The following is a 46,305-nucleotide window of genomic DNA, read 5'->3' on the forward strand; positions in this document are numbered from 1 at the left end:
CGGGTAGTTCTTCTCGCGAGAGAACCGCCGCAGGTTGTAACGGGAGATGGCCGTCCCGAGTTCGCCGGCGCCGACCAGGCAGATGTTCACGGTGCGGTTGGCGTTGAGGATTGAGCGCAGTTCCTCGCGCAGGTAGCCGACTTCGTAGCCGACCCCTTGCTTGCCGAACTCGCCGAAGAGGGCGAGGTCCTTGCGAACCTGGGCCGAGTTGACGCCGGCCTTGTCGCCGAGCTCCTTCGAGGAGATGAAGCGTTCGCCCCCGTCATCACCTAAGCCTTGCAGAAGCCGGAGATAAAGGGCCAGGCGGCGGACAACCACTTCTGGGGCCTTCAACCTTCTCACGTCTCTCCCCCCTCCTTTTGGTGCTCTCTTGCCTCGGCGTAGTAGACCGGGCTGGTCTTTTTGAACTCCCTCGTGCTGAAGAGCAACCGGTGATCAAGCGGGACGATGGCGGCGGTCATCTCGGCCGCCGCCCTCCGGCACTCCTCCGCCGTCCGGCCGTGGATCATGGCATACAGGTTGTACGGCCACGACCGCCCCGGCGGCCGCAGATAGCAGTGGCTCACCTGCGGGAAGGCGGCGAGGACCCGGCCGGCCTGGTCGGCGGCGGCGGGGTCGACCTGCCAGACGGCCATGGCGTTGGCGACGAAGCCCGCCCGCCGGTGGTACAGGGTGGCGGCGACCCGTCTGAGCCAACCGCGGCCGCCAAAGCGCCGAAGCCTCTCGATGATCACCTCCGGATCGAGCCCGAGGGACTCGGCGATGGCGTCGAACGGCCGTGGGACCAACGGGATGTCGCCCTGGAGGGCGGCGATGATCCGGCGGTCAAGCCCGCAGGGACCCCGAATGCCCTGGGTTTTTTCGCCGCTACCCGCCTCGGCTCCTGCTCCGAACGCCTCTTTCGCCTGGAAAAGTCGACCACGGACCCCCTCCGAGGCAGTCAGGTCGAGCTTGACCCCGATCTTGTAGACCTTCTCGGCCGGGAGTCGCAGCCACCGATCGATCCCCGTCCGCCCGGACAGGTCGGCCACCGCCGCGTCGAGGTCCGACGGGGTCGGGGCGGAGAGGGTGAACCAGAGGTTGTAGGCCTCTCCCTCGCGGGCGTAGTTGTGGGTGACTCCCGGGCACTCATTGACTACGGCCGCCACCCGTTCAAGGTTCCTCGGCGGGACCGAGGCGGCCATCAGGACGCTGGCGAAGCCCAGGGCCCGCGTGTCGAAGACGCCGCCGAAGCGCCGGACCAGCCCACCATCCTTCAGGCGGCGCAGCCGCTCCAGGATCTCGGGCGCCGGGCGGCCCAGCTTCCGGGATAGGTCGCCGAAGGGCTCCCGAGTTAAGGGCAGGCCCTCTTGGACCTCGGTCAGGAGGCGGCGGTCGAGGTCATCCAGGTCGTCCAGATTGATCACAGGCTCCACAGCCTGATCATATTCGACAGAACTGTTTGATTCTTCCGTCTTCCCCTCAGTCTTTTCGCTACAATTGATGATTTTTCCTTCCCTTGCTCCGATTTTCGCAATCTCGCCAGTCTGGGCCGCCGGGGCTGGGTTTGGGTTTGTTCCCGCAACCCCCGGCCCAGCCCTTCACCCCCGGAGCCAGCGGGCGACGTCCTTGGCGAAATAGGTCAGGATGAGGTCGGCCCCGGCCCGCCGCATGGCGGTCAGGAGCTCGGTGACCACCCTTCGCTCGTCGATCCACCCGCGCTGGGCGGCCGCCTTGACCATCGCGTACTCGCCGCTGACATTGTAGGTCGCCAGGGGCAGATCGAAACGCTCCCGGACGGCCCGGACGACGTCCAGATAAGCCAGGGCCGGCTTGACCATGACGATGTCGGCCCCTTCATCGATGTCCAGGGCCACCTCCCGGAGGGCCTCCCGGACGTTGGCCGGGTCCATCTGGTAGGCCTGCCGGTCACCGAACTTCGGAGCCGACTCGGCCGCCTCCCGGAACGGACCATAGAAGGCCGAGGCGTACTTGGCCGAGTAGGCCATGATGACCGTGCTCTCGTAGCCCTCCTCGTCGAGGGTCTTGCGGATGGCGGCGACCCGACCGTCCATCATGTCCGACGGGGCGACGATGTCGGCCCCGGCGACCGCGTGGGAGAGCGCCGTCTTCGCCAGGAGCTCCAGGGAGGGGTCGTTGAGGACCTTCTCACCCTGGATGATCCCGCAGTGGCCGTGGTCGGTGTACTCACATAGGCAGACATCGGTGACCACGACCAGTTCGGGGAAGCGGTCCTTGGCCGCCCTGATAGCCCGCTGGACGATGCCATCGTCGTCGTAGGCCTCTGAGCCGATGGCGTCCTTGCTCTCGGGCAGGCCGAAGAGGATGATCGCCGGGATCCCGAGGGCGGTCACGTCGCCAAGCTCGCCGGCCAGTTCGTCGACGGACAGCTGGAAAACCCCGGGCATGGACGGGATCTCCCGGCGGACCCCCCGGCCATGGGTGACAAAGAGCGGGTAGATGAGGTCGTCGACGGCCAGGGAGGTCTCCCTGACCATCCGGCGGATCACCCCGCTTTGCCGAAGGCGACGCATCCTGGTGATGGGAAAAGCCATCGCGGTCACTCCTTTCGCGGTGCGGAGGTGGAACGCGGCGTTCCGGCCGGGGAGGCGGCCGCCGCCGGGCCGGCCCGCCGGAAGTACTCGAGCACCGCCTTGACTAGGTCGGGAATCGTGGACCTGGGCGGCATGGCGTCCACCCGAAGCCCGAAAGCGGCCGCGGTCTGCGCCGTCTGTGGGCCGATGCAGGCCACGGCGATACCCGACATCAGGGCCATCAGGTCCCGCGGGGGCAGCAGGGCGATGAAGTTCTTGACCGTCGAGGAGCTGCTGAAGGTGACCAGGTCGGGCGGGTCGTGGCGGAGCAAGTCGGGCAGGGGCTCCAGCCACCGGGGCAGGGTGCCCGGCGCCGACCCCGCCGGCACGTTCCGGTAGGCGGCCGCCGCGACCACCTCGCGCCCGGCTCGGATGAGCCCGTCGATGAGGACCTCCCGGCCCTCCTCGGCCCGAACGACCAGGACCCGCTGACCCTCGACGGTCGTCTCGAGCAGGGCGGCGAGGACGCCGTCGGCGTTGAACTCGGGCGGGATGAGGTCGACGACGAGGCTGCGTCGGGACAGGGCTTCGCCGGTGGCCGGTCCGACGGCGCACAGCCTGACCTGGTGCAACAGGCGGACGTCCCGGCCGGTCTCGGCCAGGCGCGCGAAGAAGCCGTCGACTCCGTTCTGGCTGGTGAAGACCAACCAGTCAAAGAGCCCCCCCTCGACCGCCGCGATGGCTCGATCGAGGGGCTGATAGTCAGTGGGGGGAACGATGGCGATCAGCGGGTATTCGACGACCTCGGCCCCGAGGTCGGTCAGGGCCTCGGTCAAGTCACCGGCTTGGACCCGCGTCCGAGTGGTCAGGACGCGGCGGCCGAACAGCGGCCGGTTCTCAAACCAGGCCAGGCGCTCCCGCAGACCGGCGACCCTTCCGACGAGGACCACCGCCGGGTTGGTGATCCCGGCCAGGTCGGCCTGGTGGGCGATGTCCTTCAGGGGGGCGACCACCGTCCGCTGGCGCGGGAAGGTCCCCCAATGGATGACCGCGGTGGGCGTCTCCGGAGGACGGCCGTTGGCCGCCAGGTTCTGGGCGATGAGAGGCAGGTTCCTGGTGCCCATCAGGAAGATCAGGGTGCCGGTTCCCGCTCCTAAAGACGCCCAGTCGATGTTGGTCGCTTCTTTCTCGGGGTCCTCGTGACCGGTGACGATGGTCACTGATGAGGTGAAGTCGCGGTGGGTGACCGGGATGCCGGCGTAGGCCGGGGCGGCCACGGCCGACGTCACTCCGGGGATGACTTCGAAGGGCAGGCCATGCTCGAGAAGAGCCTCGGCCTCCTCCCCGCCGCGCCCGAAGACGAACGGGTCGCCGCCCTTCAGGCGGGCCACGGTCAGGCCGGCGGCGGCCTTCTCCACGAGGACCTGGTTGATCTCGTCCTGCCTCATGGTGTGCCGGTCGGGGCCCTTGCCCACGTAGATGAGTTCGGCGTCGGGGCGGCAGTGGGCCAGTAGCCGCGGGTTGACCAGGCGGTCGTAGACGACCACGTCGGCCCGGGCCAGGCAGTCCCGACCCTTGATGGTCAGCAGGCCCGGGTCGCCGGGACCCGCCCCGATCAAAAAGACGCGGCCGTGACCAGCCCCCGGAGAACCGGACGCCTCGGAACGGGCGCCGGCCATGGCGGGCGGCTCAGACGGTGGTTCGTTCTCGGAAGCGACGACCTCGGCCGGCGCGGCCGCCTCGACCCGGGCCAGGATCCCCCGGGCCCCGTTGGCCAGCAGTTCTCCGGCCAGCTTGGCCCCGATGGCCTCGGCCTCGTCGGCCGGGCCCTCCAGTTCGCCGCGGACGGCCTCCACGCCCTCGGGGTCGGCCACCACCCCGGCCAGGTGGACCCTTCCGTCGCTGTATTGGCCGAGGGCGCCGATGGGGACCTGGCAGCCGCCACCAAGGCGGCGCAGGAACCCCCGCTCGGCGGCGACCGACGCGGCCGTGGCCGCGTCGTTCAGCGGGCCGACGATGTCGGCAACCACCCGGTCGCCCTCGCGGGCTTCGATGGCCAGCGCGCCTTGACCCACGGCCGGCAGACAGACGGATTCCGGGAGGTAGTCGGTGATCTGATCATCGAGCCCCAAGCGGCGCAGGCCGGCCGCCGCCAGGACAATCGCGTCGAGGCCTTCCTCGTCCATCTTCCGAAGCCTGGTGGCCAGATTCCCGCGGATGGGGACGATCTGCAGGTCGGGGCGGTAGTGCTTGAGTTGGGCCGCCCGCCTAAGGCTGGAGGTCCCGACCTTGGCCGAGCGCGGCAGGGTGGCCAGGGTCAGGCCGCGCCGGCCGACGAGCACGTCGCGGGGGTCCTCGCGCTCAGTGACAGCGGCGATGACCAACCCAGCGGGAAGGACCGTCGGCATGTCCTTGAGGCTGTGGACGGCCAGATCGATCCGACCCTCGACCAGGGCAGCTTCGATCTCCTTGGTGAACAGCCCGCGACCACCGATCTTGCTCAGGGAGACGTCGAGAATCCTGTCCCCTTTCGTCTTGATGCCGACGATCTCGCAACGCAGCCCGGGGTGACGTCCTTGTAGTCGGGCGACGACCCACTCGGTCTGCTTGATGGCCAGGGCGCTTTCCCTGGATCCGACGCGGACGACGGCCGGGAGCCCATGGACCCCTCCCATTCGGCCGGACCCCGGTCTCATATTCTCTTGGTTCATTGATCGCTCCTCGGTCGCTCTCGAAGGAGCCGGTCGAACTCGTCGCGGGCGGCCTTGGCCCGGCCGTCCCTTAGCTTGGCCAGCACGTTCGAGTCCACCAGAGCCTCAAAGAGGGCCTTGCGACGGGTCTCATCAGGCTCTTCTCGTTTTATCTTCTCCCGGGTTTCTCCCAGCCAATCCAGAAACTGCCCGTACTCTGGGCCGAACTCGGACGCCAGGCGGTCGCGGATCCGCTTCGCCAGGGCCGGGCTGTAGCCGTCGGTGGTCACCGCCAAGCAGAGGGCGCCGCGCCGGACGACGGCCGGGACAATGTAGTCGGATCGCTCCGGGTCGTCGACCACGTTGACCAGGACCCTACGCCCCCGAGCCTCGGTGGAAACGGTCTGGTTGACGGCCGGGTCGTCGGTGGCCGCCACCACCAGGTCGCAGCCCTCCAGGTCGGACCGGTCAAAAGGGCGGCGGCGCAGGACGACCAGGCCGGCGGCGGCCATCTCGTCCAAGGGCGGGCCGATGTCCGGGGCCACCACGGTGACCTTCGCGCCGGCCTCGAGCAGGGAGGCCGTCTTGCGGGCGGCGACGGAGCCGCCGCCGACGACGAGGCACGGCCGCCCGGTCAGGTTCAGGCTGATGGGGTAGTATGCAGGCATGATATTTAGAGCCTCCGGTGCAAGCTGTTCAAGAAGAGGTTCACGACGAAGAAATTGGCCAGGACCATGGCGTAGGCGGCGAGGGACAGGTAGGCCGCCTTCCGCCCGTTCCAGCCGAAGCGAGCACGTAGGATCAGGTAGACGCCGTAGAGCGCCCAGGTGAGGATGGAGAAGGTCTCCTTGGGATCCCACGACCAATGACTGCCCCAGGCATAACCGGCCCAGATGGAACCGCTGATGATCCCGAGGGTCAGGAGGGCGAAGCCGACGTCGATCAGCCGATGGCTCCAGGTGTCGAGGATCTCCAGGGAGGGCAGGCGGCGGAAGATCAGCCGGAAGGCCTTGGCTCTGAGCTGCCGCTCCTGGAGCAGATACATCAGGGTCAGGACGAAGGCCATCGTGAAGGCGGCATAGGCCAGGATGGACAGAGACAAGTGGACCGCGACCCAGGCCCCGGAAAGCGTCGGGTCGAAGGCCGCCGCTTCCTTGGGCATCGCCGCGGCGGCGAAGAGGAGGATGAAGGTCACGGGAGTGACGAAGACGCCGGCCACCTTCAACCCGAGGATCGCCTCGAGGAGGGTGTAGTTCAGCATCAGCAGCCAGGTGAAAAAGAGGGTCGCCTCAAAGAGGTAGACGAAGGGCGGACGGCCCGACTCGGCCACCCGCGCGGCAATGGTCAGGGTGTGAACGGTCAGGGCCAGACGTCCGGTCCAGGCGGCGGCGCGCTCCCAATGCCGCCAGTAGAGGAACCCGAAGTAGGTCGCCGCCGAGGCGGCGTAGAGGATCAGGGTCAGGACGTATAGTCCGCCGCTGGCCTGGGTCATCGGCGCTCCCCCTCCCCACCCAACTTCAGGTTGAAGAGCTCACGGGCGGCCCTCAGATAGGTCCGTCCGTCGTCGGAGGCCGCCAGCTCCTTGAGCTTCAGGGTCGGGTCATTGAGGAGCTTGTTGACGATGAGGGACGACATCGCCTCGACCACGCCCCGCTCCTTCTCAGTGAGCTCGGGCAGCCGCGCCAAGGCGCGTTCCAGTTCGACCCGGCGGATACCCTCGGCCTTGTCCCGCAGCGAGCGGATGACCGGGATGGCGTCGAGCGAACTGAGCCAGGTCCCGAAGGATTTCAGCTCTTCCTCGATGATCCGCTGGACCTTGCCGACCTCGCGCTTACGGTCTTCGAGGTTGGCCTCGACCACCGCCTGCAGGTCGTCGATGTCGTACAGGAAGACGTTCTCCACGCCGTGGCAGGCGGGGTCGATGTCCCTGGGGACGGCGATGTCGATGAGGAAGAGCGGCCGGGCCCGCCGCGAGCGCATGGCGGCGCGGACGGCCTCGGTGGTCAGGACAAATCCGGGGGCGCTGGTCGAACTGATGACCACGTCGGCCTGGACCAGTTCGGCCGGGACCTGATCGAAGGGGACGGCCCGGCCGCCGAAGCGGGCGGCCATCTCCTCCGCGCGCTCGCGGGTCCGGTTGGCCACGACCACGTGGTTAAGGCCGCCGGCCTCCAGGTGCTTGGCCACCAACTCGCTCATCTGGCCGGCCCCGATGATCAGCGTCCGCCGACCCTCGAGGCTGCGGAAGACCTTGCGGGCCAGCTCCACTGCGGCATACCCGACCGAGACGGCGTTCTGGCTGATGACCGTCTCGGCATGCCCCCGCTTGCCCGTCCGGAGGGCCCGCTCGAACAGCTCCGACAGGACCTTCCCGGTCGCCCCGCGCTCCTTGGCCGCCAAGTAGCAGTCCTTGACCTGCCCGAGGATCTGGGTCTCGCCGAGGATCATCGAGTCCAGTCCGGTGGCCACGGTGAAGAGGTGGCGGGCGGCCTCGAGTTCGTAGTGGACGTAGAGATGGTCGGCGAAGGCGTCCTTCGGGACGCCGTGGTGGGCCGAGACGAAGCCGGCCACGAGGCCCTCCGCGTCATCGGCCTGGACCATGGCGAAGACCTCGGCCCGGTTGCAGGTCGAAACGACCACGCCCTCCTCCACCCCGGCGAGCTTGGTCAGGGCGGCGGAAGCCAGGCCGGGATCGGCAAAGGCCAGCCGTTCCCGCAGTTCGACTGGGGCCGTATGGTGATTGAGTCCGACGGAAACCAGGCTCACCGCTCTTGGAGCCCACCTTTCCGCACCGTATTGCATCTAGGTCATCTAGAGGTCCGGTAATAGAGGGATGGAAAAGACGGTTTTGCCTTCTGCGCTGGGCCAGTCATTCCTGCATTTTGCGGTTTACTTTGTGATTTATTTTTCTTAGTGACCTGTTTTTGTTGACTTAGGCCAGGGCAGCCCCGGCAGCGGTGTTAGTTTTCCCCAAGTCGCCGTCCGGCGCCGACTGACCCTGGGAAAACGGGTCGGCCGCCGGCTCCGGCCATGAGAAGAGCCGCGCCCGGCGGGAGGCTGGCCCGCGGAGCGCGGCTTGGTTCCGGGTTAGGCGGGCCCCCGACGCTCTGTCAGCTCGGCTTGGTCCCCCAGTGGACGCTGACGATGCCGCCGGTCAAGCCACGGTATCCCACGTCGACCAGCCCCGCCCGGCGGAAGATGTCGGCCAGGCCATCCTGGGTCGGGAAGGGGATCAGGGACTTGGGCAGCCAGCCATAGGCCCTGAGGCGCCGCTCGGTCTTGGGGTCGATGATCCAACCGAGGATCGGGACCACGTGGTAGAAGTATAGGTAGTATGGTTCACGAATGAACGGGTTGAGCGGCTTGGAGAGTTCCAGGGAGACCACCCGGCCCCCCGGCCTGACGACCCTGACCATCTCGGCCACGGCCCCCGGGACGTCCTTCACGTTCCGCAGGGCGAACCCCGTGGCGGCGCAGTCGAAGCGGTCGGCCGCGAAGGGCAGGGCCAGGGCGTCCCCTTCGACGAGCTCGATGGGCGCCAGACCCGAGACCCCGGCCCGGGCCGCCTGGGCCTTGGCCCGTCCGACCTCGAGCATTTCCGGGGAGAAGTCGATCCCAGTGACCTGCCCGCCTGAGCCGACCTGCCTGGCCATGACCAGCGACAGCTCGGCCGTGCCGGCGCACACGTCCAGCGCCCGACCGCCGGGTTGAAGGCCCGTCCTGGCGGCGAAGGCCCGCTGCCACAGGCGCAACATCCCCGCGCTCATGACCATGTTCATCACATCGTAGTGGTGGGCGATGGCCGCGAAGAGATTGTGGACATAAAGCTCCTTGCCCTGCCGGGCCTCGAGGGCCTCTTTCACCGAATCACCCCGCGGTTGATGAGTAGTCCGGCCGTGATCAGAAGGCCGGTGAGCAGATGGGCCCCGATGGTCAAGGCTTGGGCCGGGACCAGGGCCGGCGGCTGATCGTGATGCGCCCCCAGAATGGCCGAGGCTTTGATGGCCATCGGGATGGTCAGGAGGCCGAGCCAGACGGTCATCGGCAGGCCAGGCCACAGGGGCATGGCCAGGATCGACAGGTAATTCAGGGCCATCAAGCCGTAGTAGCCGTAGACCGCCCTCCGGGTACCCAACCGGACGACCAGGTTGCGCTTGTGGGCCGCACCGTCCGCCTCATAATCGGGGAACTGGTTGGCGTAGAGGATGGCCGTCACCAGGAGGCCGACGGGCACGGAAACGATCAAACCGACAACGTCCAGCCGCTGCGTCTGGACGAACCAGGCGCCGAGGCCGATGAGGGGGCCGAAGGCGAAGCCGAGGACGATCTCACCGAAACCGCGGTAGGCCGCCCGGATCGGTCCGGCGGTGTAGAAGTACCCGCAGAGGAAGCCCAGGAGCATCAGGGCGATGACCGCCGACCCGCTCCGCCAGGCGAGGTAGACCCCGATCAGGGCACCGATGGCGAAGCATCCGAGGGCCGCCCGGTAGACCTGCTTGCTCGTCAGGCTGCCTTCCACGATCACCCCCGTGCCCCCATTGAAGGGGGTCCGGAAGCGATTGACCCGATCGTCGCCGCTCTCCGTATCGAAGAAGTCGTTGGACAGGTTGGCCCCGGCGTGGGCCAGCATCGAACCCAGGGTGGCCAAGAGGAAGAGGACGAGGTCGAACCGGCCGGCGATGGCCCAGGCGGCCGCCGTCCCGATGAAGACCGGGGTCGCTGAGGCGGTGAAGAATGGAGCCCGCATGGCGCGAGCCCATAGAGCGATGGAACTTGTCGGGGCCGTGCCGGCCTGACTGTTGGCCATGAGTCTAACCTCCACAATCCCGGGATTAGGCGGCGACGCAATCCGGGTGTGATGGGAATATGAAAGACATCCCTTATTTTAGCACTGTGGCGGCCGCGGGACAAGATGGCCGCCCAGATGGCCACCCAGAACGGTCGCGGGCGACAGCGGCCCAATGGCGGGCACGGAGGGCGAGACAGCGACGCCCGGCCGCCAACTGGGCTGGGCGCGGCCGGGCGCTTCAGGCGGTGTGTGGGTCGGCGAGGCCTTCCTCAGCGGCCTTCTCGGTCGTAGGCCAGCCCCAAGGCCTCCGGCGAGGCCGACTTTCGGGAGACGGTCTCCCTGGTGGCGATGACCAGAACGATGATGGTGAAGAGGTAAGGCAGCATCTTCAGGAAGAAGGACGGGATGACCACGCCCAGGGCCTGGAGGCGGAACGTCAGGGCGTCGACGCCGCCGAAGATGTAGGCCCCGGCCATCGCCCGGAGGGGGTCCCACATGGCGAAGATGACCAGGGCGATGGCGATCCAGCCGCGCCCCGCGGTCATGTTCTCCAGCCAGCTCGGGGCATAGGCCAGCGAGAGATAGGCGCCGGCGACGCCGGAGAGCATCCCGCCAACGACCACGTAGACGTAACGGGTGGCGAAGATGTTGACCCCGACGGCATCGGCCGCCGCCGGGTTCTCCCCGGTCGACCTCAGGTGCAGCCCAGGCTTGGTCCGATAGACGAAGAACCAGAGCAGAGGCACCAGGATGTAGGTGATGTAGACCAGCGAGTCCTGGTTGAAAAGGATCGGTCCGAGCACCGGCAGCTTCCCAAGCCCCGGGAAGAGCCATTGCTTGAAGGTGGCCGGGGCCGGGATGCCGATCATCGACTTGCCCAGATAGCCGGACAGGCCGGTGCCGAAGATGGTCAGGGCCAAGCCGCTGACCACCTGGTTGGCCCGCAGGCTGATGGTCAGGAAGGCGTGGACCAGAGCGAGGACGCCGGCCGCCCCCATCGCCGCCAGGAGTCCCACCCAGGGGCTACCCATCTTGACCGTGAAGGTGAACCCGGTGACCGCCCCGATCAGCATCATCCCCTCGACCCCGAGGTTCATCACCCCGGACCGCTGGGCGAGCACTTCGCCGAGGGCGGCGTAGAGGATTGGCGTGCCGGCCGTGATCGCGGCCGCCAGGATTGAGATCCACAAGGCCTGGTCCATCGCTCACTCCCCCGTTCCGCCGGCCGGTCCCGCCGCCGAGGGCGCGGCCGGGGCGGCCTTGCCCTTTGACTGGCCCCCGGCCCCGCCGGACCTGAACCTGAGCCGATAGTTGATCAGGATGTCTCCCCCCAGGACGAAGAAGAGGATGGCCCCCTGAAGCATGGAAACGGTGGCCGCGGGGAGCCCGCTGGACTGGATGGAGTAGCCGCCGACGAGCAGGCCGCTAAAGAGGAACGAGACCCCGACGATGGCGACCGGATTGAGCTTGGACAACCAGGCGATGATGATCGCCGTGTAACCGTAGCCGGGGGAGATTCCGTGCTGCAGGCGGTGGGTGATGCCGCTGACCTCGGACATGCCGGCCAGTCCGGCCAACCCGCCGCTGATCATCATCACCAGGAGGATGTTCCGCGGGATGTTCATCCCGGCGTAGCGGGCCGCCGGAGTGGATTCGCCGATGACCCGGATCTCGTAACCCCATTTGAGCCGGCGGAGGATCAACCAAATCACCGCCGCGCCGATGAGGCCGAAGACGAGACCCAGGTGGACCCGAGTGTTGCCGAGGGTCGGTAATTGGGCCGAGGGGCTGAAGGGCGGGGTCAGCGGGAAGTTGTAGCCTTTCGGGTCCTTCCAGGGGCCGTAGACGAGGTAGTCCACCCAGTAGAGGGCCACGTAGTTCAGCATCAGGCTGGTGATGATCTCATTGACCCCGAGGAAGGCCCGGGGCAGTGCCGGTAGCAGTCCCCAGAGGGCCCCGACGGCGAAGCCGGCCAGGAACATCGCCGTCAACAGGACCGGCTTAGGAAGCCCGGGGAAACTGAGGGCCACCCAACTGGCGGCGAAGGCGCCCATATACAGCTGCCCTTCGGCGCCGATGTTCCAGAGCAGCATCCTGAAGGCCAGGGAGACGCCCAGGCCGGCGAGCATCAGCGGGATGGCCTTGACAACCGTCTCGGAGACGCCGTACTTGCTGCCGAAGGCCCCGTCGAACATGATCGAGTAGACCTTGGCCGGGCTGTACCCGGTCAACGACAGGAAGACCGCCCCGAGGACAAGGGCCAGGACGACGGACATCACCGGGACCATGAAGGCCAGCACCGGCGAGGGTCTAGGGCGCCTTTCCAAGCGGATTCCGAACCCCGGGCCTCTCATCCTCTCCGCCCTCCCTCACCCTTCGAACCGGCCATCAACAGGCCGATCTCTTCGATGTCGGCTTGCTCGGCCGGCATCTCGCCCATGATCCGGCCCTCATTGATCACCGCCACCCGGTCGGACAGGCTGAGGACCTCATCAAGGTCCTCGGAGACCATCAGGATGGCCGCTCCGCCGGCCCGTTGGGCCAGCAGAATCTGGCGGATAGCCTCGGTTGCCCCCACGTCGAGGCCGCGGGTGGGCAGCATGGCCACGATCAGCTTGGGCTTGGCCGAGATCTCCCGGGCCAGGAGGAGCTTCTGCAAGTTGCCGCCGGACAGCAGGCGGACCGGAGAGTCGAAGTTGGCCACCTTGACGTCGAACCGCCTGACCAGCTCACCGGCGTACTCACTGATGGCCCGGTGATTGAGGAACGGGCCGGAGGACATCGGCGCAAAGCGGTAGTCCTTGAGGATCAGGTTGTCGCAGATACCGAGCCCGGGGATGAGCCCCATGCCCAGTCGGTCTTCGGGGATGTGGCTGACACCCGCGTCGATGATCTCGCGGGGTGAGCGGTTGGTCAGGTCCCGGCCGCCGATCAGCAGCCGACCGCTCTGGACCCGGCGAAGCCCGGTGATCACCTCGGCCAGTTCGCGCTGGCCGTTGCCGGCCACGCCGGCCAGCCCGAGGATCTCCCCGGACCGGACCGTCAGGGACAGGTCCCGCAGGGCTGGGCGGCCCTTATCGCTCAGGGCATCTATCTCGCACAACTCGAGGACCGTCCGGCCGACCTGGACCGGGGCCTTCTCCTGGTGGAGGAAAACCTCACGCCCCACCATCATCCTGGCCAGTCGGCGCTGATCGGTGTCGGTCTTGGCGACCGTGGCGACGTTGCGACCGCCGCGCAGGACGGTGATCACGTCGGCCGCGTCCATCACTTCCTCGAGCTTGTGGGTGATGAAGACGACCACGTGTCCCTGGTCGGCCATTTGACGGAGGGTCCGGTAGAGGTCCTTGGCCTCCTGGGGAGTCAGGACCGCCGTCGGTTCGTCGAGGATGAGGACCTCGGCCCCGCGGAAGAGGACCTTCAGGATCTCGACCCGCTGCTGCTCGCCCACGGACAACTGCCAGACCTTGGCCGTCGGGTCGACCCGCAGGCCGTACCGGGACGACAATTCCCCGATCTGTCCTTCGACGTCCCTCTGCCGGTAGAGGAAGCCGTGCGACTTCAGCCCCAGGACAACGTTCTCGGCCACGGTGAACGGGCGCACCAGCCGGAAGTGCTGGTGAACCATGCCGATGCCGTGGTCGAAAGCCTCGCCCGGCGACCGCAGGACGGCCTTCCTTCCCTTGATGAGAATATCGCCCTCGTCCGGCCGGTAGAGCCCGGTGAGGATGCTCATCAGGGTGCTCTTGCCGGCGCCGTTCTCGCCCAGGAGGGCGTGGATCTGCCCGGCCCGGAGAACCAGGTCCACCCGGTCGTTGGCGAGGACGCCGGGGAACCGCTTGGTGATGCCGCGCATCTCGACGATGCCAGAACCAGCTTCCATGATTGCCCCCCAATGGTCAGGGAGCCAGGGGCGGCGGGTCGTGAACGGGCCCCGACGCCCCTGGCTACTGTCGTCAGCCTATTGGCTGGGGATGGTCCCCTCGACACCCTTGACGAACCAGTTCATCCCGAGGATGTCCTGGTCGCTCATCTTCTCGCCTTCCTTCACTCTGACCGTGCCCTTCTGGTCCTTGAGCGGGCCGGCGAAGACGAGCAGTTTGCCGGAGAGGATGTCCTGCTTCTTCTGCTCGACCAGGGTCTTCACGTCGTCGGGGACGGCGGTCCCGTAAGGCCCCAGGTCGACGATGCCGTCGGCCATGCCGCCCCAGTACTGGTCATTCTTCCAGGTCCCGTCCTTGACGGCCTGGACGGTCTTGACGTAGTACGGGCCCCAGTTCCAGACGGGGGAGGTCAGGTTGGCCTTGGGGGCGAAGGCCCGCATGTCGGAGTTGTAGCCAATGCCGTACTTGCCCTTTTCCTCGGCCGCCTGCTGCGGGCCGGGGGTATCTTGGTGCTGGGCGATGACGTCGGCGCCCATCTCCAGCAAGCTCTTGCCGGCTTCCTTCTCGGCCGCCGGGTCGTACCAGGTGTTCGTCCAGACCAGCTTGACCTTCGCCTTTGGGTTCACCGAGAGGACCCCGAGGGTGAAGGCGTTGGCTCCGCGGATGACTTCCGGGATCGGGTGAGCGGCCACATAGCCGATGAGGTTGGTCTTGGTCATCTTGCCGGCCACGATGCCCGACAGATACCGCGGCTGCTCGATCTGGCCGAAGTATGTCCCGACGTTCTTGGCCGTCTTGTATCCCGAGCAGTGCATGAAGATGACGTTCGGGTACTTCTCGGCGACCTTGATGACGTAGTCCATGTAGCCGAAGCTGGTGGCGAAGATGACCTTGTTGCCCTTCTCGGCCAGTTCGGTCAGGACGCGTTCAGCGTCGGCGCCTTCCGGGACGGATTCAACGGAGCTTGTCTCCACCCAGGGAAGCTTGTCCTGCAGGTACTTGCGGCCGCGGTCGTGTTCGTACGTCCACCCGGCGTCCCCGACCGGACCCACGTACATGAACGCGACCTTGAACTTCTCTTCCTGCTTCGGTGTCGCTTCTTTCTTTCCGCTGCTGCAGCCGGAGACCAGGAGCACCGCGGCGAGGAGGACACTGAACAAGGCGAAGAATCTCCTGTTTCGAATCACTACGTCTCCCCTCCTGATGTCACAAGCGTGCTTGATCATGGCCTGGAACACCGAGTCTTGAAGCCGAAGAAACCGTCCCACAAGACGCCGAGTTTCCGGCTACCGAGGCCTCCCTTCGTCGCCACCCCTGAGCATGGAAAATCCAATGCCAACTTGGATTCGCAACCCATCGGATCGGATTTACGGACTCGTGTCGCTAATTGGTCTCTTATTTCGATTCTACGAACTACCTTGATTTACCTGCCAAGCGCGAAATGGACTTCACACAGTTGCGCCAGGCGAAGGCTTGGTCAATGGCGGCCAAGGGCGACGGGAGAGAAAAGTTAATGTTGGGCGACGGGCCCGCCCCTTGCCGCGCGAAGGGCCTGGTGGTTATAATTGGGTATAATTCAGATGGCCCATCGCGACCCCATGGCCGCCGCGCGAGGAGAAACCCGAACGATGACGAACGATCCAACCCTGCCCCCACTGTCTCCCGCTCCCACCCTCGAGTCCGTCGACCGCCGGCTCAACCGGCGGGCTCGTTACTGGGCCGTGATGCGGCTCTTCCTCTCAATTTACAGCGACTTCGCCCTCGAGAAGGTCCAACGCCGGCTGTTCGGCCATGGTTTCGTCGAGCGCCGGCACGCGGCGATGCTCCGCCGGCAAGCCGCGCGGTTCCGCGAGACGGCCATCCGGATGGGCGGGCTCCTCATTAAGCTCGGCCAGTTCCTCAGTTCCCGGGTCGACCTCCTGCCCGAGGAGTACACCGATGAACTGGCCAAGCTCCAAGACGAGGTGCCGGCCGAGGACTACAACGAAGTGGCGGCGATGGTGGTCGCCGAGTTCGGCCACCCGGTCGAAGAGGTCTTCGCCTCGTTCTCCCACAAAGCGCTGGCCGCCGCCTCCCTGGGCCAGGTTCACGAGGCCAGGCTTCACGACGGGACGCGGGTGGCGGTCAAGGTCCAGCGCCCCCGGATCGATGAGATCGTCGACATCGACCTGGCCTCCCTGCGCCGGGTGGTCAACCTGCTGGACAGCCTGACCGATTGGGGCCGCCGTTTCGACCTGGACCTGGTCTTCCGCGAGTTCGCCTCGACGGTGCGAAAAGAACTCGACTACGTCCAGGAAGGCCGCAACGCCCAGCAGTTCAGGAAGAACTTCAAGGGGTTCAAAGAGGTCTACATCCCCAAGATCTACTGGGCCCAGACCACCCGCCGCGTCCTGACCCTGGAGTACATCGAGGGGATCAAGGTCAGCGACACCACCGCCCTCGACGCCAACGGGATCGACCACACCGAAGTCGTCAGGCTCCTCGTCGAGTCATACCTCGAACAGATGATCCATCACGGGTTGATCCATGCCGACCCGCACCCGGGGAACGTCTTCATCGTCGGCCGGGACGGCTTCACCACCGTCGGCGGGCGCCACCTCAAACCCGGCAACATCATCTTCGTCGACTTCGGGATGGTCGGCCAGATCACCGAGACCGATAAGCACAACTTCCGCCGCCTCTTCCTGGGGGTCGCCGCCCGCGACGTCCGGGAGATCATCGCCGCCGCCCAGGGGCTTGGGTTCGTCCGGCCGACGGCCGACATGAACGCCCTTCGACGCAGCCTGGCTTGGATCATCGAGCGCTTCTCGACCAACTCGCTTCAAGAGATCTACGGCCTGGACATCGAGGACATCCTTTTCGAGCTCAAGGACCTGATGGAGAGCCACGCCTTCCAGATCCCGGCCAACTTCATCTTCCTCGGGCGGGCCATCGCCACCCTGTCCGGCCTGGCCAGTGGCCTCGACCCGGACGTCAACCTGATCAAGCTGTTCGAGCCGTATGCCCGTGAGCTTATGGAGGAAGACCAGGCCCAGGCCGGAGGGGCCCTCAAGCAGCGCCTGACGGCCCTGGGGCTGAACCTGCTGGCCCTGCCCGGGCTGGCCGAGAAGGTCCTCCGGCAGGCCCAGGAGGGCGACCTGCGGGTCAGGATCGAGGCCCCGGAGATGACCGAGGCCTACCATCGCCAGGAAGCGGCTACTTCGCGCCTGTCCGTGATGGTCCTGGCCGGCAGCCTCCTTATCGCCGGCAGCGTCTTCTGGACCGGTGGCCATCACCTCGTCGGCAACTGGGCTTTCGTCGGCGCGACCGGGGCGGCGCTGGCGGCCCTACGGCATGGTGACCGCTCCGTCGAATGGATTCGCCGGCATGCGAGCAGGATGAGGAAGAAGGATTGACGAAGACGAGAACGACCGGCAGCGTCTGCTGGCCCCGGCCGTGACAAGATGACCAAGGAGGTATGGCCATGGGCGAGAAGGAGCACAAGTCGGTGACCGTGCGCGAGACCGACGACGGGATCGTCATCGAGATCAAGGGGGACCGCGAGAACCTCAAGCGTAAGAAGGAAGCCATCGAAGCCTTCTTTGAGTTCCGCGACAAGTTCTGGGACGCCTTCGGGCCCAAAGAGGGGCCGCTGGCCAAGATTTATGACCAACACCATCGCCACCATCACCACCACGGCGGTGGCGAGAGCGCCGGCGGCGAGGGCGGCGACGACGAGGTCGAGGGCGAGGACTGAGGGCGGCCGCTGAAAGCCGGCACGATCACCGAAAGGAGCCACGCGGGTGGCTCCTTTCGTGTTGACGGCATCGGCAGGCGGCCCAGTTCGTGGCCAAAGCGGGGTCGGCCGCCGAGGCCCTGGCCCGAGCGCTGAAGGCCAAAGAGGCCGGCGACCGACCCATAACGATGGCCGAGGCGATTCAGAGACTCGGCCTCAAGCCTGAGGATGTCCTTGGTGGAGACGATGTCGAGGTCGAATGAAGGCCGAAAACCGTACGAGGCTGGCCCGGCGGGCCAGCCTCCTGATCTTGTCCAAGGAACCACAGGAAGCCCCGGCGATGAAGTCCTCAGGTGAGCATGAACCCGGCGTCCACCGGGATAATCGCCCCGGTGATTCCAGAAGCTTCCTCGGAGGCAAGGAAAGCGACGGTCTTGGCCACTTCATCCAAGCGGGTGACCCGTCCAAGGGCGAACCGTGGCAGGAACCTGGCTTCTTCCGGCCTATCCGGATGAAAGGCATTCTCAGCCCAGTTCATCATGACTCCGTTGACCCGAATCCCGCTCTTTCCGAACTCGGCGGCCATCCCTCTGGTCATGGCCATGGCTCCGCCATTGGTGACCGCGTAGGCGATTTCCCCGTCCCCCCCACGTTCCCCCACCGTCGAGAGGATGTTGACGATGGCCCCCTGGCTTCGTTCCACCATCCCGGGAATGACGGTCCGGGCCGTCAGGAAGTAGCCCAGAGCTTTGTACTCCAATTGGGACCGCCACTCGTCGACGGTGTACTCAAGAAACCGCTTCTGCAGAGCGAAAACGGCGTTATTAACCAGCAGGGTGACGGGACCCAGGGACTCTGAGATCTCCCTTGCCATTCGGTCCACGTCCTCTTCGCGTCGAACGTCGCCGATGGTCAGGACTGCGCGGCGCCCAATCCGGACGATCTCACGGCATGCCGCCTCGGCTTCGTCCACCGACGACCTGCAGTTCACGGCGACACTCGCCCCTCTCCTGGCGAGCTCAAGAGCGACAGCATGCCCGACCCCTCGGCTCGAACCGGTCACCCAAGCAACCGCGCTTCGGTCAAACATGACATTCCCTCCAGACCGCCTACCCCGGCAGCTTATTCTCCTTGGCGATCTGCCCGTAGAGGCGGCCACTGGGCCTCACCGTCCGGGCCTGGGTGGCGAAGTCCACGTGGATCAGACCGAACCGTTGGGTATAGCCCTCCGACCACTCGAAGTTGTCGGTGGAGGACCAGTAGAAGAAGCCGCGAACGTCGACCCCGGCGTCCATCGCCCGCCGCGCCTGGGCCAGGTGGGACAGGATGTACCGGCTGCGCTGCTCGTCCTCGACCACGGCCACCCCGTTCTCGGTGATGAAGATGGGCATGGGCTTGAAACGCTTCCACAGTTCCGTCAGGCACTGGTGGATGCCCTGGGGGTAGACCTCGTTACGCATGGTCGTCGTCTCGACACCGGGGGCCGGCGGCTGGGGGGCCAGGGTGACGATGGGCCGCAGGGGGTTGAAGCGGATGATCCCGCGGGTGTAGTAGTTGAGGCCGATGAAGTCTTGCGTCCCCACCAGCTCTGGGTCGCGGCGGTTGACCCCGAAAGCCAGGATGTACTCCCGGCCGGTCCGCAGGGCCTCCAGGAAGGGCCAGTTGAAGGTGGCGCTGACCAGCCTGGCGGCGGTCCGGTTGAGCCAAGACCCGCGCTCGGCGCCGGTCTCCGGGTCAATCCCTGGGTAGGCCTGGAAGGGTGACATGCTGTGGGCCAGCCCGACCCGGGCCTCCGGGTGGGCCGCCTTGATCACCTTGTAGGCCCGTTTGTGGGCCTCGAGGAGGTTGAGGAAGACCCGGCCGGCCTGACCGAAGTCGCGCCGCTTGGGCAACCAGACGCCGAGGACGTAGCCCATGGTGATGAGGACCATCGGTTCGTTCAGGGTGATCCAGTGGCGCGGGGCTTCGGTCCCCAGGTGCTCGACGACAGCCTTGACATAACCCTCGAAAGCGGCCGGTGTCTGCTCGTTCTCCCAGCTGCCGCGAGCGGCGATCCACTTTGGGTTGGTGAAGTGATGGAGGGTCAGGAAGGGCTCGATGCCGCGTTTCCTGAGCTGCCGGATCATGTCGAGGTAGCGGTCCAGGGCGGCCCGGTCGAACTGCCCTTCCGTCGGTTCCACGCGGCTCCACTCGACCGAGAAGCGATAGGCGTTCTGATTCAGCTCCTTGAGCTGATCGAAGTCGGCCACATAACGGTTCCAGGCATCGTCGGCGGCCCCGGAGCGGTCGCCGTTCTTGATGTTCCCGGGCTGTTGCTCCCAATCCCACCAGTCGTTGTTGGTGTTGTGGCCCTCGATCTGGTGCGATGAGGTCGCCGTTCCCCAGTAGAATCCGGGTGGGAAAGTGACGGTGGCCATGGGGTTCCTCCTCTTCTGGCTTCTGGGGGGTGAAGTACATGATCGTCCCGTCGGCAGAGACGGCGGCGCGTCCGCCTCGGGGGATCCTCAGCCGATGGGCCAAGCCGGTCTAGGCTGGCTGCTCATTGGCCCGCGGGTTGAGCCTCATCCGCCTGACCCGAGCCACCGCGGCCAGCAGTTCGTCCACCCGCACCGGTTTGGCCAGGACCAAGTCGACCAGGGCTCTCCGGTTTTCGTCGTCCCCGAGGTTGGCCCCCCACCCGGTGAGGAGGACGATGCCCGTCTGTGGGCGCAGCTTCCTGGCCCCCTCGGCGACCTGCCAGCCGGACATCTCGGGCATCCCGAGGTCGGTGACGATCACGTCAAAGGGCACTTCCGCCAGCATCTGAAGGGCATCGGCGCCGCGATTGGCCGTCTTCACCTGGTGTCCCCCGGCGGCCACCAGGCTGGCCAGGACCTCGAGGACCAGGAGGTCGTCATCGACGATGAGCACCTGGCCCGGTTCTCCCCGTTCGTCCAGAGCCGTCGGGCCTACCTCGTCGGCGGCTTCCTCAGTCGGCTCGCACAGCGGCAGGGTGACGGTGAAGGTCGTTCCGATGCCGGGGGCGGAATCGACCGTGATCCCCCCGCCGTGATTCCTGAGGATGTTATAGACCGTTGAAAGGCCAAGGCCGCTGCCCTTCTGCCCCTTGGTCGTGAAGAATGGTTGGAAGAGCTTGGCCATGACCTCTTTGGTCATGCCGATGCCGTCGTCACTGACCCTGGCTTCGACCGTGCCGTCCGCGGCCGCCGCCACGATCTCGATCCGCCCGCCGTCGGGCAGGGCGTCGATGGCGTTGAGGATGAGATTGATGAACACCTGACGGAGCTCGGCCGGCTGGCCGCGAACGGTCAGCCCTTTGGCTGCCCTGGCCTCGACCTCGATGGCCCGCCCGGCCCGCTCGGCCTGGCTCTTCCAGCGCGGCCTGGTGACGTGGACCGCGTCCTGGATCACCGTCCGCAGGTCGATGACCTGACCCGGCTCCTCGCTGGTGCGGCTGGAGGCCTGCAGCCTTCTGATCAGGTCGGTCCCGTCGATGGCCGCCCGCTCGATGACCATCATCGCCGGATACATCTTCTCCAGCGTGGGCTGTCGCTTGAGGTCGTCGACGGTCCCCAAGATGCCGGTGAGGATGTTGTTGAAGTTGTGGGCGACCCCGCTGGCCATCTCGCCCATCGCCGACATCAGTTCGTGTTTGGCCAGGTAATCGTGCATCAAGCGCTCTTCAGTGATGTCCCTGATGATGGCCACCACGGCCGGGCCATCGTCCGTCGGCAGGCTGGAGGCTACCACGTCACGGATCCGCCCGGTCGCCGACTCGCGGATGTAGCGGTAGGTCCAGTTGTCCGAGGAGTCCCAGGGCAGCGGGCAATCGGGACACGGGTCATGACGCCCGACCATCAGCTCGTGACAGCGTCGTCCGGTGTGCTCCCCGAGCACCTTGAGCGCGGCCGCGTTCATGAAGCTGATCACCCCGCCGGGCTCCATGACCACCAGCGGCTCGCCCATGTTGGCCATGATCAGTTCCAGCTGGCGCCTGGACCGGTTGACCTCCTCGAAGAGCAGCCCGTTCCTAATCGTTGCCACCAGGTGCTCGGCGATGGATTCGAGGGCGGGGATGCGATCGGGGTCGAACGACCGGGGACCCATGGCCCGCAGCTCGAGCACGCCGATCGCCGGTCCGCCGAGCTTGAGGGGCACGCAGACGCGGCTTTCAAAGGATGGCGGCACCCGACCGAGCCTCGGCCTCTCCCCTTCCCCGCCGGAGCCATCGGTCCGGGCCTTGAACCGGCGATTCTCGTGCGTCGACTGGCCGCTGCTCATGGTCTGTTCGACCATCAGCCGCCGCGGCCCGTCTTCGACGCGGCCCCCTCCCCCGCCCTCTTCGCCGGGCGACTCGACCGCCGCATCGTGGCTCGCCGCCACTCTGAGCTGGCCATCCGGGTCCTGGAGCCAGATGTCGACCTTGGCCTCCCCGACCATTTCTGCCACCAACCTGGCCGTTTCGGTCAGCGCCTCCTTGACCTCGAGGAGGCCGGCGACGCGATTACCGATCCGACTGGCCAGCCTGGCGTCTTCGGTCTGTCTCGATCTGGCGGTGGCCAGGCGTTGGTTGAGGAGGGCGATCGCGACGTTGCTCCCGACCGACGAGGCCCGACCGATGTGCCTGGACGTGAAGGGAGGGGCCCCGGGACCACGGCCGACGATTATCGCCCCAAGGACCAACCCTCCGTGAACCAGGGGGACGATGAGGACCCGTTTCGGGCCCCAGCGGTTGGCCCGCATCGTCACCTGGCCGGCCCGAAGAGCCCCCCCGACGAGGGCGGCCGGGCTGCCGAGGACCCCGGTCGAGGCATCCTCGGTGAGCCCGAGGTCCTCCTCGGAGCCATGGGTGGCGAAGATGAACGGTTCGCCCTCATCAGCCGTCCACCCGTCGGTGAAGACCAGGCAGGCGCAGGAGTCGCCCTGGAAGACCACGGCTCCCTCGCGGGCGATGGATTCGGCCGTGCTCAGGTCGGTCGGTAGGCTGGCGGCGGTGGTCAGGCGGGCCGTGGCGGCCATCCGCTTGGCCTGACCGGTCGCTTCCCCGTATAGGACGGCCTGCAAAAGGAAATGGCTGAAGGCCGAGGTGACCGAACGGGCCAGCCGAAACTCGTCCTCGGTGAAGACGCGGCCGCCCTTGGCGGCCAGGCTGAGGACCCCGATGACCCTCCGTCCCACTTTCAGAGGCAGGCTCATCGCTGAAGACAGACCCTCGCCATCGGCGACGGCCTTGACCGCCCGGGGGTCGGTGGCCGCGTGCCCCGCCAGGATCCCTTCCCCGCCGGCGGATACCGTCCCGGAGATGTTCCGGCCGATGCCGGTCTCCGCGGCCAGAGCCAGGGTCTCCGGCTTGATCCCCCGATGGGCCAGGATGGGCATGGGCGATGACTGCGGATCAACGGCCCGGATGAACCCGACATCGACCCGCAGGATGTCCATCATCGCGTCGAGGGCGATATCCAGGAGCTCCTCGGGTGGCAGGGAGAGGGCCGCGTCGCCGATCCGCCGGAAGGTCTCGAGCAGTTCGGAATGGCGGTCGGGTTCGGCCGTGGGCCTGGACGCCGGATCCGGATCAGCCGGCGGGCGCTGGAAGGCTTTGGGTGAACCGAGGAAAATCGGGTTGGCGGCGAGCCTGTCCCCCTCGAGAAAGTATTGATGACGACAAAAGGCGCGAACGGCCGACTCCTCGTCGACCCGCGCCCGATCATAGAGACAGACGATGATCATGGGAGTCTCCGCCAGAAGGACGGCGGCCGCTTCCTCCCAGGCCAGGAGAGCCGCGGCCTCGGGGCAAGCACAGCCGCTCGGGCCGCTCGCCAAGGCGACGGCGTCGACGACGAGCCAAGTGGGATCGCCGGCCGGCGTACCGGCGGCCGACCGCCGGCGGTTTAGTGATTCCCTCAGCCCGGAGAGACTAAATGAGCCCTCGGCGGTCAAGTACTCATCGGGGCTGAGCTCCAGCCCCGGCAACTGACCGCCTACGTAGATAGCGACTTGGTCGGCCGCCTGGGTGACCTGGGCGATAACCTCGAGGATCCGGCTCTTCTCCGTGACTTCGCGGTACAGCGCGACCAGGTGATCTCCGGGCCTGAGGGTGACCCACGATGGCGGACGAGCGTCCAAGCCACGCGCCTCCCCAGTTGTTCCGGCCTCGAAGCCGAACCACCCAACCATGAACTGGTTACCGCTATCAGTGTTCAACATACTTCGTTTCTGGACTGACTTGTCCTCCCGGCCAAGTTCGCTAAATTGTCGACTCAATCCGACAGATTGTGCCATTGGAGGGATCGCGGATGTCCGACGCGGGGAGCGACACGAGGATAAATAAGGCAGGCAGGGGCGGCTATCGCGAGATCATTGCCGGGTTCGACGACCCGCTCGTGGTTCACCGCGCGGCCGAAGCTCTTCGGGAAGCAGGCTTCAAGACTCTCCGGGTGGACCGTCTGACCCAACACCCGACGATGCCCTCCGGCGATAAGGACAACGCGGGATACCCCGCTACTTTCACCGGCGAAAGTGATAGGGTCGCCCGGGCCGGGCTGATCGCCAGCACCGCCGTGAGCGGCATGGCCGTTGAGTCCGACCCTTTTCTCGGCCCCGGAAGCTACGACCCTTTCCCCGGGAGCCGCTACGTGATCACGGTGGTCATCGAGGCCCCGGAGAAGGAAATGCCCGGCCTCGTCGACGAGGCCGGGGCGATCATCCGGAGTTATGGGGGAAGCACTTAGCGCCGTGATCAGAGCAGGGCCGCCGCCCAGGCCAACCCGACGGCGATGAACAAGGCCGGCAGGAGGTTCGCCACCCTGACCCTCTTGACCTCCAGGAGGCCGAGGCCGATGGCGATGATGATGATCCCGCCGGTGGCCGACATCTCGGTGATGATCGGCCCCGGAAGGAGCGGCGCCGCCCAGCGGGCCAGGAGGGCGATGGAGCCCTGATAGATGAAGACCGAGATCGATGAGAAGGCCACCCCGATGCCCATGGCCGAGGCGAAGATGACCGCCGAGATGCCGTCGAGGACCGACTTGGCGAAAAGGATGCTGTGGTCCCCACGCAATCCGTCCTCGATCGCCCCGAGGATGGCCATCGAGCCGACGCAGTAGAGAAGGCTGGTGGCGACGAAGCCGCGAGCGAAGTCGCCCCCGCCGGCGCCCACCCATCGCTCGAGGGTCTTGCCCAGACGCTGGAGCCCGCCATCAAGGTCGAGCAACTCGCCGACGGTCCCGCCGACGACCAGGCTGACCAGGACGACCAGGATGTTCTGGGTCTTGAGGGCCATCGATAGGCCGATGACCACGGTCCCCAACCCGAGGGCCGAGATGACGGTCTCTTTGACCTTCTCGGGAAGAGCCCGCCGGAAGAGGATTCCGAAGACCGCTCCGATGATGACGACGATGCTGTTGACGATGGTACCGACCAGTGCGAACCCTCCCTGAAGCCAGGCGCGGCGACCGTTGTCGCCGCCAGGTGATTCCCTCACTATTCTCGGCCGAGGGCGGCTTTCCTCCCCGGCGGAAAAAGGCCGGTCGCGAGGGCGACCGGCCTTGGCCTTCCTTCGTGGCACGGGCTGGGAGGCGCTGGATCTCGACCGACCGGCGTCTCAAACCCAGAAGGGATGGACGTCGACGCAGGAGCCCGGCTCCGCGGGGCGGCGCGTGTCCATCTTCTGCTCGTCGTCCTCGACCCGCTCCGGAGAGATGTAGGAGGCGCAGTCGGCCCGGTCCCCGTCCTGGACGACCTGAATCTCGTCCAGGGCGCACAGTCCATCTTCCTGGAAGATGCACTCCACTGTGCAGTTGACCGTCGTCAACGCCGTTCACCTCGGCCCTAGCTTGTCCTCGGCGGACGGCTCCAACTCGCCGCCGCCGGCGAGGGCAGGTCGCGGGTGGCGACCACGGCGACGCCGAGGCCGATTAGATCGGTCACGACCACCTGCCCCCGGCGAACGGGGGCCCGGACGACGACGGCGTCCAGGGCCCGAACGGCTCGGCGGACGGCCTCCCTGGGAATCTCGCCGGCCGTCTTGACCGGCAGCCGATCGGGCACGGCTCCCTCCACGCGCACGGTCGTCGTCAACGTCCGGGTGGGCTCCGAGGTCTCCTTGACCGCGTAGCCGCGCCCCTTGGGGCAGCGGCCGCCGGTCGCCTGAAGCTCGGGCCCGCGTCCGGTGATGGCCAGCTCGCAACCGGCCGGACAGAGGATGCAGACCAGGCGGCCGCGTTCGGCCGGGGTCCCTTCAGCGGTCATCGCCATGGCCCCCCTCGACTCTGACCTCGGCCCTGATCACCCGAAGCGGCTCGCCCGCGGCGGCCAGGGCCGTTGGTCTGACCTTGATGGCGATCATTTCCGGAGGCCTGACGGCCCGCTCCCGCCGGTGGGCCAGGCTGACCCGGCGGCCGGCGGCCGTCTCCCCGACAATGGTCACGTCGGCGTTCAGGCCCGGCTCCCTGACCCGCAGGAAGAACTGGACCGGACGGTCCTCGGGCCGGGCCGCCGCGCGACTCAGGTGGACTCGCTGAGGGACGACGTAAGCGGCGTTCCGGCCTGTCTGGACGGGGATGAAGCCGTCGGCGGGCGCCGGCGGAGAGCCGGCCGGCGACGGGGACTCGGTCACGGCCGGCGATTCGGCCAGGTACTCGGCCACCCCCCGGCCGGCGATGGTCCCGCCCATTGAAACGTAGTCGACGAGGTCATGGACGTGGACGACGTTGCCGCAGGCAAACAGCCCGGAGACGGTGGTCTCCAGGCGGTCGTCGACGACCGGCCCGCGGGTCAGCTGGTCCAGCTCGACGCCGGCCCCTCGCGACAGCTCGTTCTCGGGGATCAGCCCGGCCGAGATGACCACCGTGTCGCACTCGATGAAGCGCTCCGTCCCCGGAACCGGCTGACGGTCATGGCCGACCCTGGCCACGGTGACGCCGCTGACCCGCTTGGCCCCGTGGATGTAGGTGATCGTGTGCGACAGGTGCAGCGGGATGTGGTAATCCTCGAGGCACTGGACGACGTTGCGGGTCAGCCCGCCGGGGTGAGGCATGATCTCATAGACCCCCTCCACCTCGACTCCCTCGAGGGTGAGTCGCCTGGCCATGATCAGCCCGATGTCGCCGGAGCCGAGGATGACGGCCTTCCGGCCGGGCAGGAGGCCCTCGATGTTCACGTAGCGCTGGACCGTTCCGGCGGTGAAGATGCCCGCCGGCCGGGTGCCGGGGATGAGCAGTTGCGGTCTGGTCCGCTCACGGCAGCCCATGGCCAGAACGACCGTCGGCGCGGCCAGTCGCACGGGCCCGGTGGCCGCGCTGCTCAATAGGACCCGATGGACCGGCCTGGCCGAAGCCGAAGTGGCCCCCGGGATGATCTCCAAAGCCATCGCGTCGATGATGACCTCGATGCCCGCCTCGGAGACCCGGTCGATGAACCGGGCCGCGTATTCGGGGCCGGTCAGCCGCTCGCGAAAGAGGAAGTTGCCGAAGCCGTCGTGGATGCACTGCTGGAGGATGCCGCCGAGCTCCCGGTCACGTTCGACGATAACCACCCGCGGCACCCCGCTCTCCCTGGCGGCCAGGGCTGCGGCCAGGCCGGCCGGTCCACCGCCGATGACCACCAGGTCGCCCTGGCTCTCCGGAAGATCGCGCTTCAGCGGATCGCGGTTCAGCGGATCACGGTTCAAGGGTATGCCCTTCCCCCTCTCCCTCGATTCAGGATCTCCCTCACCTCGGCCAGGCCCTGCGGGTCACCGTCAGCGGGCCGGAGGACGCGCCGCAGGCCGAGGACTGGCGGTAGGGCGACGCCCTTCTCCTCAGCCGCCCGGCCGAGCGACTCGATGAAGAGCCCCGGTCTTCCCTGGACCTCGGACATGTCGCGATCCAGTCCGAGCATCGTCCCGCCCCTTGGCCGCGTTCACCCCGCAGGACGGACTGGGGTCCATCCCGATCACCGCGACCACCTCGAACCCCAGGTCGCGGTATTCGGCGAGGTCGTCGACGACCCCCTCGACCAACCGCTTGAAGACGGCCCTCACCGCATCGGCCGGTAGATCGCCGAAGCGGTGCTTTTCCAGGCCGAAGCAGCGCTGCTCGGGGCAGGGCATCTGAATGATCCCGACGCCCGACTCGGCCAGCGCCTGGGTCACCGGCGGATGGGCCCCCGGGTGCGAGCCTCCCCCGGCAAAACGGGTGTTCAGGTTGAGCCAGCAATGGGCGACGAAGGCCACCCTTCGCGACCGGTAATCGCCGCCCAGGATGAAGCCGAGTCGGTTGGCGTCACCGAAGGGGCCATCGTAGGTTATCCGGCCCAGCCCCCAAAGGGCGATGAAGAAGGTCAGCCGGCCCGAGGTCAGTTCACTCAGGGTGGCTGAATCGAGGCCGAAGGTCAGGTCGGCCTTCCCACCCCCGGGTGCGGGCGGCGAAAAGCGGGTCGCGGGCGGCTCGTTCGAGCCAAGCCGCGAGGAGTCTCTCGGTCTCTGGCGGACGGCCGCCGTTGGTTGGCTTGGTCATTGTGTTGTTGAGTTCAGGTCTCCTTGCGCCTTGGTCCGGCCGGCAAAAAGCCACGAGCCGGGACCGTCCTTGGTCAACTCGGTGATCGGGCGCCGCAGCTCGCCGGACAGGATGGCGGCCACCCGCGGCCCGCAGAAGGCCCCTTGACACCGGCCCATGCCGGCCCGCGTCCGCCGCTTGATGGCGTCGATCGTCCCGGCCGGGACGGGGCCGCCGATGGCCCTCTTGATCTCGGCCTCGCTGACCCGTTCGCACCGGCAGACAAGACGGCCATGGGCCGGGTCCTTGGCCACGAGTTCGGCCAGGGCCTCGGGAGCCAACCCGGCGACCCGCGGGGGGGCGCGGCGGACCGGCTGCCAGTCGTGGCGCTCGATGAGTGAGAGTCCGTCCGAGCGGAGTAGCCCGGTGACCATCTCGGCCACCGCCGGCGCCGAGGCCAGCCCGGGGGACTGGATGCCGGCGACGTGGATGAGCCGCCCGACCTTGCGTGACAAAGCGACGTGGAAGTCCTCGGTATAGGTGGCCGCCCGCAGCCCGGCGAAGTAGGCGATCACCGAGTCCAGCGGAAAGCCCGGAAGGATGCCGCTCCACTTGGCGATGACGAAGCGCAGTCCCTCGGCGGTGACGGCGACGTCGTCGCGGCCGGGAAGCTCCTCGGCGTCCGGGCCCAACTCCAGGTTCCCGTCGACGGTGACCATCGCCCCGCCGCCCTTGCTGTGCTCGGGCATGCCCAGGCCGAAGTGGCCGATGGACGGCCCGGGGTCGGTGGCCTGACGGTCGAAGACCATCAAGACCCCGCGGCGTGGGTGGATGGTGAACTCCTTGTGTCCGGTCATCGCCGAGACCTCGTCGGCGTAGACCCCGGCCGCGTTGATGACCCACCGGGCGGCGATGGGACCGCGGTTGGTGCGGACGGCGGCAACCCGGCCGCCCACGATGTCCAAGCCCACGGCGGCCGTCTCCAGGAAGAGGCGAACCCCGTTGGCCACGGCGTTCTCGGCGTAGGCCACGGTCAACTGGTAGGGTGAGGTCATGGCCGTCGTCGGGGCCCAGAAGGCGCCGGTGACCCTCAGGGTCAGCCCGGGCACGCGCCTGAGGGTCTCCTGGCGGTCGAGGACCTCGACCCCCGGCACGCCGTTGGCCTCGGCCCTTGCCCTCAGCAACGGCAAGAGGGCGGCGTCCTGGTCGGTGAGAGTCACCCCGCAGAGCCCGCTTCGCACGAAGGGGACGTCCAGGTCGGCACAGACCGCCCCGAAGAGGGCGTTGCCGCGAACGTTGAGAGTGGCCTTGAGCGACCCGGGCTCCGGGTCGACTCCCGGGTGGACCATCCCGTTGTTGGCCTTGCTCGCCCCGGCGGCGACGTCCGCCGACCGCTCGAGGAGGACGATCTCCAGCTGATAGCGCGAAAGCTCGCGGGCGATGGCCGTCCCGATGACCCCGCCGCCGATGATAACCACGTCGGCGTGGTCGGTCCAGCCGGGGAGAGGGGGTCCCTCGGCGGGCCAGGGGGAGGCCGCGGCCGCCCCGGGCCGCGGTACCCGCTTGGCGGTGAGCTCATTGACGACGTTCCTGACCCCGCGCCGCCTGGCCGCCAGGTACCCGGCGGCGACGACCTCGTCCCAGGTCTCGACCTCGCCGGTGAGGACGATCGTGGCGTCCTCGACGGCCACTTCGATGCGATACGGGCAGAGCTTATCCGAGGCCCTGAGGTCGGACAAGATGTCGAGGCGCATCGCCTCGTCGGCGGTCATGGGCGGTGGCCCCCGGCGGGGAGGGCGGCCGGGCCCCCGTCGAGGACCTCGGCCAGGTCGACCGCCCCCAGGCGAGCCTCGCAGAACGGGCAGGCGCTGACGACCGGCAGTCCGTCCTCCTGGCCCTCCCGACGGAGCTGTTGGAGACGTTTGACGGCGGCCAGGCGCGACCGCTCCGGCGAGACCCGGTCGTAGAACAATCCACCCCCACAGCAACGAGTAGCCTGCCCGCCCGCCCCAATGGGTTCGACGACCTCGAAGCCGGCTCGGCGGAGCAGCTCTTGGGCATCATCGGCCTGCCCGAGCTCGCGGGCCAGGACACAGGGGGCATGGTAGGCCAGACGGTGGGCAACCGGGGGCTTTGGCTCCAACCGCGCGTCCTTCAGAAAGGCGGTCAGGGTTATCACCGGGACTCCCAGGTCCAGGCCGTGAGCCTGATAGCGCCGCGTCAAAGCGACGGCACACTCCGGACAGCCGGTAACGACGGCCCCCGCGCCGGCGGCCGCCACCGCCGCCTTCACCCGGATGGCCGCCCGGCCGGCGAGGTCCGGTCGGCCCGCGGCGATGTATGCGTAGCCGCAGCACAGGTCAGGTGGGTCGAGCAAGGTCCACCGGCGGCCGCTCCGGGCCATGAGTCGCAAGGCCGATTGGGCGGCCTGGGGCCTCAGCCTGATGGCCGAGCAGCCGGGGAAAAAGAGGACGGGCGGGTCGGCGAGGACGTCGCGCCCAGGCGGGCCGCCGGGCTCCGCCCCGAGGACCGCCGCCAGCGCCGTCAGCTCAGTGGCCGCAGCCTCGAGGTCTTGCCCGTAGGGGTTGCCCCGCCCGCCATCCTGTCCCAAGGCAGCCAGGGCTGCCGGCAAGGCCCGTTTGACCGCGGCGTCGGCCCTCAGCGCGACCAGGTTGTCGGCCACGCTGAAGCCGGCGAACGGGCACAGCTCGGCGCAGGCCCGGCAGCCCAGGCAGGAAGAGATGAGACCGGCCGCCTCGGGGGTCATCTCGATCCGCCCGTGCTTCAGGAGATGGGCCAGCCGGATCTTGCCCGATGGGCTGACCCCCTCGCGCTGGTCGACCGCGGTCACCGGGCAATCGAAGCGGCACATGTTCGGGCAAATGGCGCAATCAGTCACGCCCTTCAGGTCGAAGCCGTCACCACCGGCCGGTCCCGGCTCCTCAGTGGCGGGCGGCGTTTGGTCCTCGCCGGCTTCGCGGTCCTCGCCGGCCCCGGTCACCTCTCCCAGCCCCATCTTGCCCGGGTTCAAGAGACCCTTCGGGTCGGCCGCGGCCTTCAGCCGCTTGAGCCACTCGTAGCCAGGCCCCAGCTCGGCCGGGAGGTAGCGGGCCCGGACCAGGCCGACCCCGTGATGGTGGCTGATCGTCCCGCCGTTCTCGAGGCAGGCCGCCATGGCCGCGTCCCAGAGCGCCTTGTAGTATTCGTCGTGGGCCCCCGGCCCGCCGGCGGGCATCGCCGCCACGGTCAGGTACAGGCAGACGCCTTCGGGATAGGCGTGTGACCAGTGGCCGGAGACCAGCATCGTCCCCGGGACCGCCTGGATGGCGCGCTTCATCGCCTCATAGAGGGGGAGAGCGTCCCGCCACAGGCTCGAGACCTCGATGGTCTCGAAGAGGCCGCCGGCCCTGATCAGGTACGAGCTCAGGCTGACGTCGAAGCGAGTCTCGAGCCAGTGCTCAACCGGCCCGGCCCCGGTGGCCAGGGCGTCGGGGCCGACCGCCCCGGCGAAGCCCTCGGCCTCAAGCTCAGCAAGGCGGCGATCGCCCTCGCAAAGGACGACCAGCATCGGCCGGCCGGCTACGGCTGGGACGTCGGCGAAGTGGTGCGCCGCCTCGACCTCGTCATACAACCTGACGACCGCCGGGCGTAACCCCCGCTGCAGTACCTGTCGCACCGCCGCCAATCCGTCGGCCACTCCCGGGACCGCATAGGACCGCATCACCCTGACCTCCGGGACCGGCCAGACCCGGAGGGTCGCCGCGGTAACCACGGCCAGCGTTCCCTCGCTGCCCAGGAGGAGCTGCTCCAGGCGCGGGCCGGTCGAGGCGCGAGGCACGGCCTTCGTCCGCCAGACCTCCCCCGAGGGCAGGACCGCCTCGAGCCCGATGACGACGTCCTCGATCTTCCCGTACTTCGTGGAGAACTGGCCGGCCGCCCGGCAAGCGATCCACCCGCCCAGGGTCGAGCAGTACATCGATTGGGGGACGTGACCGCAAGTGAAGCCGAGCCGGTTGAGCTGGTTCTCGAGGGTCTGGCCGAGAATGCCGGCCTCGACCTCGACGACCATCGACTGGGGGTCGAGGCGGCGGATCCGGTCCATCTTCTTGAGGTCCAGGGTGATGCCGCCAGCGACCGCCACGGCCCCGCCCATGACCCCCGAACCAGCCCCATAGGGCGTCACCGGCATCCCGTGTTTGTCCGCCAGGCGAAGGACCCCGGCCACCTCGGCGGGGCTATCCGGCCAGACGACCACGTCCGGCAGGGACGGCAGGCGGCCCTGGACGAACCAGGCCGCGGCCAGCGGCCAGAAATCGCGGGCGTAGGCGACCCGTCCGGCCTCGGCCAGGTCGACGTCGGTCCGCCCGACGACCCCCTCGAGTTCGGCCACCAGGGCATCGAAAAGGGGATCCCCCGGCCGGTTCCCCGTCCCGCGGCGACCCCCGAAGGCCAACCGATAGCGCCCCACGTTTTCCCCTCCCGACCAGACTACCGTCGAGTCAGCTCCGACTTGACCTGATAGAGGTCGCCACGATAGACGAAGTGCATCGCCTCGATGGGCTTCCCATCCCCAGCATAGCTGATCCGGTCGATGATCAGAACCGGCGAACCGCGGCGGATGCCGAGCAGTTCGGCCTCGCGGGCCGAGGCCAGGGCCGGCTGGATGGTCTGCTGGACGCGGGTGATCCTCAGCTTGTGTCCGTGGACCAGGCGGTGGTAGAGAGAACCGGTGAGGTCCTCCTTCTCGAGGCCCTCAACCATGACGTGATTGAGGTGGGCCATCTCCAAGGCAAGGGGGACGCCGTCGCCGAAGCGCAGCCGCTCGAGGCGGAGGGCCTTCTCGTTGTCCTTCAGCCCCAACTGCTCGCGGACCTCGGCCGGCGGGATGATGACCCAAGCCCCGAGGACTCGGGCGCTGGGGGTGACCCCCCTGGCCGTCATCTCAGCCGTGAAGCTGATCAAGGACTCGATGTCGTCCTCCTGGCGCGGCCGCGACACGTAGGTCCCTTTTCCCTGTTTACGGTAGAGGAGCCCCTGGTTGACCAACTCCTGCAGGGCCTGTCGGACGGTGGCCCGGCCGACCCGGTAGGCCGTCATCAGCTCGGACTCCGTCGGAACCTGGGACCCCACTTTCCACTCGCCGACCTCGATCCGCCTCTTCAAAGCGTTCCGGAGCTGCACGTAGAGAGGCAGATGACTGTATGGGTCGAGCACTTCCCCCCACCCCCGACCGGGTTGCGCCCGTGCGCACAATTGTCCGGTTGTCCGAACAAATACCCGTCTTCATCTTACACCCCACCCCTCTCCTCTTCAAGAGGGCAGTCTCAGACAACTATCGACGTCATTCGCGGGTCAGCCGGCGGGAGGGTCGTCATCATGTCTGGAGGTAAACCGGGGGCCCGGCGAGAATACTTGGGCGTCTCAAACATTGATGAATGGAGTTGATGGGTGTGGCCCAGCTCGGGCTTCATGGCCTCATCGGGCTCTATGGGCCCAAGGTCGCCGGGACGCCGGCGGCGGCCGCCACGGTGGCGGCCCCGACCGGATCGACCGCGCCGGCCCAGACGGTGACGGGCGCTGATCCGTTGCGGCCAAGGAAGGACTTCGCTTTTGGCTTCCTCCTCGGCAATATCCTGCCGGACACGGACTTCTTCTTATTGGTCCTGGCCTATCTCTTCACTCCGGCGGCCGTCACCCTGCACCGGTCGTTCAGCCACAGCCTGGTCACCATCGCCCTCCTGACCCTCATCCTATGGCTCGCCCGCGGCCAGGCCGGGCGGCCCCTGGCCTGGGGGGTCGGCCTCGGCATGGTCACTCACGCGGTGGTCGACATGGTCGTCTGGTTCAGCTCGGTCAACTTCCTGTGGCCCCTTGGCTACCTCGGCGTGCCGAGCGTGGTTAACCTCTGGGGCGGCTTCGAGACCCCGCCCGTCCTTTCGAACCTCCTGGGCGCGGCCGACTACCTGGCCTTCGCCCTGTACTTCCTGGCCATCCGGTCGGCCGCCAAGCGGTCCGGCGCGGTGGCCGCCCTCCTCCCCCGCCTGAACCTGTTCATCAACCTGAATTGGGTCCTGATGGTCATCTTCGGGGCCCTGTCCTTCTTTCTCAGTGGGAGCCTCTTCAACATCGCCCACTACGCCATCTTCACCCTCGTCCTGCTGCCCATCGTCCTCTGGGTGACCTTCAAGTTCCGGCCGGCCATCGAGGCCTTCAGCGTCGGGACGCCCGGCCCGGACGCGAGCAGCAAGGGGGCCGTCGCCCGGGCGGCCTGACCAGTCGGCGGACTGTTGACCCGGGGGGTCAGAGACAAGTCGCCCCGGCCATGACCGCGAAGCGCGATGCAAGGAAGGCAACGAAAGTAACGAAAGGAGACGACCCCGAGTCGTCTCCTTTCGTCATGGGCCGGGTCTCGGCGATGATGACCGGACTGTCGGCGGCCCGCCCGCCTGCCGCGCGACGAAAAGGGGGGCTTCTCAGCCTTGCTCCCCCGCCGCGGTCGTCCGACCGTGATCCAGGTCCTGCCCCCGCCCCGGTTGGTACAGGCAGAACGGCTCCTCGTCGAGGTAGTCGCCGGTCACCCCATAAGCCCGAGCCCGGCAGCCGGCGCAGACGTTGCGGTATTCGCACCGGCCGCACTTGCCCTTGAGGTGGCCGGTCTCGCGGAGGTCCCGGAAGACCGGCGACCCCTCCCAGATCTGGCGAAGGGTCTGCTCTTCGACGTTGCCGGCCGCGATGGGCAGGTAACCGCAGGGCTGGACCTGCCCGGTGTGGGAGACGAAGAGGACTCCCGTGCCGGCCAGGCAACCCTTGGTCATGGCGGCCATCCCGTCGCTTTCGAAGGTGATCTTCCGTCCTTCGGCCTTGGCCCGTTGGCGGATGATCCGGTAGTAGTGGGGGGCACAGGTCGCCTTGAACTCGATGGAGGCCTTTCGCGAAGCCTCATAGAGCCAGGTGAGCACGCGCTCGTACTCATCGGCCGGGAGCATCTGGCGGTCGGCGATCTCCAGCCCGCAGCCTACGGGGACGAGCATGAAGATGTGCAGGGCGTTGGCTCCGTGATCCAGGGCGAGCCTGAGGATATCCTCGACCTCGCCGACGTTGTGCTTTGCCAGGGACGTGTTGAACTGGAGGCTCATCCCCCGCCGCTTGAGCCGGTCGAAGCCGGCCAGGGCGGCCTCGAAACTTCCCGGCAGGCCCCGGAAGGTGTCGTGGGTCCTGGCGTTGGCCCCATCGATGCTGATGCTGACCCGCTTGACTCCGCTGGCCACGATGCGGTCGGCGACGGCGTCGTCGACCAGCGTGCCGTTGGTGGCCAGGGCCACGCGGAGGCCGCGGCCGGTGGCGTACTCGGCGATCTCGAAGACGTCGGGCCGGTAGAGGGGCTCGCCGCCGGTGAGGATCAGGATCGGGCTGGCGAACTCGGTGATCTGGTCGACCAGAACCTTGGCTTCGGCTGTGGTCAGCTCGTCGGGCGAGCGCTCCGCCTGGGCTGTCGCCCGGCAATGGAGGCACTTCAGATTGCAGCCGTCGGTCAGCTCCCAAAACATCACTCGGAGCTGGTTCGGGCGCGGTGGGCCGCCCTTCGCCTCAGTCATCGGCGTCCGCCCCCGCGGCGGCCGCACCCCGGCCCAGCCCGATCTCCCGGTCCGTCAAGTAGCAGGCCGGGTCGGACTCCCAGAAGTCGCCGGTGGCGGCTTCGGCCCGGGCCCGGAAGTTGCCGTTGCAGAGTTCGAGCCACTTGCATTCGGAGCAGCGGCCCTTGAGCAGACCCCGGCGGTCTTTCAACCCTTTCAGGATGGGCTGCGACAGGTCGGTCCAGATCTCCCCGAACTTGCGCCGGCGGACGTTCCCGAAGGTGTGGTGGGTGGTGAACTGGTCGGGGTGAACGTAGCCGAGGTTGTCGACGTTGGCGATGGCAATGCCGGTGTTGTTGCCCCCGTTGAATTGCAGGAGGGTCAGGGCGTCGGCCGCCCGCTTCGGATCCTCCTTCAGCAGCCGGAGATAAAGGTAAATGGCGTCGGCGTGGTTGTCGACGGTCAGGATGTCTTTCTCGATGCCCCGGGCGTACCAGTCGCGGACGCGGTCGATGACCTGGTCGATGACCCTCCGCGTGTCATCGTGCGGCAGGTCGTCCTTGGAGATACCCTCGCCCCGGCCGGAGTAGACCAGGTGATAGAAGCAGGCCCGCGGGACGCCTTCCTTCTCGATCAGGTCGAGGACGGCCGGGACGTCGAGGTAGTTGTGTTGGGTGATGGTGAACCGCAGGCCGACCTTCTGATTGACGGCCAGGCAGTTGCGGATGCCCTCGACGGCGGCCTGATAGGCCCCCTTGTGCCCGCGGAACTTGTCGTTGTGCTCGCCGATTCCGTCGAGGCTGACCCCGACATAGGAGAAGCCGGCCTCCTTGACCTGCCGGGCCTTGTCCGGAGTGATCAGGGTGCCGTTGGTCGAGATGACCGTGCGAATGCCCTTGTCCTTGGCGTAGACGCCGAGCTCGAGAAGGTCCGGCCGGATGAACGGCTCGCCGCCCGAGAAGAGGAGGACCGGCACGCGGAACTCGGCCAGGTCATCGATGAACCGGCGGGCCTCGACGGTGCTCATCTCATCGGGGTATTCGCGGTTTTCCGAGTCGGCGTAGCAGTGGAGGCAATGAAGGTTGCAGCGCCGGGTCGAGGTCCAGACGACGACCGGCCGCTTGTCCATGGCGAACTGGAGCATGTTCGCCGGGAGCTTGTCCGTTTCGCGATTGTAGCGAAGAGTGTCACCGGGGGTGACCATACCGCAAAGGAGCTTGGAGATACCGATCATTGAGCCACGCCTCCTCGTCCGCCTTCACCCGCCGATTCGCGTCCTGCCGATGATAGCGGCTCTTTCTATATACCGAACTAAAAACAGTCCTTTGGCACCTTACTTATAATAAACCGCGCGAGTAGCCAAAGTCAACGAATGAAGCTGGGCGGCTTGGCAAAGAGGCCGCTGCGAGCCCGCCCGCTGCCCGCTCCGCATACCCGTCCCCGCCCTCCGATATACTCTAGCGATCTTCGCTGGACGGAGGCGACACCGACATGCGGAGCGGAGCCGGCGCCAGCGTGCGCGGCAGGCCATGGGGGGCCACCCTGGCCGGGCTATTGACCCTGATCCTCACCCTGACCCTCGTCTTCTACGCCGAGGAAGGCTACCACGCCGCGGCCGATGGCCTCAAGCTGTTCCTCAACGTCGTCTTCCCTTCCCTTCTGCCCTTCTTCGTCCTCTCCGAGATCATGCTCGGCATGGGCGTCGTCCACTTCATGGGGGTCGTCTTCGAGCCCCTGATGCGGCCGCTTTTCAACGTCCCGGGGATCGGCTCCTTCGTCCTCTCGATGGGCCTGGCCGCGGGCTATCCAATGGACGCCGTGATCACCGCCAAGTTCCGGGCCAACAAGATGTGCACGCGGATCGAGGGGGAACGGCTGTTGGCCTTCACCAACACGGCCGACCCCCTGTTCATCTTCGGGGCCGTCGCCGTGGGCATGTTCGGGATGCCCCGGCTGGGCTACGCCATGGCCGCCGCCCATTACCTGTCGGCCCTCTGCGTCGGCCTGTGCTATCGGTTCTATGGGTTGCGGGCGGAGCGGCGAGGACCGGGCAAGGCCGCGGGAGGCACCTCCCTCCCGTCCGAGGGCCGGGCCGGCGAAGGCGGGTTCATGCTGGTCCGCGCGGCCAAGGCCCTCTACCGCGCCCGCCGGGAGGACGGCCGGTCCCTTGGCAAGATGCTCGGCGACGCGGTCACCGAGTCGATCCAGACCCTCCTGATGATCTGCGGCTTCATCATGCTCTTCTCGGTGGTGATCAAGGTCCTCGCGGCGGTCGGGGCGGTCGCCGCCGTCGCCCATTTCCTCTCGCCGGCCCTCACCCTCTTCGGGATCAGCCAAGATCTGGTGTCGGCGATGCTCTCCGGCCTCTTCGAGATCGACGTCGGGACGGTGGCCGCCAGCGTGGCCAACGCCCCCTTCCTCCAGAAGGTCGCCGTGGCCAGCGCGATCATCGCCTGGAGCGGCCTATCCGTCCACGGCCAGGTGATGAACGTCCTTTCGGGGACGGATATCCGGATGGGGGCCTACATGTTCGCCCGTCTCCTCCATGCCCTCTTCGCCGCCACCTTCACCATCCTCTTCCTCGGACCGGCCGCTCCGGCCATCGACATCATCGCCCGGCCGGCCTTCAGCCGGCTGGCCTTCGCCCCCCTCCTCGGCCTCGGCAGCGGCTTCTGGCGGGCCTTCGGCCTGGGGTTTCAGCTGTTCGCGGTCTCCCTCGGGATCATGGCCCTAGCCGGGCTGGGCCTGGTCGTTGCCGAGAACTGGCGGCGCCTGCGGGTGAGGGTCATCCGCTGAATTGAGCAAGCCCGAAGACCAGGTATAATGGTCTAGATTTTCAGACGACAAGGTTCTTGTCGCGACTGCGGCGTCGACTCTCCCGTCACGGCTTCTGGCCCCACCTAGACGTCATCCGCGGGGCCCGCGACCACCAGGATGTGGCGGTCCGGATCGAGGTGGCGCTGAACGGCGGCCAGGACCTGGTCGGCCGTGATGCCGGCATAGGTCGATGGGATGAGCTGAAGGTAGTCAGGATCCAGCTGGTAGAGTTCCATTTCCACCAATGCCTTGGCCAGGCCCTCGGCGGTCTCGATGGATAGGGGGAGAACGCCGGTCAGGTAACCCACGGCGGTATCGAGTTCATCTGGTCCGACGGGCTCGCTCACCAGCCGTCGCAGATGGCCGACGATGGTGATGACGGCCGCACCGACGCTGGAGGGGCTGACCCCGGCGCTGACCGACCATGGCGCCGGACCGAGCCTGGGCGCGAAGGAACTGCCGACCCGATAGGCCAGCCCGCGCCGGTCACGGAGGTCGTCTCCGAGGCGGCCGCCCAGGCCGAGCCGACCGACAATCAGGTCGGCCAGGACGAAGGGGTGGTAGTCGGTGTCCGAGCGAGAGATGGTCGGGAGACCAAGGAGGATTTCGGTCTGCGACTTGCCGGCCAGGTGTCGGTGGACGACCGCCGGTCGGTCCGGGCGGCCGATGGCCGGCGCCGCCGTCATGGGAGCCGGGGCATCCGGGGGGGTGAAGCGACCGAAGGCCTCCCCCAGCGCGTCGAGCATGGCCTCACGGTCGAGCCCCCCGACGGCGGCCAGGATCAAGCGGTCCGGGACGAGACGGGCCCGGTAGAAGCGGCGCAGGGCAACCGCCTCGGCCCGGCCGACGTCCGACGGGTGGCCCAGGGCGGGATACCGGTACGGGTGTCCCGCCGGGTAGGCGGTCTCGTGGAAGAGCCGCGCGGCCAGCCTCCTGGAGTCCGCCTCTCCCTCGCTCAGGCGGGTCAGGAACTGTCCCTTGAGCTTGTCGACCTCGGCCTCGGGAAAGGTCGGCGCGAGGACAGCATCGGTCAACAAGGACAGGGCTTTGGAGAAGTCCTCGCCGAGCGACGCGGTGGATAGTGTGATGGTGTCAGGGTCGGAAGAGGCCGAGAGGGACAGGCCCAGAGCGTCGGTCTCCTCGTTCTGCCGTTCGAAAGAACGCCGGGTGTTACCATGCAAAGCCCCCTCGGCGGCCAGGGCCCGGAAGCCGGCGCGGGCTTCCGCTTCATCGGGGTAAGCCATGGTCAGCGTCGCTCGGGTGACCGCCAATTCCAGCCCCGGGCGGGTCACGGCCAGGGCCGTCACCCCATTCGCGAGCCGCCGGCGGGCGATCGTTTCTGGACCGGGCAGGCTGGTCCCCGGGCCGGGTAGCCGCGGACCCAAGGTCCGGCCCCCAGCTCCCGGCGTCCTGAAAAAGAAGGCCCCGCCGGCCTTGACCCGATGAGCTCGGCCGCGGCTGGCGGCGGCCTGGCCGAGGGTTCCCTCCCCCCGGCCCTCGGCGTCCGGGACGAACCGGCCGACGGTACGGTTATCCGGGCCCAGGAACTCCCCGGCGGCCGCCCTGACCTCCGCCGCCGTAACCCCAAGGACCAGTTCCGGGAGCTCGTCGGCCAGGCTCGGGCAACTCAATACCTCGGTCAGGCCAAGGCTCATCGCCTGCTGCTCGACCCCCTCGGCCGAGTAGGCCAGCTGTGCCCGGACCTGCTTCTTGGCCCTGTCCAACTCCGCCGCCGAGATCTCCTCGGCCATCAGTCGGTCGACCTCGACGGCGATGACCCGTTCGAGGGCGGCGGCGCCCACGCCGGCCCTGGCCGTGGCCAGGATGGTCAGCAGCCCGGGGTCGGCGGTGAGGCCGATCCGGGTGGAGACCGTCGTCGCCAGGCGGGCCTGGATCAGCGCGCGGTACAGCCGGGAAGACCGGCCCATGGTCCGGCCACCCCAGCCCAGCGGGCTCTTCCCGCCGCTCATGACGGCGTCCAGGACGAGTAGGGCGGCGGTCCGGGGGTGGCCCGCCGGCGGGGTATGGTAGGCGAAGAGGACGTAATTGGTCGGTCCGGGGCGGCCCACGGTCAGGCGCCGCTCCCCGTCCTGACGTGGCTCGGACGGCGGTTCCGGGCGGTCACCGGGCCCGCCCGGAATGGCCTCAAAGTGCTTGTCCAAAAGGGCCGCGGCCCATCCGATGTCGATGTCGCCGACCAGCACGGCGACCGCGTTCTCGGGGACATAGTGGCGTTGATAGTAGGCGAAGAGCTCGTCCCGGGTCAGGGCGACCAGATCCTCCCTGGCCCCGATGACCCCGAGGCGATAGGGGTGGACGCGAAAGGCCGCCGCGGTCACCGCCTCGTCCAACCAGAAGATGGGGTCGTTCTCCGCCCCTTCCCGTTCGGCCAGGATGACGCCACGTTCGGCGGCCACCTCGGCCGGCCCGAACAGGCAGTTGACCATCCGGTCGGCCTCGACCTCCAGACCCAGTTCGACGCAATCCGCCGGGAGGGTCTCGAAGAAGGCCGTCAGGTCCTCGGTGGTGAAGCCGTTCCAGACCCCACCGTTGGTGCTGACCAGCCGGTCCAGCGTCCCCCTGGGGAAGCGCGGCGTCCCCTTGAACATCATGTGCTCGACCCAGTGGGTGACGCCGGTCGCCCCCGGCCGCTCGAACCGCGCCCCGACGCGGTAGAACATGAAAAAAGCGGCCACCGGGTTCCGTCGGTCCTCCCGAACGATCACCGTCATGCCGTTCTTCAGGTGGTGCCGAAATGTCGCCACGTCGTGACCTCCCGGGCGGAGGTAACGTGCCGCTCTTGCGCCGCCCATTCAGTGCTTCGTCGGCCGGGGCCCATTCCCTTCCCGAGTTATCTGACGACCGGGCCAATTGGGAGGCTTCAGGCAGAGACGCCGGCATACCGGCACTGGCCGGCGCTCCGGCGCGTCGGCCCGTCGGCGCCGACCCACGCTCGGGGCCGACCCGCATCCAGCAGATTTGTCACCGGGCCTCCCTTGACAACAGGCCCACTTTGGTCTATAAGAAATTATGAGGGATCACTTCAGCCAGCTTTGTTAGGCTGGCTTTTTGCCGATGTCTGCGGGAGGCTTGAGAGACATGCCAGTCTATGAGTACAAATGCCCGAAGTGCGGCCATTTCGAGGTCGAGCAGCCGATCACCGCCGAGGTCCTGTCGACCTGCCCCAAGTGCGGCAAGCCGATCAAGAAACTGATCAGCCGGTCGGCGGTCATCTTCAAGGGCTCAGGCTTTTATGTCACGGACAACCGCAAACCGGACCACAAGAGTGAAGCCGGGGGTGACTCGAGCCAATCCCCGTCGAGCAGCAAGGACAGCAAGCCGTCGACGGACGCGGCCGGCGCCTGACCGGTCAGGCGCCTGGAGGTTTGCCTGGGCGCACCGCGCGCAAAAATGGCCCCCGTGGCTGGAAAGCCGCGGGGGCCATCTGTTCTGCCTTGACTTTGACACCCGGCACAATAAAGCCCTGCTAGACAGGGGTTCACTTGTTGCTCTAGCCACTGGCGGGGTCAAGATTGCGCCGCGTCGGCACTTCCAGACCCAGCTTGGCCAGGAGAGCCGGTGTTCGAGCAGCCGTTCGAGAAGGTAGGCCAGGACGCAGACCATCACGTGGCCCCGGACCCGGCTGTCCGTCCAGTGGTAGACCGGGCGGACCTCAAGCGGGGTCTTTGCCATCGTAATGAGCGTCCTCGGCGATCCGCTTTCGGTTCAGGCTCACCTCTTGCTCCCTGAAGCTGACGTAGCGGCGGGCGGCGCCCTTCAAGAGGGACTTGGCTCCGGAGGCGATCTGCTCCTCGATGTGAGCGACGATGCCCGCCCGTTCGTTACGGTCCCGTTCGGCCTCCTGGGGGTTCAGGCAGACGATGTAGCGCTTCCCGTCAAGCCAGGCTTCTTTGACCCGGAGGTTCTTGGCGACGACCTTGTAACGTCCCGCTCTGGCCGGAGCTTTCCGGGTCGACAGGTGCCGGAGCCTGGTCCCCACAATGTAGTGTCAAGGCCCATGATCAACCACTGCGGCAAGGAGTTCGCCGCCCTCTTCCTCGAGGTTACCGATGGGGTCAAGAAGGTCTTTCAAACCGAAGGCGACGTCCTGATCTTCCCTTCAGCGGGGACCGGCGGGCTGGAGGCCGCCATCGTGGTCTCTTCTCCCCGGCTACAGGGTCCTGGCCGTATCCATCGGAGTCTTCGGCGATCGTTTCGCCGAGATGGCTTCGACCTTCGGGCTCGAGGTCCAGAAGATCAGCGTCCCCCGGGGGCGGGCCGTGGACCCGGCGGCCGTGGAGGCCCGCCTTGCCGAGGACCGCGAACACAAGATCAAGGGTGTGTTTGTCACCCACCATGAGACGTCGACGGGCGTCGAGAATGACATCCAGCCGTAAGCCGGGGTCGCGGGGTCCATCCGGCGCTGCTCCTGGTGGATGCGGTATCGCCCCTCGGCGCCATGGATCTCCAGACCGCCAACTGGCGGGTGGACGCCCGTCATCACCGCCTCGCAGAAGGCGCTGATGGTCCCGCCGGGGCTGGCGTTGATCAGCCTGAACGGCCGGGCCTGGGCCGCGAATAAGGCGTCGCGCATGCACAGGTACTATTGGGACTTCGCCAAAGCCAAGAAGTCGGCCCTCTCGAGCCAGACCCCTATACGCCCGCCGTTTCACAGCTCTATGCTTTGCGGGAGTCCCTCCGGCTGATCGAGGAGGAGGGCCTTCAGGACATCTTCGAGCATCATCGGAGGATCGCCCATGCCTCACGGGCGGGAGTCAGAGCCATGGGGCCTCAGCTCCTTGCGAGCGACGAGGATGCCTCGACCGGGGTCACCCCGGTCTTCACCCACGAGGGCGTCCCGGACGATGACTTTCGGTCCCGGCTCCGCCAGAAATTCGGCGTAACCCTGGCCGGCGGCCAGAAAGAGCTGGAGGGCAAGATTCTCCGCATCGGGCACCTGGGGCACGTGAACCCCGCGGACATCATCCTGACCATTTCCGCCATCGAGTTCGTTCTGAAGGAACTGGGCCATCCGGTCGAGATCGGGTCGACCGTCGGGGCCGCCGAGGAAATCCTGGCCAAGTGAATCCCTTGGAGGTGCTTGGTATGAACATCCAAGAGCGCATGGTGACATGACATCTTGGTAGGCGAGCCTCGGTATGGATTCGGCGTCGCGAATCCTCATTGCTTTTGAGTCTTTCTTGTCGGAAAATGGCGAACAAGACTGGAGCAAGAACAAGGGATTGCGAGAAGGATGACGAAGAATTGACTAGGAATAAAGTGGAGGAGATGGTTCAAGATGCCAGAGAGAACTAAATGAAGTTTTCGGCAAACCTAAGACGGAAGGGTGAATCAAAGATGCGAGTCTGGAGCGTTCAATGGAGAAGGCGAGTTCGGATCGTGACTTGGGTTCTAGCCCTGGCCGTCACCTTCTGGGCTAAGCCCGCCTATGCAATCAGCGGAGTGCAAAACCTACAAAAACCTGTAGCTGCGGCAGTCGATGGCGGATACCTCTATGGCAGCTACGACAGTGTTCTGCCAGAACATGGCCATCGCGGTCTAGACCTCAATGCGCCTTTGAACTCAACCGTTGTGGCGTCCGCTGGAGGATGGGTTGAGACTTCGGGCTCTGATCCCAACGGATATGGCTATTGGCTTGAGCTGAGGCATACCGATTCGTATGGAAGCAGCTATTGGACCTTCTACGCCCACCTGAGCAGTTATATCAAGAACACCCACGATCAACCCGTTTATGCCGGCGAGCCAATTGCCTACTCAGGCTCGACTGGCAAGGTGAATGGGCCTCACCTACACTTTGAGGTTCGACAAGTCATGGACCCATATGAAGTCAGAAATCCCCTGGAGCACTTGGCTTTGTCCGCAGCATCAGGCCAGTCTGGCCTAAATGGGGCCCTAAAGGGTAATGTTGGTGGAGTCATAAGCTACCTTCGGTCTACTTCTCCTGCCGACCAGCCCGTGATCTCTGGTGTCACGGTCGTTCAGTCGCCTGACATGTACAACTGGCCCGGGTACGCCCACACCTATGGATACATGGATGCGCTTAAGCAGAAGCCGTTTCCCGACGAAACCGACTACTACTACGGCAGAAACTACTACATTCCACGCATAGATGTGAAGGGGCTCTCGTACATAGAATACAACGTAGCTTATTCACACACCAACTATATCTCAGCGTCACAAGTGGTGGGGTTCTATAGCGGGCAAAGGTTTACGCTGGTCGACAAGATCCTGAACCACCAATAAGCGGGGTGAAGAGCCATGCGGCGAAGTAGCTTCGTCATCGTGCTGGTGAGTGCCATGCTATTGATCGTCGTGGCCATGTCGTTTCGTATGGATCGCCAACCTTCATCGAAGGCACTGGCCAGCGACGCTTCATACAATCGCGGCCCAATGGCTGCCGGCCCGGCGCCCGCCCTCACGCATAGCGGGCCAACCTATAGCCTGGAGTTTGCTTCCCCTTCCGGAAAGGGAGCTATCGTGCTACAAGGCAGCGATCGCATTGGCCCAGTGGAGTACAGGGACTACAGGGTTCAGTACAGACTGGGAAGTGCCCCGCTGGTCTCCTTGGACCAAGCGACCTGGTTTGACCCGAGCAGCTCTGAAATCCACCGAAATCCGGTCAAATGGTTGTCAGATGAAGTTGCGCTCATACCACTCATGAATAGTCCCTCGGAGTATCTGAAGCTTAACACCTTGAACCTAGGGACAGGAGCCATTACCGACCTGCAAGTCCCGCTGACAAAAGTCTTCGCCTTCTCTGTGAGTCCAGACAGGACAAAGATCGCCATCCGGGGGGCTCGGGAAAACCCCGACTGGGTTACCCTGAATGTTCTCACCTACGATCTAGCCAGCAAGTCCTTTACCGAAGTATACCAGTGTAGTCCGGCCGGCACGGGGAACCCCATGGACGGGCTATCCTGGAGGTTCAATGATGAACTGTACTTCGACGTTGCTGAGGGCACCGTACCGGCGGTAATGCGCTGGTTGGCCAAAGAACAACGGGTTGAGACCTTCCTCAGGCAAGCCTTGAACCCTCAGGTTTCTCCCTCTGGCGACCTCATCGCCTACCTCTCTGCTCCCAGTGTGTATGGAGACCCAGCCCCCGAGGGAATCATGGTGAAGTCGTTTGACGGGGCAATAGAACAGAAGATTCCTGGAGCGATAGGCCGAATAACCTGGTCCGACGACTCGGGCACTGTGGCCGTCTCCCTGCAAAGCACCGTTTGGGAGCACTCCGTGAAGCCCCTACCCTCTGGGACAACCCAAGAGATGGCCCTTCCGGCCTCTGTGAGTAGGGCCGAATTCAGAGCCGGCAAGCTCCACCTTCATGTGTGGAAGATCGTAGACGGTGACATCGTTGGGACGGACGAGATAGTAAAGTAGTCCCCATTCCCTGTTGGACCCCCGTGGCCGGAAAGCCGCGGGGGTCCTTCGTTCTTGCCGAACTGGTCTTGCCGCTATGTGGTCGGGGCCGCGGGAGCCGACGGTGGCGCGGAAACGGCCGGGGGAGCCCCGACCGGTGCCGGGCGCGGACGGAGTCGCGTGGCCATGATCCAGACCGCTATCCCAAGGGCCACGGTCACCAGGCTGATGACGAGGTAGGTCTGCCAGATGTCGGTGATGATCAAGCGGAGCACGCCCACGATCGGAGTGGCGTCCAGGCCGCCCGGGGACGTCCCGAGAAAGTTGGGGTCACTGAAGACCTTGGCCGAAACCTGCTGAGCGGCGGCGATCGCCCCGCCCAGGACTAACCCGCCGAGGATGAGGGGCGGGCCGAGCCACGGGCCCCAGGCCCGGCGGCCGGCGAGG

40 protein-coding genes are annotated in these 46,305 nt (G+C 66.8%); 10 read left to right on the forward strand and 30 right to left on the reverse strand.

The window, feature by feature from the left end; all coding sequences use genetic code 11:
* The 13 genes from VGL40_10215 to VGL40_10275 form a co-directional block, all read right to left on the reverse strand.
* Nucleotides 1-342, reverse strand: a 342-nt coding sequence (locus VGL40_10215) for a redox-sensing transcriptional repressor Rex (protein HEY3315631.1), incomplete at its 3' end; no start/stop codon positions are given.
* Nucleotides 339-1,406 (reverse strand): AsnC family transcriptional regulator, encoded by a 1,068-nt coding sequence (locus VGL40_10220; protein HEY3315632.1) that lies wholly within the window; start codon nucleotides 1,404-1,406, stop codon nucleotides 339-341. The genes VGL40_10220 and VGL40_10215, both read right to left, overlap by 4 nt.
* A gap of 174 nt (nucleotides 1,407-1,580) precedes the next feature.
* Nucleotides 1,581-2,555 carry a porphobilinogen synthase gene (gene hemB / locus VGL40_10225; protein HEY3315633.1) on the reverse strand — a complete coding sequence of 325 codons (975 nt, stop codon included), beginning with the start codon at nucleotides 2,553-2,555 and terminating at the stop codon, nucleotides 1,581-1,583.
* A gap of 5 nt (nucleotides 2,556-2,560) precedes the next feature.
* The gene (gene hemC, locus VGL40_10230; protein ID HEY3315634.1) at nucleotides 2,561-5,209 is read right to left on the reverse strand and encodes a hydroxymethylbilane synthase; all 2,649 of its coding nucleotides are present in this window, start codon (nucleotides 5,207-5,209) and stop codon (nucleotides 2,561-2,563) included.
* A 32-nt stretch (nucleotides 5,210-5,241) separates the two neighbouring features.
* The gene (locus VGL40_10235; GenBank protein HEY3315635.1) at nucleotides 5,242-5,892 is read right to left on the reverse strand and encodes a bifunctional precorrin-2 dehydrogenase/sirohydrochlorin ferrochelatase; all 651 of its coding nucleotides are present in this window, start codon (nucleotides 5,890-5,892) and stop codon (nucleotides 5,242-5,244) included.
* A gap of 5 nt (nucleotides 5,893-5,897) precedes the next feature.
* The gene (gene ccsB, locus VGL40_10240; GenBank protein HEY3315636.1) at nucleotides 5,898-6,716 is read right to left on the reverse strand and encodes a c-type cytochrome biogenesis protein CcsB; all 819 of its coding nucleotides are present in this window, start codon (nucleotides 6,714-6,716) and stop codon (nucleotides 5,898-5,900) included.
* Nucleotides 6,713-7,990: a glutamyl-tRNA reductase gene (gene hemA, locus VGL40_10245; protein ID HEY3315637.1), complete on the reverse strand. Its 1,278-nt coding sequence runs from the start codon at nucleotides 7,988-7,990 to the stop codon at nucleotides 6,713-6,715. Before hemA ends, ccsB begins: the two co-directional genes overlap by 4 nt.
* A gap of 344 nt (nucleotides 7,991-8,334) precedes the next feature.
* Nucleotides 8,335-9,087, reverse strand: a complete 753-nt coding sequence (locus VGL40_10250; GenBank protein ID HEY3315638.1) for a ubiquinone/menaquinone biosynthesis methyltransferase — start codon at nucleotides 9,085-9,087, stop codon at nucleotides 8,335-8,337.
* Complete coding sequence (gene menA, locus VGL40_10255) at nucleotides 9,084-10,031, reverse strand: 1,4-dihydroxy-2-naphthoate octaprenyltransferase (protein HEY3315639.1); 948 nt, start codon at nucleotides 10,029-10,031, stop codon at nucleotides 9,084-9,086. Before menA ends, VGL40_10250 begins: the two co-directional genes overlap by 4 nt.
* Before the next feature lie 251 nt (nucleotides 10,032-10,282).
* Nucleotides 10,283-11,215: an ABC transporter permease gene (locus VGL40_10260; protein HEY3315640.1), complete on the reverse strand. Its 933-nt coding sequence runs from the start codon at nucleotides 11,213-11,215 to the stop codon at nucleotides 10,283-10,285.
* Between the two features lie 3 nt (nucleotides 11,216-11,218).
* Complete coding sequence (locus tag VGL40_10265) at nucleotides 11,219-12,367, reverse strand: ABC transporter permease (protein HEY3315641.1); 1,149 nt, start codon at nucleotides 12,365-12,367, stop codon at nucleotides 11,219-11,221.
* Nucleotides 12,364-13,896, reverse strand: coding sequence for an ABC transporter ATP-binding protein (locus tag VGL40_10270; protein ID HEY3315642.1), 1,533 nt, complete (start codon nucleotides 13,894-13,896; stop codon nucleotides 12,364-12,366). The genes VGL40_10265 and VGL40_10270 overlap by 4 nt, the downstream gene beginning before the upstream one ends.
* Before the next feature lie 78 nt (nucleotides 13,897-13,974).
* On the reverse strand, nucleotides 13,975-15,057 hold the full coding sequence (locus VGL40_10275; protein HEY3315643.1) for a BMP family ABC transporter substrate-binding protein: 1,083 nt from the start codon (nucleotides 15,055-15,057) through the stop codon (nucleotides 13,975-13,977).
* A gap of 468 nt (nucleotides 15,058-15,525) precedes the next feature.
* Here VGL40_10275 and VGL40_10280 point away from each other — a divergent pair, with 468 nt between their 5' ends.
* The 3 genes from VGL40_10280 (at nucleotide 15,526) to VGL40_10290 (ending at nucleotide 17,875) form a co-directional block, all read left to right on the forward strand.
* A complete protein-coding gene (locus tag VGL40_10280; protein ID HEY3315644.1) occupies nucleotides 15,526-17,292 on the forward strand; it encodes an AarF/ABC1/UbiB kinase family protein in 1,767 nt (588 codons plus the stop codon).
* Between the two features lie 68 nt (nucleotides 17,293-17,360).
* Complete coding sequence (locus VGL40_10285) at nucleotides 17,361-17,633, forward strand: hypothetical protein (GenBank protein HEY3315645.1); 273 nt, start codon at nucleotides 17,361-17,363, stop codon at nucleotides 17,631-17,633.
* An 89-nt stretch (nucleotides 17,634-17,722) separates the two neighbouring features.
* Nucleotides 17,723-17,875 carry a hypothetical protein gene (locus VGL40_10290; protein HEY3315646.1) on the forward strand — a complete coding sequence of 51 codons (153 nt, stop codon included), beginning with the start codon at nucleotides 17,723-17,725 and terminating at the stop codon, nucleotides 17,873-17,875.
* An 86-nt stretch (nucleotides 17,876-17,961) separates the two neighbouring features.
* On the opposite strand, the gene VGL40_10295 is transcribed toward VGL40_10290, so the two are convergent.
* The 3 genes from VGL40_10295 to VGL40_10305 form a co-directional block, all read right to left on the reverse strand.
* Complete coding sequence (locus VGL40_10295) at nucleotides 17,962-18,702, reverse strand: SDR family oxidoreductase (GenBank protein ID HEY3315647.1); 741 nt, start codon at nucleotides 18,700-18,702, stop codon at nucleotides 17,962-17,964.
* Between the two features lie 19 nt (nucleotides 18,703-18,721).
* Nucleotides 18,722-20,029, reverse strand: a complete 1,308-nt coding sequence (locus VGL40_10300; GenBank protein HEY3315648.1) for a family 1 glycosylhydrolase — start codon at nucleotides 20,027-20,029, stop codon at nucleotides 18,722-18,724.
* 109 nt (nucleotides 20,030-20,138) lie between these two features.
* The gene (locus tag VGL40_10305; GenBank protein ID HEY3315649.1) at nucleotides 20,139-23,735 is read right to left on the reverse strand and encodes a GAF domain-containing protein; all 3,597 of its coding nucleotides are present in this window, start codon (nucleotides 23,733-23,735) and stop codon (nucleotides 20,139-20,141) included.
* 170 nt (nucleotides 23,736-23,905) lie between these two features.
* On the opposite strand from VGL40_10305, the gene VGL40_10310 reads away from it, so the two are divergent.
* Nucleotides 23,906-24,340, forward strand: a complete 435-nt coding sequence (locus VGL40_10310; protein HEY3315650.1) for a hypothetical protein — start codon at nucleotides 23,906-23,908, stop codon at nucleotides 24,338-24,340.
* 8 nt (nucleotides 24,341-24,348) lie between these two features.
* Here VGL40_10310 and VGL40_10315 read toward each other — a convergent pair whose 3' ends face one another.
* From VGL40_10315 to VGL40_10350, 8 genes are all read right to left on the reverse strand, one after another.
* Nucleotides 24,349-25,092, reverse strand: coding sequence for a DUF554 domain-containing protein (locus tag VGL40_10315; protein ID HEY3315651.1), 744 nt, complete (start codon nucleotides 25,090-25,092; stop codon nucleotides 24,349-24,351).
* A 120-nt stretch (nucleotides 25,093-25,212) separates the two neighbouring features.
* Nucleotides 25,213-25,422, reverse strand: coding sequence for a DUF1540 domain-containing protein (locus VGL40_10320; protein ID HEY3315652.1), 210 nt, complete (start codon nucleotides 25,420-25,422; stop codon nucleotides 25,213-25,215).
* Nucleotides 25,423-25,439: 17 nt separating this feature from the next.
* A complete protein-coding gene (locus VGL40_10325; GenBank protein HEY3315653.1) occupies nucleotides 25,440-25,859 on the reverse strand; it encodes a DUF1667 domain-containing protein in 420 nt (139 codons plus the stop codon).
* Complete coding sequence (locus VGL40_10330; GenBank protein ID HEY3315654.1) at nucleotides 25,849-27,279, reverse strand: FAD-dependent oxidoreductase; 1,431 nt, start codon at nucleotides 27,277-27,279, stop codon at nucleotides 25,849-25,851. The genes VGL40_10325 and VGL40_10330 overlap by 11 nt, the downstream gene beginning before the upstream one ends.
* A gap of 129 nt (nucleotides 27,280-27,408) precedes the next feature.
* A complete protein-coding gene (locus VGL40_10335) occupies nucleotides 27,409-27,822 on the reverse strand; it encodes a hypothetical protein (GenBank protein ID HEY3315655.1) in 414 nt (137 codons plus the stop codon).
* Nucleotides 27,823-28,101: 279 nt separating this feature from the next.
* Nucleotides 28,102-29,856 (reverse strand): FAD-dependent oxidoreductase, encoded by a 1,755-nt coding sequence (locus VGL40_10340; protein HEY3315656.1) that lies wholly within the window; start codon nucleotides 29,854-29,856, stop codon nucleotides 28,102-28,104.
* Nucleotides 29,853-32,552 (reverse strand): FAD-binding and (Fe-S)-binding domain-containing protein, encoded by a 2,700-nt coding sequence (locus VGL40_10345; GenBank protein HEY3315657.1) that lies wholly within the window; start codon nucleotides 32,550-32,552, stop codon nucleotides 29,853-29,855. Before VGL40_10345 ends, VGL40_10340 begins: the two co-directional genes overlap by 4 nt.
* Before the next feature lie 20 nt (nucleotides 32,553-32,572).
* Nucleotides 32,573-33,298: a GntR family transcriptional regulator gene (locus tag VGL40_10350; GenBank protein ID HEY3315658.1), complete on the reverse strand. Its 726-nt coding sequence runs from the start codon at nucleotides 33,296-33,298 to the stop codon at nucleotides 32,573-32,575.
* A 236-nt stretch (nucleotides 33,299-33,534) separates the two neighbouring features.
* Between VGL40_10350 and VGL40_10355 the strand changes: the two genes are divergently transcribed.
* Nucleotides 33,535-34,356: a metal-dependent hydrolase gene (locus VGL40_10355; GenBank protein ID HEY3315659.1), complete on the forward strand. Its 822-nt coding sequence runs from the start codon at nucleotides 33,535-33,537 to the stop codon at nucleotides 34,354-34,356.
* A gap of 201 nt (nucleotides 34,357-34,557) precedes the next feature.
* Here the strand turns inward: VGL40_10355 and ahbD are convergent, their stop codons facing one another.
* The gene (ahbD, locus tag VGL40_10360; protein ID HEY3315660.1) at nucleotides 34,558-35,679 is read right to left on the reverse strand and encodes a heme b synthase; all 1,122 of its coding nucleotides are present in this window, start codon (nucleotides 35,677-35,679) and stop codon (nucleotides 34,558-34,560) included.
* Nucleotides 35,672-36,892 (reverse strand): radical SAM protein, encoded by a 1,221-nt coding sequence (locus VGL40_10365; protein HEY3315661.1) that lies wholly within the window; start codon nucleotides 36,890-36,892, stop codon nucleotides 35,672-35,674. Before VGL40_10365 ends, ahbD begins: the two co-directional genes overlap by 8 nt.
* Nucleotides 36,893-37,149: 257 nt before the next feature.
* Between VGL40_10365 and ylbJ the strand changes: the two genes are divergently transcribed.
* The gene (ylbJ, locus tag VGL40_10370; protein HEY3315662.1) at nucleotides 37,150-38,454 is read left to right on the forward strand and encodes a sporulation integral membrane protein YlbJ; all 1,305 of its coding nucleotides are present in this window, start codon (nucleotides 37,150-37,152) and stop codon (nucleotides 38,452-38,454) included.
* Between the two features lie 104 nt (nucleotides 38,455-38,558).
* On the opposite strand, the gene VGL40_10375 is transcribed toward ylbJ, so the two are convergent.
* Nucleotides 38,559-41,240, reverse strand: a complete 2,682-nt coding sequence (locus tag VGL40_10375; GenBank protein HEY3315663.1) for a pitrilysin family protein — start codon at nucleotides 41,238-41,240, stop codon at nucleotides 38,559-38,561.
* Nucleotides 41,241-41,574: 334 nt separating this feature from the next.
* Between VGL40_10375 and VGL40_10380 the strand changes: the two genes are divergently transcribed.
* On the forward strand, nucleotides 41,575-41,841 hold the full coding sequence (locus VGL40_10380; GenBank protein HEY3315664.1) for an FmdB family zinc ribbon protein: 267 nt from the start codon (nucleotides 41,575-41,577) through the stop codon (nucleotides 41,839-41,841).
* Between the two features lie 307 nt (nucleotides 41,842-42,148).
* Here the strand turns inward: VGL40_10380 and VGL40_10385 are convergent, their stop codons facing one another.
* The gene (locus VGL40_10385; GenBank protein ID HEY3315665.1) at nucleotides 42,149-42,475 is read right to left on the reverse strand and encodes a hypothetical protein; all 327 of its coding nucleotides are present in this window, start codon (nucleotides 42,473-42,475) and stop codon (nucleotides 42,149-42,151) included.
* Nucleotides 42,476-42,646: 171 nt separating this feature from the next.
* Nucleotides 42,647-43,069: a hypothetical protein gene (locus VGL40_10390; GenBank protein ID HEY3315666.1), complete on the reverse strand. Its 423-nt coding sequence runs from the start codon at nucleotides 43,067-43,069 to the stop codon at nucleotides 42,647-42,649.
* A gap of 90 nt (nucleotides 43,070-43,159) precedes the next feature.
* On the opposite strand from VGL40_10390, the gene VGL40_10395 reads away from it, so the two are divergent.
* The 3 genes from VGL40_10395 (at nucleotide 43,160) to VGL40_10405 (ending at nucleotide 45,879) form a co-directional block, all read left to right on the forward strand.
* Nucleotides 43,160-43,561, forward strand: coding sequence for a hypothetical protein (locus tag VGL40_10395; GenBank protein ID HEY3315667.1), 402 nt, complete (start codon nucleotides 43,160-43,162; stop codon nucleotides 43,559-43,561).
* Between the two features lie 314 nt (nucleotides 43,562-43,875).
* Complete coding sequence (locus VGL40_10400; protein HEY3315668.1) at nucleotides 43,876-44,739, forward strand: M23 family metallopeptidase; 864 nt, start codon at nucleotides 43,876-43,878, stop codon at nucleotides 44,737-44,739.
* A 234-nt stretch (nucleotides 44,740-44,973) separates the two neighbouring features.
* Complete coding sequence (locus VGL40_10405) at nucleotides 44,974-45,879, forward strand: hypothetical protein (GenBank protein HEY3315669.1); 906 nt, start codon at nucleotides 44,974-44,976, stop codon at nucleotides 45,877-45,879.
* 74 nt (nucleotides 45,880-45,953) lie between these two features.
* Here VGL40_10405 and VGL40_10410 read toward each other — a convergent pair.
* Nucleotides 45,954-46,305, reverse strand: a 352-nt coding sequence (locus tag VGL40_10410; GenBank protein HEY3315670.1) for a hypothetical protein, incomplete at its 5' end; no start/stop codon positions are given.

It is taken from the genome of Bacillota bacterium (assembly GCA_036504675.1).
In the GTDB taxonomy this organism is placed as follows: Bacteria; Bacillota; Sulfobacillia; order JAJYWN01; family JAJZPE01; genus DASXUT01.

Bases quoted from the DNA above. Each gene is read 5' to 3' on its own strand.
- ylbJ (HEY3315662.1), top strand. From the start codon at position 37,150: ATGCGGAGCGGAGCCGGCGCCAGCGTGCGCGGCAGGCCATGGGGGGCC.
- VGL40_10285 (HEY3315645.1), top strand. From the start codon at position 17,361: ATGGGCGAGAAGGAGCACAAGTCGGTGACCGTGCGCGAGACCGACGAC.
- VGL40_10235 (HEY3315635.1), bottom strand. From the start codon at position 5,892: ATGCCTGCATACTACCCCATCAGCCTGAACCTGACCGGGCGGCCGTGC.
- menA (HEY3315639.1), bottom strand. From the start codon at position 10,031: ATGGCCAACAGTCAGGCCGGCACGGCCCCGACAAGTTCCATCGCTCTA.
- ccsB (HEY3315636.1), bottom strand. From the start codon at position 6,716: ATGACCCAGGCCAGCGGCGGACTATACGTCCTGACCCTGATCCTCTAC.
- VGL40_10365 (HEY3315661.1), bottom strand. From the start codon at position 36,892: ATGATCGGTATCTCCAAGCTCCTTTGCGGTATGGTCACCCCCGGTGAC.
- VGL40_10310 (HEY3315650.1), top strand. From the start codon at position 23,906: ATGTCCGACGCGGGGAGCGACACGAGGATAAATAAGGCAGGCAGGGGC.
- VGL40_10260 (HEY3315640.1), bottom strand. From the start codon at position 11,215: ATGGACCAGGCCTTGTGGATCTCAATCCTGGCGGCCGCGATCACGGCC.
- hemB (HEY3315633.1), bottom strand. From the start codon at position 2,555: ATGGCTTTTCCCATCACCAGGATGCGTCGCCTTCGGCAAAGCGGGGTG.
- VGL40_10295 (HEY3315647.1), bottom strand. From the start codon at position 18,702: ATGTTTGACCGAAGCGCGGTTGCTTGGGTGACCGGTTCGAGCCGAGGG.
- VGL40_10340 (HEY3315656.1), bottom strand. From the start codon at position 29,856: ATGACCGCCGACGAGGCGATGCGCCTCGACATCTTGTCCGACCTCAGG.
- VGL40_10380 (HEY3315664.1), top strand. From the start codon at position 41,575: ATGCCAGTCTATGAGTACAAATGCCCGAAGTGCGGCCATTTCGAGGTC.
- VGL40_10280 (HEY3315644.1), top strand. From the start codon at position 15,526: ATGACGAACGATCCAACCCTGCCCCCACTGTCTCCCGCTCCCACCCTC.
- VGL40_10265 (HEY3315641.1), bottom strand. From the start codon at position 12,367: ATGAGAGGCCCGGGGTTCGGAATCCGCTTGGAAAGGCGCCCTAGACCC.
- VGL40_10300 (HEY3315648.1), bottom strand. From the start codon at position 20,029: ATGGCCACCGTCACTTTCCCACCCGGATTCTACTGGGGAACGGCGACC.
- ahbD (HEY3315660.1), bottom strand. From the start codon at position 35,679: ATGACTGAGGCGAAGGGCGGCCCACCGCGCCCGAACCAGCTCCGAGTG.
- VGL40_10325 (HEY3315653.1), bottom strand. From the start codon at position 25,859: ATGACCGCTGAAGGGACCCCGGCCGAACGCGGCCGCCTGGTCTGCATC.
- hemC (HEY3315634.1), bottom strand. From the start codon at position 5,209: ATGGGAGGGGTCCATGGGCTCCCGGCCGTCGTCCGCGTCGGATCCAGG.
- VGL40_10270 (HEY3315642.1), bottom strand. From the start codon at position 13,896: ATGGAAGCTGGTTCTGGCATCGTCGAGATGCGCGGCATCACCAAGCGG.
- VGL40_10390 (HEY3315666.1), bottom strand. From the start codon at position 43,069: ATGCGCGACGCCTTATTCGCGGCCCAGGCCCGGCCGTTCAGGCTGATC.